The organism is Mycobacterium sp. GA-1199 (assembly GCF_001500045.1).
In the GTDB taxonomy this organism is placed as follows: domain Bacteria; phylum Actinomycetota; class Actinomycetes; order Mycobacteriales; family Mycobacteriaceae; genus Mycobacterium.
In genome coordinates, this window is the sequence record NZ_LQIX01000045.1 from 56,317 (window position 1) to 113,987 (window position 57,671).

The window sequence follows — 57,671 nt, forward strand, 5'->3', positions numbered from 1 at the left end:
CCGAGGTGCACAAGGTGACGCTGGCGCGGCTGCTGCTCAAGGACGTCAAGCCGGCGCCGGACGTGTTCCCCTCCGAACACCTGCTGCGGCTACGCGAAGCCGCCGAAGCCAAATTCGCCGACAAACTCGCGGGCATTCCGCGAGGCTGACGCCAGGAGGTCCCACAGTGTCGTGTGACGGCAAAATCGCGCTGGTGACCGGCTGCAGCCGGGGGCTCGGCAAGGCCATCGCGCAGCGACTGGCGCGCGAGGGCGCGACGGTGGCGCTGACCGCGCGCACGCTCGAGCCCGACCCGAAATACCAAGGCTCCCTGCGACAAACTCTCGGGGAGATCGAAGCCGCGGGCGGATCGGCCATCGCGGTGGCGGCGGATCTGTCCGACAGCGAGCAGCGTGCCCGGTTGTTCGCCGAGGTGGTCGACAGGATCGGTGCGCCCGACATCCTGGTCAACAATGCCGCCGTCACGTTTCTGCGGCCCCTCGACGAATTCCCCGAGCGACGGGTCCGGCTGATGGTGGAGATGCACGTCATGGCGCCATTGCATCTGACTCAGATGGCGATCCCGGCGATGCGCGAGCGCGGACGCGGCTGGGTGCTGAACGTGACCTCGGTCGGCGGGGATCTGCCCGAGGGCCCGCCCTTCTCGGAGTTCGACCGCACCGCCGGTTTCGGTGTGTACGGCACCGTCAAGGCGGCGCTGAATCGGCTGACGAAAAGCCTTGCGGCCGAACTGTACGACGACGGTATCGCCGTCAACGCCGCCGCTCCCACCAATCCGGTCGCCACCGAGGGCGCCGGCGCGCTCGACCTGGCCAAGAGCGACACCGAAGACATCTCGCTGATCACCGAGACCGCTTACCGTCTGTGCACCGGCGATCCGAAGACGTTGACCGGTCGCATCGCGCACACCCAGTCGTTCCTGGGTGAGACGGACCGGTCGTGATGCGCGACGGTCCGGACATGACGCGCGACGGGCCGGACATGACGCGCGAGTGTGGGATTGTGTCACGCCATCCGGCGGTTCCATGTGACGGTAACCCACGTTCGGCGCACGAGGGAGGGGGCGGCGAGTGAGGGTTCGGCCCGCCGCGTACCTGCGGACCACGCTGCCCCTGGATCTGTCGGTGCTCGACGACCTCGACAGCGGCCGCTACCACTCGATCTGGATGCCCGATCACATGGTCAGCTTCTGGCCCGACTCGATCTGGACGCCCGAATTCACCGACCTGGCAACGGCTTCGCCGTCACCGCACCGCCACCTGGACGGTATGGCGGTCGCGTCGGCCGCCGCGGTGCTGACGACGAACGTGCCGCTGGTGACCAGTGTCGTCGACACCGTGCGCCGGCACCCGTCGCTGTTGGCGCAGAGCGCGCTGACGATCGACCACCTGGCCAGGGGGCGCTTCGTCCTGGGCCTGGGCAGCGGGGAGACCGAGAACACCGTGCCGTACGGCTTCGACTTCACGACGCCGGTCAGTCGCTTCGAAGAGGCGCTGCAGGTGATCCGGCTGTTGTGGGACAGCGACGGCCCGGTCGATTTCGACGGCCGGTTCTATCGGCTGCGCCACGCCCGCCTCGACACCGAACCCTACGAGGGCCGCTTCCCGTCGATCTGGATCGGCGGCAGCGGTCCGCGCACGCTAGACATCGTGGGCCGCTACGCCGACGGATGGTGGCCGACCGGTGCGTGGTCGCCGGACGACTATGCCGAAAAGCTCTCCGCTGTCCGCCGTTCCGCCGACAAGGCCGGACGCGACCCGTTAGCGATCACGCCGTGTTTCATCCAGGTGTGCCTGGTGGGCCGCGACGACGCCGCGCTGGCCGAGATCCTCGAGGCGCCCCTGGTGAAGTCGTTCCTACTGCAGGTGTCGGCAGACGTGCTGCGCAAGGTGGGCTTCGAGCATCCGATGGGGGAGAACTGGCGCGGATACCAGGACATCGACCCGGCGGTGCTCACCCGCGAGCGCATCGTCGACTTCCTGGATCGGGTCGAACCGGAGATGATCCTGGCGATGGTCCCGCACGGTACGCCCAAACAACTCGCCGGCGTCATCAAGGACTACGTCGACGCCGGACTGCGGGTGCCCAAGATCATGGACTACGGCGCCATGGCCGGCCTGCGGTACACCGCCCAGTCGGCGAAGAACGTGCGGGAAGTCGAGGACGAACTGATGACACTGTGCGGAGACATCCGGTGACCGCGCGGTTGGCCGCAGAGGACATGCTCGCCCGCGCGCAGGACGAGACCGGGTTGCGCGACTACGGCGATCCGACGCTGCCGGAACGCTTCTCATTGGTTGTCGACCACCTGAACACGATCGGGATGGATGACGACGGCAGGCGGCGCGCCGCCGAGGTGTGCCACTGGCTGCTCACCTCGCGCCTGGAGTTCTTCGAGGACCGGCGGCGCCACCCGGTCGCCGAGGAGGTCATCGAGCGGCCGATGTTCGTCACCGGTGAGCCTCGGTCGGGCACCACGCTGATGCACGCGCTGATGTCCGTCGACCCGGACTCCCGCGCGCTGCGATTCTGGGAGGTGATGTACCCGTCCCCGCCGCCCGGCACCGTCGCCGGCGACGACCCGCGTCGCGCTCGGGCCGATGCCGACTGGCGCGAGATCAACACCAAGCTGCCGAAATGGCTGCACAGCCACCCGTACAACGACATGTTGGGCGACGGGTTACCCGAGGACGAACGGACCTGGGCCTTCGACTTCCGGGTGTTGACCCCGACCGCGTGGTGGCGTGTGCCGATGCAGACCGTCGTGGGAGGGCTGCCGACCGACCCCGCCGCGCAGTACCGCATCCACAAGGCGATGTTGCAGCAATTCCAGTACCGTCGGCCATCGAAACGGTGGGTGCTCAAGGGGTTTCACGGGTTTCGGCTCAAGGAACTCTTCGACGCCTATCCGGACGCCACGCTGATGTGGCTGCACCGCGACCCGGTGCAGGTCGCGGCGTCGCGCACGATGATGATGGCCGACATCCTCGAGGGCATCGTGGGACCGGTCGACCTGCACGCCGCGGCGAAGATGCATTTGGCACTGACCCGCGAGAGCATCGCCAACACCATGGCCGAGCCGCTGGTCGACGACCCCCGGATCCTGCACGTGCGCTACGCCGACTTCATCGCCGACCAGGTCGGCACCGTGCGCCGCTACTACGAGTTCTGTGGCCGAGAGTTGACCGTCGAGGCCGAGGCCGCCATGCGGCGATACCTGGCCGACAATCCGGGCGATCGGCACGGCAAGTTCCGCTACTCGACCGCGCTGCTCACCGACATCGGCGAGGATATCAGCGCCCTGCACGACGAATTCCGCCCGTTCCGGGAACGTTTCGGCGTGCCGATTGAGAACCGGGGCTGAGGTGCCCGACGCGCGGCTCTCGGTTCACAGCGTCACGTTCTACGGGGCGCCGCTGAGCGAACTGCTGCAGCATTGGCGAGCGCTGGGAGTGCGGCGGCTCAGCCTGATCGACTCGCAGCTGTCCGAACCAGAGCTGGCGACGGTGGTTGCCGGCGAGGGATATTCGGTGGAAACGGTGTACCACCTGTTCTCCACCCCGGACTCGCTGCTGCGGGTGATCGACGCGGCCCACGCCCTGGGTGCACGGGGGATATACATGCTGACCGGCGGGCGAGGCGACCTCACTTGGGAACAGGCGGCGGAGCGGTTCGGCGAGGCCGTGACGCCCTGCGTCCAGGTGGCCGAAGACGCGGGTGTGGCTCTGGCGATCGAGAACGCGTCGAGTCTGTACGCCGACATCCACATCGCGCACACCCTGCGCGACACGATCACCCTCGCCGAGGCGACCGGACTCGGCGTCTGCATCGACCTGTTCCACTGCTGGGCGGAGGCGGACCTGACCGCGCTCGTGCAGCGGGCCCTGCCCCGGACACAGATGATCCAGTTGAGCGACTACGTCCTCGGCGACCGTGCACTGCCCGCACGCGCCGTACCCGGTGACGGCGCCATCCCGATCGGGCCGTTCCTCTCGGCGGTACTGAAGTCGGGCTATCCGCACGGTTTCGACCTGGAACTGATCGGGCCGCGCATCGAGCGGGAAGGCCGCTTCGAAGCGGCGCGCCGCGCCTGTGACGTGGTATCGGCCATGCTGGAAGAACTCGACGGCTAGGGGAACCGAATGGCGTTCGGAGACGGCCCGGATGACGCCGCGCTGAGATCGGCGTGGGACGCATTCTGCGATCGGCTGAGACAGGCGGGGGAGCGCGTCTTCAAAGACCACAACGGCGCATCGGGAATCCACCGGGCAGACGGTTTCCGTTTCCTTACCCAAAACCTCGGGCAGGCGTTCGACCTCGCGTTGGAGACCCGCAACACCCGGTATCCCGAGATCCACACGTTCTGCCACCCGACCAGGAAGCTCGGTGGCGACTGTGCGGACTTCCTGTACCAGCAGGCGTGGATCGACGGGACGTCGGTGTACCGGATCGTGGGCGAACGCGGCACCGCCCCCTTCCTCAACATCACGGTGCAGGGACCCCGCCCCGACGGCCCCGGCGTCCTGCACGAACCGTTCGGAGACGTTCCGGAAGCGAATCTGACTGGTGCGCAACTGAAGACAGAGGACAACGGTAGCTTCGAGATTTACATCGGCGGGCCGCGACGGGGACCGAACTGGCTGCCGACGACCGCAGGGTCTCGAAAGCTGTTCATCCGCCAGGGCTTCGATGGCTGGGAGGAGCGACCGGCCCGGATGCGCATCGAACGCGTCGACATGGCCGACCTCAGGCCGGTGCCGAACCCTGCGGACATGATCACCGCCATGGAGTGGGCAGGTGACTTCCTCACCGGAATGATGTCGGACTGGCCCGAATTCCCGTTCACACACGGCGGTGTCGACGCCGAGCACCCCAACCGGTTCCCCGACGTGACCGCGACCGGCGCCGACGCCAAACGCGGCCGCGCGGCGGTGAACATGCACTGGCGACTGGCGCCCGAGGACTCGCTGATCGTCGAATACGACGCCCACGACGGATTGTGGATGCTGACCAACATGGGGCCGTTCTTCACCAGCATGGATTACCTGTACCGCCCGGTGAGCTACACGCCGAGTCGAACGAAAGTCGATTCCGACGGCAAGGTGCGGCTGGTGTTGTCACACGACGACCCCGGCTACCACAACTGGCTGGACACCCAGGGTTTCGAGCGAGGCAACCTGACCTACCGGCACATGCTCGACGGGCAGCCCGTTCCGTTGCGCACCCAAGTGGTCAAGCGCGCCGAACTCGCCGATGCACTGCCGCCGGACACCGCGACCGTGTCACCGGCCGAGCGCACCGCACAGATGTGGGAACGGTTCCGCGGCGTACGGCGGCGCTACAGCGATTGAAGAACCTTCCTGCGCCGCTAGCTGTCGCGACAAGCCGACGATCAGGGGCATCATGCGTCTGTCGCGGAGGAAAGGATCCATCATGGACGACGTCGCGTTGTGGCCGGCCCACCGGCTGGCGGAAGGGATCCGCCGTCGAGACTTCTCCAGTCGCGAGCTGCTCGACCTCTATCTGGATCGCCTCGCCCGGCTGAACCCGGCACTGAACGCCGTTGTGATCCTTGATGTGGACGGCGCGCAACGCGCGGCGGACGCCGCGGATGCGGCCGCGGCTCGTGACGAGGCGGTCGGCCCGCTGCACGGAATCCCCATGACCGTCAAGGACTCGTTCGAGACCGCGGGCATCCGCACAACGTGTGGCGTGCCGGCGTGGGATCGGGTGCCGGAACGTGACGCCGACGCGGTGGGCAGGCTCCGTGATGCCGGCGCAATTGTCTTCGGGAAAACCAATGTTCCCGCGATGGTCGCCGACTGGCAAACCGTCAACCCCATCTTCGGCGTCACCAACAACCCGTGGGATACGACGCGATCGAGCGGGGGTTCCTCAGGGGGTGCGGCTGTCGCGCTCGCCGCGGGGCTGACCGCTCTCGAACTCGGCAGTGACATCGCCGGATCGATTCGGCTGCCATCAAATTGGTGTGGAGTGTGCGGGCACAAGCCCAGCTGGGGACTCGTCCCGCAGCGGGGTCATCTCCCACCGGCGCCGGGCGCGCTGGCGCCGGCCGACCTCGCGGTGATCGGGCCGCTGGCACGCGATGTCGCCGATCTGGAACTGGCGCTGGATATCCTCGCGGGCCCGCCCGCGGCCGATGCGACCGGCTGGCGCCTTCACTTGCCACCGTCGCGCGCATCGAAGTTGAGCCGGTTGCGCATCGCCGCCTGGCTCGACGATCCGGCGTATCCCGTCGAGCGCGACGTCGCGGCGGTACTCGAGTCCGCGGTTGCGGCGTTGGCGGACGCCGGCATCAACCTGGTCGACGCGGCGCCGCCGGTGAGCCTGCCCGAAGTGGTCCAATTGCACATGGAACTGCTCTACCCGCTGATGGACCCGTCGTCCACGCTGCAGCACCGGGACTGGCTGGTGGCCGACGAGCGGCGGCAGCAGATGCGAGCGCAGATGTGGAACTACTTTCGCCAGGTCGACGCGTTGCTCATGCCGGTGGCCGTGGTGCCTGCCATCGCCCACGACCACCTCGAGCCCATGGCAGACCGGACGCTCCCGGTGGACAGCGGAACCCGTTCGTACTTGGACCTTTTCGGCTGGGTCGGGTTGCCGACCGTTGCCTACCTACCGGCGACAGCGGTCCCGGTCGGGCGCACCGCTGCAGGACTGCCCGTCGGTCTTCAGGTGGTCGGACCATACCTGGAGGACCGCACGACGCTGGCGGTCGCCCGCGGCATCGAACGGGTGCTGGGCGGGTTCGTTCCGCCGCCGGGCGCGTGATTCAGGCACCGGAGCAGGGCACGTATCCGGCTACGCGCGCTAGGAACTACAGCCGCTGCAGCTTGAAGGTCCAGAACTGCATGCCCGGGGGGCCGTTGAAACATCCGACGTTGTAATGAGACTCGATGGTGCCCACCAGTGAGATCTCATCCCACGAGTACGTCTCGCGAGTGGGGAGCCGTTGACCTGGACAGATCAAGCCGTCAGGGACGTCGACGGTCATGGTGTACCGGCCGTTGACAAGCTGCGCCTCTCCACCGTAGTACGCGTAGAACTTCAACCGCGGAGCCGCGCTGACTTTGACGCAGTCCGGCTGCTTGTCCGGCCAGCAGTTGCTGACGAACCAGAACCACGACGCTTGCGTGTAACGGTTGGTCTGCAGATCGTAGTTGCCCAGCGGCATCATGGCGTGGGCTGGCTGTGGAGCGACGATGCTCACCGAGACCATGAGCGCAGCCGCTGCGACTAAGATCCTGAATCGGGTCACCGGTTTCCTCCCATGTCCCCGCCCGCTGCCCATCAAATCACCTTCGCGCCCGTGGCGAGCGCAGTTCAGGAGATGACCGCGGCTTCCTTGCGTTCCGTGATCGGCCGGGCCAGTTCCTGTTCGTTGCAGATGCGCTGAAGCTTCTCCAACGTCTCGTCGAGGCCCGGGCCAAGCGGCTTGCTCGGAGTGAAGGTGGCGGGCAGATTCCGCATGCCCTGGATCACCCCGATCGTGTCGTAATGAACCGTGCCCTCCGGATCGCACACGTAATCCGGCATCCGGTCCAACACGGCAGTCAGCATCGACTTGAAGACCGTCCGCGCCACGTTGGATCCCACGCAGCGATGTACACCGATGCCGAAACTGAAGTGCCGGTTTCCCTTCCGGTCGAGCATCACCTCGTTCGGCTTCTCGAAGACGGCGGGGTCACGGTTGGCCATCGCCCACGACAGCCACAGCCGCTCGTACTTCTTGAACTGCTGGCCCTCGACCTCCACGTCCTCGGAGAACGTCCGGCCGTCACCCGGCGCTGGGGTGAAGAATCGCAGGAACTCCTCGGTGGCCGGGTGCAACAGCGCGTCGCGCTCGCGGCTGAGGCGCTCCCGCTCGTCGGGGTGCTCGCCGAGCCATTCCAGGGCGTGCGCGGTCAGTGCGGTGGTGGTATCGAAACCGCCGCCGATGATCAACCCCAGGTTGCCCAGAATCTCCATGTCCGGGGCCGGTTCACCGTCGATGCGCAACTGCAGCAGCGCGTTCACCAGACCGGGGCGTGGGTTCTCCCGGATCTCCATCATGTTGTTGATGAGGTCGATCCCCATCTCACGGTGCTGTTCGTTGATCTTCTCCCGCTCGGGAGCGTGTTCGGGCGTGTACACCGAGGCGTGGGTCGGCTCGCTGTAGACGTTCCATTTCTTGAGGTCGATGCCCATCATCGCCAGCGTGAACACCGCCGGCACGACGTTGGCGAGGTGCTCGACGAAATCGATTCGGCCCGACTCGATGTGCTCATCGAGTGCCGCGCGGGTGATCTCGTCGACGAACGGCTCCCAGCGTTTGATCGCCGCAGGTGACAGATACGGGTTCAGCGCACCGCGGTAGGCGCTGTGTTCGGGTTCGTCCATCTCCAGGATGCCGCCGCGAACCACGGTGGCACGACTGGCCTTCGGGATGGTGATGCCCTGAAACGGGGTTTCGCCGGTGATGTCGTGGTGGTTGGACACCGCGGGGCAGCGGGCCAGTTCGAACACGTGCTTGCTGTCCGCGGCGACCCAGTGCCCGTTGTAGGTGTCCGTCCACGCCATCGGGCACCGAGCATGCATCTCCTCGGTGATCTTCTCGAACTGCAGCCGGTATTCGGGGGTGTGCCGGTCGAAGTGGTATCTGTTCTTCTTGCGGTCGTCGTCGGTCGCGACATCGCTGCCGTCGATGGTCACGGCGTGTCTCCTATTGCTTCCTGTGGCCGTCGGCAGCACCGTCATTCGATGACGATGGCCTGCTCCGGACATGATTGCGCGGCCTCTCTCACCAGCTCCTCCTGGTCCGGGGGAACCACTTCGTTCACCGCCGACGCGTGGCCGTCGACGTCGTCGAGTTCGAACGAATCGGGTGCGATCATCGCGCACAGGGTGTGGCCCTGGCAGCGTGTTCCGTCAACCCAAACCTTCACTGTCGCAACTCCTTTGCTCAGTTGTGGTAGTCATACCACTTCAGGTAGCCGCCAGCGTCGACGCGCAGCTGGGCGCCGGTGACGAAGCGGGCTTCGTCGGAAGCCAGCCAGAGCACCGCGTTGCTGATGTCCTCGGGCTCTACCCACGGCACCTTCATGGCCTGCTGCACGTAGAAGACCGGCTCGGCGTCCTTGAGTTCCGGCTTCTCCAGATCGGGCCGGAACGACCGGTACATCGGCTCGCTCTGCAGCATGTTGGTGTTGCAGTTGGTGGGATGTACGACGTTGGCGCGGATACCCCGCGCCGCGAGTTCGGTGGCCAGGTCGTGCACGTAGGCCGACAGCGCGCGCTTGGAGTGCACGTAAGCCATGCCACCGGGGTCGTTGCCCGGGTCGTTCTTCTGATGGGTGTCCATCAGCGCCGCGGTGGAACCGGTGGCGATGATCGACGCGCCCTCCTTGAGGTGCAGCAGCGACACCTGAATGGCGTTGATGGTCCCGATGAGGTTGGTGTTGATGACGTCGATCCACGCCTGCAGGGGCGGTTGACCTTTCATCCCCGCGACACCGGCCTGGGCGACGACGATGTCGAGCCCGCCGAGTTGCGCGATGCCCTCCTCGACCGCGGCCTTGAGCTGTGCGGCCTCGCGCACGTCGGCCTTGGCCGTGTAGACACGCTGGCCGGTCTTCTCGATGAACGCCGCGGTCTCCTCGAGATCCTCCGGCGTGGCCATCGGATAACCGATGGTGTCGATGTTCTCGCAGAGGTCGACCGCGATGATGTCGGCGCCCTCCTCAGCCAGCCGTACCGCATGGCTGCGTCCCTGCCCACGAGCCGCACCGGTGACGAATGCGACCTTTCCCTGTACGCGTCCCACTGAGGATCCTTTCCTTATTACTTGTCGCCGCTACGTGTTTCGGCCGCCGTTGACGCCCAAGATCTGTCCGGTGATGTATCCGGCCTCCTCGGAGATCAGAAATGCGCAGGCAGCCGCGATGTCCTCGGGCCTGCCGATGCGGCGCACCGGGGTCGAGTCGATGTTCTGTTGCACCACCAGGTAGCCGCGCTCTTCGGACTTGCGAAGCATCGGGGTGTCGATGAAGCCGGGCGGTACCGCGTTGACGGTGATGCCGCTGGGCCCGTACTCGAGCGCGAGCGACTTGGTGAGCCCGTTGACTGCGGACTTGGCGGCCACGTACGGCGCCATGTAGGGCTGACCGGAATGGGTGCTCGACGACGAGATGTTCACGATGCGCCCCCACCCGGCTTCGATCATGTCGGGCAGGACGGCCTGGACGCAGTGGAAGACACCGTTGAGGTTGACGTCGATGACGCGCTGCCAATCCTCGAACTTCAGATCCGTGAATCGCTTGAACTTCTCCAGCCCCGCGGCGTTGACGAGCACCGTGATCGGGCCGAGCTGCGCGCGTACGGCGTCGAATGCTTCCTCGACCTGAGCACGGTCGGTGACGTCGGCGGTATAGGCGAAGTCGGCGTCCGACGGGTTGATGTCGATGGTCGCGACGTGCATGCCGTCGGCGCGCAGACGCTGCGCGACGGCCAGCCCGATTCCCGAACCGCCTCCAGTCACGACGGCGTTCTTCATGCCTGTACCCGGGCTTCTGTCATTTCGCTCTTCCCTGCGCGCGCGACGCCATCAAGAATCGTCCTTTCGATTATGAGAACCGTACTCTCGGCTCTTGCAACTCCGCAAGACACGAGGCGCCGGCGATTCGCACTGGTGAGACGTTCGACGGATGATTGTCGCACCGCAATCCGCAGGCAGCAGCGATTCCGATCATTCTCTTGAGTTCTCTCTGTGCGAATGTATGATTCGCCGGTGATGAGAATGGAGTTTCCATCACACGACGCCAACCCCCACAACTGAGGAGGATGATGCGGGAAGCGACCCTCATCTCGAGTGACGAAACCGCCGGAGCCGTGGGCGTCGATCGCCGGTTGCTGATCGGCGGGGAGCTGCTCGAGACCTCCCGGACGTTTCCTTCCATCAACCCCGCCACCGGCGAAGTGCTCGGCCACGCACCGGATGCCACCGTGGCCGATGCCGAAGCGGCCGTCGCGGCCGCGCGTCGCGCCTTCGATGAGACCGATTGGTCGACCGATGTGGCCCTGCGTGTCCGCTGCCTCGAGCAGTTTCACCGCGCGCTCGTCGAGCACCGCGATGAGCTCGCCGCGCTGACGATCGCCGAAGTCGGCGCCACCGAAGCGCTCTGTCTAGGTGCGCAGCTGGACCAGCCGATCGAGATCGTGCGGTACTACGCCGAGCTGCTCAAGACCTATCCGATGACCGAGGATCTCGGAAACATCGAAAGCCGCGGTATGCAGCACCACCGGTGGGTGGAGAAGGAAGCCGCGGGCGTGGTCGCCGCGATCATCGCCTACAACTACCCCAACCAGCTCGCGCTGGCGAAGCTGGCACCGGCGCTGGCCGCCGGCTGCACGGTGGTTCTGAAATCAGCGCCGGACACTCCGTTGGTCACGCTCGCTCTGGGTGAGCTGATCGCCAACCACACCGACATCCCCGCCGGTGTGGTGAACGTGCTCAGCGGTGCCGATCCGGAGGTGGGCGCCGCGCTGACCACCAGCCCGGACGTCGACATGGTGACGTTCACCGGGTCCACCCCGACCGGGCGCCGAATCATGGCTGCCGCCAGCGAGACCCTCAAGAAGGTCTTCCTCGAGTTGGGCGGCAAGTCGGCCGCGATCGTGCTCGACGATGCCGACTTCAACACGGCCGCGTTGTTCAGCGCATTCAGCATGGTCAGCCACGCCGGTCAGGGCTGCGCGCTGACGTCGCGGCTGCTGGTGCCGCGTACCCACCACGACGAGATCGTCGAACTGGTCAAGAACAACTTCGGTCTGGTCCGCTACGGCAACCCGGCCGAACAGGGCACCTACATGGGACCGCTGATCAGCGAGAAGCAGCGCGACAAGGTCGACGGGATGGTCAAGCGCGCGATCGAGGCCGGGGCGAAGCTGGTGACCGGCGGCGAAAAGGTCGACCCCGGCTACTTCTATACGCCGACGCTGCTGACCGACGTCGACCCCGACAGCGAGATCGCCCAGGAGGAGGTGTTCGGGCCGGTGCTCGTCGTCATCGCCTACGACGACGACGATGATGCGGTCCGAATCGCCAACAACTCCATCTACGGCCTGTCCGGCGCGGTGTTCGGCAGCGAGGACCGCGCGCTCGCGGTGGCCCGGCGCATCCGCACGGGAACGTTCAGCATCAACGGAGGCAACTACTTCAGCCCCGACAGCCCGTTCGGCGGATACAAGCAGTCCGGCATCGGCCGCGAGATGGGCAGGGCCGGCCTCGAGGAGTTTCTGGAATCCAAGACGTTCGCAACGGTGGTGACCGGCGGCTGATGAGCGCTTGCGCGAGGAGGAGACAGCTGTGAGTGGACCGTTGGACGGCATCCGCGTCCTGGAAGTAGCGATGTACGGGTTCGTCCCCTCCGCGGGTGCGGTGCTGCGGGAGTGGGGCGCCGACGTGGTCAAGGTCGAACACGCGGTGACCGGCGACCCGCAGCGGGGGCTGCGGCAGACCGGCCTGCTGCGCGTCGAAGGCGATCCCAACCCGAACATCGAGCACGCCAACCGAGGCAAGCGCAGCATCGGCCTCGACATGTCGGTGCCCGAAGGCAAAGAAGTCCTGCTCGAACTTGCCCGTCGGGCCGACGTCTTCCTGACCAGCTTCCTGCCGGGGCACCGGCAGCGGTTCGGCATCGACGTCGACGACATCCGGGCGGTCAACCCCGCCATCATCTACGCCAGGGGCAGCGCCCTCGGCCCGCGAGGCGAGGAATCCGTCAAGGGCGGATACGACATGACCGCGTTCTGGTGCCGCGCGGGCACCGCGGCCACCATCACGCCACCCGGCACACCGGGCATGGTCGGCCCCCCGGGACCCGCCTACGGGGACACGATCTCGGGCACGAACCTGGCGGGCGGCATCGCCGCGGCGCTGCTCAAACGCGAGCGCACCGGCGAGCCGTCGGTGGTCGACGTGTCGCTGCTCGGAAGTGGCCTCTGGTCGCTCGGGCACACGGTCGCGCTGACCAAACACCTCGGCCAGCGCATGGAGGCCTTCCCGCCGGGTGTGCACGGTTCGCCGATCAACCCGCTCGTCGGGCTGTACCCGACGGCCGACGACCGCTACATCTCGTTCGTGATGATGCAACCCACGAAGTTCTGGGCCGACGTCTGCAAACACATGGGCCTCGACGAACTCGCCGACGACCCGCGCTTTGCCACAGCGGAGTCGATCGCCGAGAACACCGAGGCGGCAGCCGAGATCCTCAAGGAGGCGATGTCGAAGCGTCCGCTCGCGGAGTGGAGCGAACGGTTCGCGACGTTGCTCGGGCCGTGGGCACCGGTGCAGGACACGCTGCAGGCGGCCGAAGATGCCCAGATCCGCGCCAACGATTATCTGGTGCAGGCCGGCGAACTCGAACTGGTTGCCAATCCGGTCCAGTTCGATGTCAGCGCACCCCAAAGCGGACCCGCCCCGGGGTTCGCCGAGCAAACCGACGAAATATTGCTGGAACTCGGCTTGGATTGGGACCGCATCATCGAACTGAAGACGGCCGGCGCCGTCACCTAGAGCACCCGAAAGTCAGCCCATGCCCTACGTCGCCTCGATCGGCACATACCTGCCGTGTTGGGGTGCGCGGCTACACCGCGAACCCGGTGACGACGAGGACGCGGTAACCCTCGCCGTCGAGGCGGGACGTGCGGCGCTGCTCGCCAGCGGGGCGGTCGAGCGGGTGGTGTTGGTCAGCCGCGATCTGCCCCTGCTCGACAGCAGCAATGCGGCGGTCCTGCTGGCCGGGCTCGGGCTGGACCCGGAACTCGAGGTCGACGAGCGCCTCGGCGGTGCACCCGCGACGCTCGACGCGGTCAGTTCCGCGCGGCCGCGCACGTTGATCATCGGCACCGACCTCGATCCGGCCGGAGCGGCGGCGATACTCACCGCGGAGCGGGGGCTACAGGTGCGCACCGCGGCCCGCGTGGCACGCAGCCTTCCGGTGCGCACCCGCAAGGCCACCGGTGACGTGCACGACTACGGCGACCCCCGACTCCTGCACGAGCGCGGGCTCATCGCCTCTCTGGAAGCGGCGTGGCTGGACACCCCGGCGGCGGTCGCTGGTGTCGACCATTCGTGGGCGGCCGAGCTGACGATCGGGGATCCGCCCCCGCTGCCGACCACCGGCGCGAGCGCCGGGTTGTTCGCGTTGGCCGGTATGGCCGAACGGAATACGACGGGCCCGCTGGTCGCCGTCGAACAGGCGAGCCTGTCCGGAATCACGGTCACCGGTGGCATCGCGGAGCTGAACCGGCGCGAGCCGACCGCGCGTCCCCAACCCGCGGGCACGATCGTCGGCGACGCCCAGATCCCCATCTCACTCGCCGCATACGAGCGGGCGTTCGAGGCCAAGGTGCGCTGGGAGGCCGGCCGTCACCCGGGTTCCGAGGATCTCGACTTCCCGCCCCGGTACCGGCTGGCCGACGATGCCACGCTCTCGAGCGGATACGAGCTGATTCCGTTGCCGCGCACCGGAACCGTCTACACCGAAACCACCGTGCACATCCCGGTGCCCGGTCTGCGCTCGCCGTACTCGCTGGTGATCGTTTCGCTCGACGGTGTCGGTGTGCGGGCGCTGGTGAAGGTGACCGGCGCCGAGCCCGGATCCGTGGACATCGGCACGCGCGGCCGACTCGCGTTGCGCCGCGTCGCCATTCGGTCCGGAGTTCCGGACTACGGGTACATGTTCGAGCCGGAATCGGTGGCCGCATGAGGAGGGTCGCGATCGTCGGCGCCGGGATGACCGCGTTCGGTGAACATTTCGCGCTGGGCCTCAAGGATCTTCTGCCGATGGCCTTCGCCGAGTGCGCGGCCAGCGTGGACAAGGGCTTGAGGAAGTCGGACCTGCAGGCGGCCTGGTTCGGCGCCATGGGCACCGCCGATGGTTTCCCGGCAGGCATCCTGGCCGACTCGCTCGGTCTTCCCGACCTGCCGGTGACCCGGGTCGAAAATTCATGCGCGACAGGCAACGACGCCATTCGCAACGCACTGTTCGGTGTCGCGTCGGGAGCGTTCGACGTCGCACTGGTGATGGGCGCGGACAAATTGCGCGACACCACCTCCCGGGACATGCTGTGGGAGTGGGAGGCGATGGCCCGCGACATGGCGTGGGACTACCCGCTGGGGGTGGTCTCGCCCGCGGGATTCGCGTTACACGTCCGCCGCTATCTGCACGAGTCGCCGGCGACTCAGGAGCACCTCGCCATGATCGCGGTCAAGAACCACCGGCACGGCGCGAACAACCCCAAGGCGCGACTGCGATTCGAGATCACCGTCGAACAGGCGCTGGCAGCACCCGTCGTCGTCACCCCCTTTCGGCTCTATGACTGCGCGCCGCAAAGCGACGGCGCGGCGGCTCTGATACTGGCTTCCGAAGACGTCGTCGACCGATTCACAAACCGCCCGGTATGGATTCGAGGCATCGGCCTCGGCCTGGACTCCGTGATGCACCAACACAAAGCGGACATGACCACGATGCCGGCGACCGTGCGGGCCGCCAAGCAGGCTTTTGAGATGGCCAGTCTCGTTCCTGGCGAAGTCCATGTGGCAGAAGTTCACGATTTCTTCACGGGCATCGAGCTGATCAGCTATGAAGATCTGGGATTCGCCGAGAGGTTCGGGGGCCACAAACTCGTCGAAGCCGATGTCACGACTATCGGCGGGGAGCTGCCCGTGAACCCGAGTGGGGGCTTGAAGGCCAAGGGGCATCCGCCCGGCGCGACCGGAGTCGCGCAGTGTGTCGAGCTGTTCGCGCAACTTCGCGGCGAAGCCGTGAACCAGGTGGACGGTGCTCGGATCGGCCTTGCCCATAACATTGGCGGGCCCACCGCGGTCGCGGCGGTCACCATCCTGGAAGGAGACGGCAGTGGCGCAAGCTAGTGGGCCGGAGCGGTGGTCTGCGGGTCTGCCGCCGTTGCGGAACCTGGCGGGGCCGATGCAGGCGGTCGGGGCGTTGTTCGCGATGTCGGCCGATGCGGTGCGGTTTGTGTTTCGTCGGCCGTTTCAGTGGCGGGAGTTTTTGGAGCAGTGTTGGTTCATCGCTCGGGTGTCGTTGGCGCCGACGTTGTTGGTGGCGATTCCGTTCACGGTGTTGGTGTCGTTCACGCTCAACATCTTGTTGCGGGAGTTGGGTGCGGCTGATCTGTCGGGGGCGGGTGCGGCGTTTGGGGCGGTGACCCAGGTGGGCCCGATCGTGACGGTGTTGATCGTGGCTGGTGCGGGCGCCACGGCGATGTGTGCCGATCTGGGGTCGCGCACCATCCGCGAGGAGATCGATGCGATGGAGGTGTTGGGTATCAACCCGGTGCAGCGGTTGGTGACCCCGCGCATGTTGGCCTCGGGCCTGGTGGCGTTGTTGCTCAACAGTTTGGTGGTGATCATCGGGATTTTGGGTGGTTACACGTTTTCGGTGTTCATCCAGGACGTGAATCCGGGCGCGTTTGCTGCGGGGATCACGCTGTTGACCGGGGTGCCCGAGGTGATCATTTCGTGTGTGAAGGCGGCGTTGTTCGGGTTGATCGCGGGGTTGGTGGCGTGTTTCCGCGGGTTGACGATCACCGGCGGAGGTGCCAAGGCGGTCGGTAACGCGGTCAACGAGACGGTGGTGTATGCGTTCATGGCGCTGTTCGTGATCAACGTGGTCGTCACCGCGATCGGTATTCGGATGACGACGGGCTGATCGGGAGCTATCGATGGGAACCGTACAAGTTCTGCGCAGCACCTATCCGCGCCTGTCGCGGGGGGTTCGCAAGCCGGTCGACTTTCTCGGCCGCATCGGCGATCACATGCTGTTCTACCTGCGGGCGCTGGCGGGGGTCCCGCATGCATCGGTGCACTTCCGTAAGGAGATCGTGCGGTTGATCGCCGAGATCTCCATGGGCGCCGGGACATTGGCGATGATTGGTGGCACGGTCGCGATCGTGGGGTTTTTGACGTTGGCTGCCGGTGGCACGCTGGCGGTGCAGGGGTATTCGTCGTTGGGCGATATCGGCATCGAGGCGTTGACGGGGTTTTTGGCGGCGTTCATCAATGTGCGTATCGCGGCACCGACGGTGGCCGGGATCGGGTTGGCGGCCACGTTCGGCGCCGGAGTGACCGCGCAGTTGGGCGCGATGCGCATCAACGAGGAGATCGACGCGCTGGAGTCGATGGCGATCCGGCCGATCGAATATCTGGTGTCCACGCGGCTGATCGCGGGGATGGTGGCGATCACCCCGCTGTATTCGATTGCGGTGATTTTGTCGTTTGTGGCGTCGCAGTTCACCACGGTGGTGTTGTTCGGTCAGTCCGGCGGGTTGTATGACCACTACTTCGACACATTTTTGAATCCGATCGATTTGTTGTGGTCGTTTCTTCAGGCGGTGCTGATGGCGATCACAATCCTGTTGGTGCACACCTATTTCGGCTACTTCGCCTCCGGTGGCCCCTCGGGTGTGGGGGTCGCGGTCGGTAACGCGGTGCGCACCTCGCTGGTGATCGTCGTGTCGGTCACCCTGCTGGTATCCCTGGCCGTCTACGGTTCCAACGGCAACTTCAACCTGTCGGGATAGAGGCGCCGGTGAAAAGCAGTGTGGTACGTCCCCTGACGGGGTTGGCCCTGATCGTCACGATCGTTCTGATCGTCGCATTGGCGGTTGCCCTGTTTCAGGGCAGCTTCACCAAAACCGTTCCGGTGACGGTGATCTCGGAGCGGGCCGGCCTGGTGATGAACAACGACGCCGAAGTGAAGATGCGGGGCGTCGACGTCGGCAAAGTCGAGTCGATCGAGACCCGCCCGGACGGCACGGCAGCTCTGCACCTGGCGATGGATCCGGCGCAGATGCACCTGATCCCGTCGAACGTCGATGTCGACATCGCGTCGACGACAGTGTTCGGCGCGAAGTTCGTTCAATTGAAGCCCCCGGAGAATCCGTCGGCCGATAAATTGCGTCCCGGTCAGGTCATTCAAAGTGGCAGCGTCACTGTCGAGATCAACACGGTGTTCCAACAGCTGGTCAACGTGCTCGACAAGATCGATCCTGCGAAGCTGAACCAGACGCTGGGTGCGATCGCGACCGCCTTCAACGGCCGAGGGGAGCAATTCGGCCAGACGTTGGTCGACTTCAATGCGCTGTTGGCCAAGATCGACCCGAGCCTGCCTAATCTGGAAGCCAGCATCGAGGCCTCGGTACCTGCGTTCAACGCTTACGCCGACGCGGCGCCGGACCTGATGACGACGATCCGCAGCACCACATCGGTGAGCAACTCCATCGTCGACCAGGAGCAGAACCTCGACCAATTCCTGGTCAGCGCAATCGGGTTGGCAGACATCGGCAACGAGGTGATCGGCGGAAACCGTGAGGCGCTCGGCGATGTGCTGGAAAATCTCGTCCCCACCGCCGAGTTGCTCAACCTCTACCGCAAGTCGCTGTGGTGTGGCATCGGCGGATTGATACCCTTCGCGAAGTCACCGCCGCAGTTCTCGGGCGTTCTGGTCAACGCGGGACTCACGCTTGGCGTCGAGCGGTACCGCTATCCGGGTGACCTGCCCAAGGTCGCCGCAAAGAGCGGGGGGCGTGACTACTGCCAGGAACTCGGCCTCCCGGAATTGCCGCCAGAGTTCGTGCCGCCCGCGATCGTCGGAGATGTCGGCTCCAATCCAGCGCAGTACGGGAACGCGGGAATCCTGCTGAACTCCGAGGGCCTCAAGAACTGGTTGTTCGGGCCGCTCGACGGGCCGCCGCGCAACACCGCACAGATCGGAATGCCGGGATGACGGGATCGACAGGCACTCTCATCAAGTTCGCCGTCTTCGGGGTCGTCATGACGGTCCTGACGGCCTTCCTGTTCTTGATCTTCAGTGATTCGAGAGGCGGTGACACCGAGGGGTACAAGGCGGTGTTCACCGATGCCTCCCGACTCAAGACGGGTGACAGCGTACGCATCGCGGGGATCCGGGTCGGCACCGTGCAGAGCGTGTCGCTGGAGCCTGACCGCAACGTCCTCGTCGAGTTCGACGCCGACAAGAAAACCAAGCTGACCACCGGGACACGGGCCGCCGTCCGGTATCTCAACCTCACCGGGGATCGTTATCTGGAACTGCTCGACACCCCGGACTCCACCCGGATCCTCCCAGCCGGCGCCACGATCCCCGCCGACCGGACTGCGCCGGCACTCGACCTGGACCTGTTGCTCGGCGGGCTCAAGCCGGTGATCCAAGGCCTGAATCCCGAAGACGTGAACGGGTTGACCTCGTCGTTGATCCAAATCCTGCAGGGCCAGGGCGGCACCTTGGAGTCGCTGCTGTCCAAGTCGTCCTCGTTCACCAACTCGCTGGCCGACAACAACCAGGTGATCGAGCAGTTGATCGATGATCTGCGAACGGTTCTCGACACATTGTCCAAAGACGGCGAGGAGTTCTCCGGTGCCATCGACCGGCTCGACAAGTTGGTCGAAGGGCTGTCCGCGGACCGCGACCCCATCGGCGAGGCCATCGAGCAACTGGACAACGGCACGTCGTCGCTGGCCGACCTGCTCGGACGTGCCCGTCAGCCGCTGGACCACACGGTCAACGAGTTGCACCGGCTCGCCCCGCTGGCCGGCAACGACCTGCCGCGCCTGGATGCGACCCTGCAGCGTCTTCCCGAGATCTACCGCAAGCTCGCGCGCGTCGGGTCTTATGGGGCGTTCTTCCCGTACTACATCTGCGGCATCACGTTCCGCGCCAGCGACCTGGAAGGCCGCACCGTGGTGTTCCCCTGGGTCAAGCAAGAAACGGGAAGGTGCGCTGAAGAGTAGATGGACAAGTACAGGGGCTCCCGTCTCATCAGGGCCGGCGTTATCGGCGTCGTGCTGGTGATCCTCGTGATCACCGTCGGGTTGCAGCCGGAGCGACTGATGTCGTACGCCACCGGGCTGCGATACCAGGCACTGTTCACCGAAGCCGGCGGCCTCGTGGGAGGTAACGACGTCACGTTGTCCGGGATCAAGGTCGGCTCGGTCTCGTCGATCGAACTCGTCAACGGCGATGCGCTGGTTGATTTCACGATCCAGAGCAAGTACGCGCTCGGCTCGGACTCCACCGCACAGATCCGCACCGGGACGTTGCTCGGTGAGCGGGTGTTGGCACTCGAGTCGGCGGGCAGCGGCACGCTCGACCGCAGCAAGCCCATCCCGACGTCGCGGACGTCGTCGCCGTACTCGTTGACCGACGCGATCAGCGATCTCACCGCCAATACCGCGGCCACCAACACCGACACGCTGAACCAGTCGCTGGACACGCTGGCCGCGACGCTCGATCAGGTTGCGCCGCAACTCGGTCCGACGTTCGACGGATTGTCCCGGCTGTCGCAGTCGCTCAACAACCGCAATCAGAGCCTCGCCGAGTTGCTGAGGACCGCCGGCGATGTCACCGGGATCTTCGCCGAACGCAGCAATCAGGTGAATTCACTGATCCTCAACGCCAACGACCTGCTGGCGGTGCTCAACGAACGTCGGCATGCGATCGTCAGCCTCCTCAACGCCACCTCGGCGGTGTCACAGGAGCTCACCGGCGTGGTCGCCGAAAACGAGCAGGAGCTCGCGCCCACGCTGGACAAGCTCAACGAGGTGGTCGCGGTGCTGGAAAAGAACAGGGACAACCTGGCCAAGATGCTGCCCGGTGCGGCGAAATACTATCTGACACAAGGCGAGATCGTGTCCAACGGTGCGTACTACAACGCGTTGGTTCCGAACGTGATCCCATTACCGCCGCAACTGCTCCAGCCGTTCATGGACTACGCCTTCGGCTTCCGCCGGGGCATGGACGCGGGGCAGCCACCAGACAATGCCGGACCGCGGGCGGAACTACCGTTCCCCGTCAACGCGATTCCCCAGCCAGGAGATCTTCCCGATGATGGCACCCCGTAAGCGTCTGGTGACCGCGACGGCGGTCCTGCTGGCCATCGGACTGGTCGCCGGCGCAGCGTTCCTCGTGCGTCAGGTGTTCTTCGGGCCGAGCACCATCACGGCCTATTTCCCGACGGCGACGGCCATCTATCCCGGTGACGAGGTGCGGGTGTCCGGTGTGCAGGTGGGCACGATCGAGTCCATCACACCTGAGGGCACCCAGACCAAGATGGTCCTCAAGGTGGACAGCGGTGTGCCGATTCCGGCCGACGCCAAGGCGGTCGTCGTCGCCCAGAACCTGATCGCGGCCCGCTATGTCCAGCTCACGCCCGCCTACCGCAACGGCGACGGACCGAAGATGCAAGACGGTGCGGTCATCCCGTTGGACCGCACCGCCGTTCCTGTCGAGTGGGACGAGGTCAAGACGCAACTGATGCGGCTGGCAACGGAACTGGGGCCGGATACCGGGGTGTCGGACACGTCGGTCTCCCGGTTCATCGACAGTGCCGCGAACGCTATGGGGGGCAACGGGGAGAAGCTCCGGCAGACGCTGGCCCAGTTGTCGGGTGCAGCGAGGATCTTCGCCGAAGGCAGCGGCAACATCGTCGACATCATCAAGAACCTCCAGATCTTCGTCGGTGCGCTGCGCGACAGTAAGCAGCAGATCGTGATGTTCGAGAACCGATTGGCCACCCTCACCAGCGTGCTGAACGACAACAGGTCCGACCTCGACGCGGCGCTGACCGACCTGTCGGTGGCGCTCGGGGAGGTACAGCGGTTCGTGGCCGGCATCCGAAACCAGACCTCCGAGCAGTTCCAGCGGCTGGCCAACGTGACCCAGGTTCTGGTCGACAACAAGCTGGCTCTCGAGAACGTACTGCACATCACGCCGAATGCGATCGCCAACTTCGCGAACATCTACTATCCCAACGGCGGTTCGGTGACCGGGGCCTTCTCGCTGAACAACTTCTCGAACCCGGTCTTGTTCATCTGTAGCATGATCGGCGCCGTCGCGAACGTCACCGCCCCCGAGACCGCAAAGCTGTGCGCGCAGTACCTCGGTCCGGCGCTGCGCCTGCTCAACGTCAACAACGTCCCGTTGCCGATCAACGCCTACCTGAGGCCCGCGATCAACCCGGACCGGTTGATCTACACCGACCCGAAGCTCGCGCCCGGGGGGGCGGGGCCGGGGGATCCGCCCGAACCGTTCCCGGATGTGTCCGCTTACCTCGGGAACGGCGACGTCCCGCCGCCGCCGGGGTGGAATGCTCCCCCTGGTCCGCCGGGGCTGTACACCCCGGACAACGACGCACCGGCGATTCCGTCGCCGCCGTTGTTCCCCGGCGCGCCCATCCCCGGACCGCCGCGGGTGCTGAGCAACATCCCTGCGGGCCCGACGACGGTGGAGGGCATGTTGCTGCCGCCCACGCCCGCCGGCCCGCCGGGGCCACCCTTGCCTGCGGAGGCCCCGCGATGATCAGCAGGAGCGATGTGAAGCGATTGACGATCGCCGGGGCGTGCGTGGCGCTGACGCTGACCGGCTGCTCATTCCAGGGCCTGAACTCGCTGCCGCTGCCCGGCGCGGTGGGACGCGGACCCGACGCGGTGACCTACCGGGTCGAGGTCGCGAATGTGGCCACGCTGGAATCCAATTCACCGGTTCTCATCAACGACGTAGTCGTCGGCAGCGTCGGTGAGATGACGGTCGAGGACTGGCACGCCAACGTGCAAATCTCGGTCAAACCCGATGTGGCGGTGCCCGCCAACGCCGTGGCAACGGTCGGGCAGACCAGTCTGCTCGGCTCGATGCACCTGGCGCTCAATCCGCCATTGGGAGAAGAGCCGAGGGGTCGGCTGGAACCCGGCGCGACGATCCCATTGGCTGACTCGTCCACATATCCGTCCACCGAGCGGACGCTGTCCGCGTTGTCCACCGTCGCCAACGGGGGAGGACTCGGGCAGATCGGTGACATCATCTCCAACTTCAACGTCGCGTTGAACGGGCGGGAACCGCAGATTCGCGAGTTGCTCACTCGGCTCGACAATTTCGTCGGGGTGCTGGACCGCCAGCGCGACAACATCATCGCCTCGATTCAGCAGCTGAACCGGGTCGCGGGTACGTTCGCCTCACAGCGCGACGTGATCGACCGCGCGCTCAAGGAGATTCCGCCGGCGCTCGATGTATTGATTCGCGAGCGGCCGCGGCTGACCACCGCGCTGCAGAAGCTGGGGCAGTTCAGCGACACCGCCGATCAGTTGGTCGACGATGCCGGTGACGACCTGGTGAAGGACCTCGAGAACCTGGGTCCGGTGTTCGGTGCACTTGCCGACATCGGACCAGATCTGAACCTTGCGCTGTTGTGGGCCACCGCGTTTCCCTACGGGCCGACATTCGCCGACCGCATCACCCGGGGCGACTACATCAACCTGTTCGCCAGCTTCGACCTCACCTATCCACGTCTGAAGAAGACGCTGCTGCTCGGTACCCGGTGGGGCGACGAGAATGCCAAACTCATCCCGGCACCCGGCGACCCGTACTACATGAACTACTCCTACAGCCCGATGGCGCTGGGCGTCGCGCCGCCGCCGCAGGGGCTGCCGCCGGCGCCCGCGGCACCACCCGGTCCGGCGTTGCCGCCGGTGAGCGAGCCGCTGCTGCCGGTCGCGCCGCCGCCGCCGGCGGCGCCATGGCTGCCTCAGTCCCAGGCGATAACGTCGTCGCAGATATTCGCGGGACCCTATGGGCCCTCGGCGCCACTGGCACCTGTTTCACCGGCTGAACCGACCCCAGGAGGCGGTGGCTGATGCTGACTCGCTTTGTCCGAAATCAGTTGATCATCTTCACGATTGCGTCGATTCTGGGCGTCACCGTGATGATCTTCACCTATATGCAACTGCCCACACTGCTCGGTATCGGCCGCTTGAAAGTCACGCTGGAGCTACCCGCCGCGGGCGGTCTCTATCGCTTCAGCAACGTGACCTACCGCGGGGTGCAGATCGGTGAGGTGACCTCGGTGACGTTGACGGAGAACGGTGCTGAAGCGCACTTGTCACTCGACACCTCACCGAAGATCCCCGCAGACCTGCAGGCTGAGGTGCGCAGCGTGTCCGCCGTCGGTGAGCAGTACGTGGATTTGCGGCCCCGCACCGATTCGGGACCGTATCTCGAAAGCGGACAACGCATTCCGGCCTCGCGGACCACCCTTCCGCAGGAGGTCGGCCCGATGCTGGACCAGCTGAGCGCGCTGGTGGACAGCATCCCCGGCGACCGAATCGCCGACCTGCTCGACGAGTCGTTCAAGGCCTTCAACGGGGCCGGCCCCGACTTCCAGTCCCTGCTCGACTCGGCCGCCAAGGTGACCGATGAGTTAAGCGGCGTCTCCGACCAGACCCGCGGATTGATCGACGACAGCAGGCCGCTGCTGGAATCGCAGGCCGAGACCACCGAGCAGATCCGTACCTGGGCGCGGAGCCTGGCCGGCGTCACCGGGCAGCTGGAACAGAATGATCCGGAGATCCGCACCATATTGCAGCAGGGGCCCGGTTTCGCGCAGGAAGTGTCGGCGCTCCTCAACGACGTGAAGCCCACGCTGCCGATCCTGCTGGCGAACCTGACCACCGTCACGCAGGTCCTGCTCACCTACAACCCGGCCCTCGAGCAGTTGCTGGTCATCTTCCCCGGAATCATCGCCGCCCAGCAGTCCTTCGGCCTCCCGGGTAACAACCCCGTCGGGTGGCCCACCGGTGATTTCGCGCTCACCATCAGTGACCCGCCGGCATGCACCGTGGGATTCCTTCCGTCGACGCAGTGGCGTTCCCCGGAGGACCAGACCACGATCGACACGCCTGACGGGCTGTACTGCAAGTTGCCGCAGGACTCACCGATCAGCGTACGTGGAGCTCGCAACTACCCCTGTATCGAACATCCCGGCAAACGGGCGCCGACGGTCGAACTCTGCAACGACCCACGGGGTTACGTCCCGCTCGCCATGCGCCAGCACACGTTGGGGCCGGAACCGCTCGACCCGAACCTCATCTCTCAGGGCATACCGCCCGACGACAGGGTCGACTTCCAGGAACGGATCTATGCGCCGGTGCAAGGTACGCCCCTGCCGCCGGGCGCCGTTCCCGCGGGAGCGCCGCCCGGCCCATCGGCACCCGACTCGCCACCGTTCCCCGCACCGGAGGTGTTGTCACCGCAGCCGACGCCGACGGTAGCCCCGCCGGCACCGCTGGCCCCGCCACCGGCGCCGCCAGCCGCGCCACCGCCGCCCGGCAATTCGCTCAACGGAGCGCCGATACCGCCTGCGCCGGGAGCCGCTCCCGCAGCGCCGGCCGCTCACGCCACCGAGACGTCAGCGGGTGGCCCGTCGGTGGCGGTGGCGACGTACGACCCCAGGACGGGGAAATATCTGAGTCCGGACGGCTTCCTGCAGCAGGAGACGCTGCCCGGCAAGAACCCGAGGTCCTGGAAGGACCTCTTGCCGACCTGACCGTGCTCGGGTGGTCAGGACAGCTTCTGCATCTTCACCGGCATCTCAACGGAGGTGGTCTGATTCCTGCCACAAGCGCCGCTCGCGGTCTTGGTCATGTCGCGGCCGGCCAGAAAGGTGGTGTTCTTCGTGAGGCGTTCGTTCCGGGAGGGATCCATTCCCCACAACATGAACTTCTGGTGCCCGGGGGCGAATGTCCCATTGGGGCAGGGCATCCAGTTGGGGACGTCGCGATCGACGTACCAGAAGTCGTCGAGCCGAATGGGGGCGGTCCAGCCGCGGTCGCTGATCACCGTTCCGGTGCATTCGATCGGGCTCACGCAATCTGTGCTGACAGTCCAGGTTTGGACGACGGTCACATCGTCGCGGAAGACGTCGGCGCCACCGGCGCCATGCGGGCCGATACTCTTCTTCGCCCATTCGCCGTCGGACATCACCAGGTAGGTGCCATTCAGCGCGACACCAAAATCATCGGCATGTGCCGGTGTTGCGGTCCCCACGCTCGCCGCGAAAGCGATCGCCGCCACACCCGCGGCCCAATCAGCACTACGCATGCGGAAAGCCTATCGCGCATAGCAGCTCTGCTCTCCAATAGGGAGAATTTCGTTCCGCCGATATGTGAGAATGACTAAATGCGGTCCCCCGTCGCAGTGTTAGCTGCTCTGCTGTCGTTCGCGGCGCTCACAGCGGCCCCGCCGGTCGCCGCTCAGCCGCCGCTGCCACCGCTACCCCCGCCGGGCGCCGAGTGCAATCACCCCAACTGCACGCCAGGCATCAGGCCGGGCGTCATCCTCGGGTCGTACTGCAACAACACGACCTACTATGCCTTCGGCGTCACAGAATGGGGCCGATTGGTGTTCTGCGGTTCGCCGCGGCGGTACGAGCCGCGCTGGTTCCGGTCACCCGAAATGCACGGCGTGAAGAACGAATTCGACCTGTGCCCGCTGCACGTGGGCGAGGTGGCTCAAGCCCCGGACGGATTGTTCCTCACCTGCGTCGCCAAGGATGGCCGCTCATATTGGGAGCGCGGGGATCTGTAGGGACGGATCCCCGCCGAGACTGCACGCAGGTCGCCGAAACAGCGAATTATGGGCTTTCTCCGCAGTTTCGGCGACCGTGGTGACGCTCAGCCGATCGGCTTGAACTCGATGTTGATCTCGGTGAGCCCGCGCAGGATGAACGTCGGCTCGTAAACGTAGCGGCGGTCGTCGATCGGCCCGTGCTTCTCCTCGCTGACCGTGATGTCGCCCAACCGGTCGAGGAGCCGTTCGATCGAGACGCGGCCCTCCACACGGGCCAGCGGTGCGCCAGGGCAGGAATGGATTCCGCGGCTGAATGCGATGTGCTCGCGAACGTTCTTACGGTCCAACTGGAACTCGTGAGGGTCGTCGAAGCGATTCGGGTCGCGGTTGGCCGCACCAGGGCTGACCATGACGGTGGTGCCCGCCGGAACTGGGGTGTCGCCGAGTGTCGTTGTCTTACGGGCCATCCGGAACACGCTCTTCACCGGGCTGTCCATCCGCAGGCACTCCTCGATGAACACCGGGATCAGGCTGCGGTCATCGCGCAACTGCTGCTGGATGTCGGGCCGGTCGGACAGCACCCGCATCGCGGCGCCCAACAGCTTCGCGGTGGTCTCCTGGCCGGCGGCGAACAGGAAGGTCGCGGTACGCACCACATCGACCACTTCGGGTGTGGAGCCGTCCGGGTACTTGGCGGTGGCGATCGAAGTCAGCACGTCGTCGCGCGGGTTCTCGCGGCGTTCCTCGATATAGCGCGAGAACTTCTCGTCCGCCCACTCAAGAGGATTGGTGGCGATCACCTCGTGGTCGAGACCTCCGATGTTCGATCCGGGGCGCTGGGCGCCGAACGACTCGCGGAAGTCCTCGTGGTCCTCCTCGGGAACGCCGAGCAGATCGGCGACTACCAAGAGCGAGAACGGTTTCGCGTAGGCGGCGAGGAACTCGCACTTGCCGTCGGCGATGAACTCGTCGATGTGGCGGTCGGCCAACCGCCACATGAAGTCCTCGTTCTCCTTGAGGCGCTTGGGCGTCAGCAGCCGGGCCAGAATCGAACGCGCATCCGTGTGCTGCGGCGGATCCATCGTGACCATGTGCTCGAACATCGGAATCTCGGTGCGGTGCTTCTCGAGTTGTTCGCAGATGTCGTCACCCTCGGGCGTGAACGGCATCGGTGTGAACGGACCCATGACCGCTACACAGGACGAGAAATTCTCGCTGTCCTTGTAGACGGTATTGGCCGCCTCCCAACCCGTGACGGCGAGCACGCCGTTGTTGATCGGACAACAGACGGGATCCTTCGAGCGGATGTGGTCGTAGTACGGGTGCGGGTCGGGCACGAGGGAGGGATCGGTGAAGTAGTCAACCGAATCGAAATCTGTGGTCATGGTGTGGAAGCCCTCCAGGGGTCGACGCTGGCCCGCGTGATGGTGAGCGGACGCTGCCGCTCTTGAATCTGGCTGAATATGCTGAGCACTTGCTTAGCATGGGGTTAAGGTCGTGGTCAAGATCGAACGGCGGGGCGCCACTACGATCGGCGTGTCGGAAGGGCGGGAAGAGAAGTGATCGGATGACTGGCGGTTCTGGGCCGACGCGGCGTATCGGGGCGCCCGACGCGAAAAACCGCGGCGTACTGCTGGACGCCGCCGAGCAACTGTTGCTCGAGGAGGGTTACGCCGCGGTCACATCGCGACGCGTCGCCGACAAGGCGGGGCTGAAGCCGCAGCTCGTGCATTACTACTTCCGCACGATGGAGGACCTGTTCCTCGCCGTCTTCCGTCGGATGGCCGAGGCGGGCCTCGAGGCGCTGACGCACGCGCTCGCGTCGCCCCAGCCACTGTGGGCGTTATGGCGGTTCAGCACGCAGCCGGAGGCCACGCGGCTCACGATGGAATTCATGGGCCTGGCCAATCACCGCAAGGCGCTGCGGGTCGAGATCATCTACTACGCCGAACGGTTCCGTGAGGAGCAGAACAAGGCCATCACCGCCGTGCTCGCGCGCTACGGCGCTGCTGCGCAAGAGGTTCCACCGGTGGTGTGGACCGTATTCGCAACCGCCGTGTCCCAGGCATTGGTGGTCGAGCGGGCGCTCGGCATGACCACCGGGCATGCCGAGACATTCGCGTTCTGCGAGAACTGGATTCGCCGGCTGGAGGGCGATCCACTCGATCCGAGCAGTCCCAGCGGCGGTCACCAGCTCCGAATGGAGCAGAGCGCGCCCTTCGGGCCTTGATGCGTCTTCACGACCACTCCGTCGACCGCGAGGACGCAGTGGATATTCGGTTTCGCTTCGCCAGGTCCGCTGGTCGCCGTGACCATCGCCCATTCATCGGGGTTGGCGAGTTGCACGTCCAGGTTCCACTGCTGGTCCGGGCCGATCTGCGCCTCGACCTTCGGGCTGAACTGGTACGGGTTGTGGCTGTAGGCTGCCCAGTTCGGCGGATCGACGTCGCGGTAGTAGATGTCGACGAAGAACGGTTGCTCGGAGAACACCGAGTACTTGACGTTGTGCAGCACCGGCGGCGGTGGACCCTGCGCCACCGCGGGCGCACTCACCGACACCACACCACCGGCGGTCACCATGATTGCCGCGACGAGGGCCGGCAACGAGGTACGGGCCGAGCGACCGAAGATCATTTCCGGATCTTAAAACGATGTACGCGACCCAGGTCGCGAATCGGCAACCGCATCAGACCGACAGGATCGTCGCCGAGGCGGTGCCCGGAGCGCCGTACACCTGAGCCAGGCCCACTTTCGGCTCACCGGGGACCTGACGGTCACCGGCCTCGCCGCGCAACTGCCGCACCAGTTCGTGCACCTGCCGCAACCCGGAGGCCCCGATCGGCTCACCGTTGGCGATGAGCCCGCCGTCGGTGTTGATCGGCATCGAACCGTGGATCTCGGTGGCGCCGTCGGCGAGCAGTTTCTCCTGCTCGCCGTCGGCGCACAGGCCGGTCTCGGCCATGTGGATGACCTCGGCGCCGGCGTCGGTGTCCTGAAGCTGCGCGACGTCGACGTCCTCCGGTCCCAGGCCCGCCGCCTCATACGCCGCCTTGGCGGCATACACGGTCGGGGAGGCATCCTCGTCGAGCGGCGCCGACGTCGCGTGGACTTCGTAGGCACCGAAGCGACGGGTGCGAATCTCGGTGGCGCGCACGTAGACCGGCTTCTTGGTGAAGCGGTGCGCGATGTCGCCGCGGCACATGATGACCGCCGCGGCGCCCTCGTCGGGCGCACAGAACATGTATTGCGTCAGCGGATAGTTCAGCACCGTCGAGTTGAGGATCTCCTCCTCGGGGATCGCCTTGCGTCGGAACGCGTTCGGGTTCAGCGCGCCGTTGCGGAAGTTCTTGGCCGCCACCTTGGCCAGGGTGGCCTGTGAGATGCCGTGCTTGTGGATGTAGTGGTTGGCCTTCATCCCGAAGAACTTGGTGGTGACGAACTGACCGTTCTCGGCATACCACTGCGGCAGCGCGAGTTTCGCGGGATCGTCGGTGAACGCACCGCGCGGGTGCTTGTCCAGACCGATTGCGATCCCGATGTCGTACTTACCGAGGCGGATGGTGTCCGCGGTCTGCTGGATCGCACTGGCGGCGGTGGCGCACGCGTTGAAGACGTTGGTGAACGTGATGCCCGTCAGCCCGACGAGCCGGGTCACCGCGTCGGGGTTGGACACCTCGTAACTGCCGCCGAATCCGAACTGGATGTCCTTCCATTCCACGCCGGCGTCGGTGAGTGCGGACTGGATCGCCTCGGCGCCCATCTCCATCGCGGTCTTCGGGAATCGGCCGAACGGGTGCAGTCCCACGCCGATGATCGCCACGTCGTTTGTCATTCCGGTGCTCCTGTGTCTAGACGGGCTTGAAGGCGAAGGTGACGACCTCGTTGCCGTCGTCGTCGGTGGTGAACGGCACCATCGTCAGCTCGACCTCCATGCCGAACTCGAGCTTGTCGGGGTCGTTCTCGGTGAGGCGGCCCTCGACGCGGATGACGTCCTCGAGCTGGACCAACCCGACGCCGAACGGCACGAAGTCGTTGCCCGTGGGGCCCTTGTACGGCGCGCCGGGCGGGAACCCCTGCGTCGTCCACGCGACGAGGGTGCCGCGCCGCGGCAGCTTGAGCTCGGACATGTCGCCGGCGCTGCACCTGGGGCAGCGCTGCTGAACCGGGAAGGCGGTGGCGCCGCACGCGCCACACCGGCTTCCGATCAGCTGCGGGTTGTCATCGGGCCAGGTCGAGATTTCGGGCGCGAGCGCCACTTGCTGTGTCGGCACGCGCCGACGATAACTGGAAATGACGTTCTCGTCTAGAGAGAACCGGGGTCGTCAAGCGCTCAACTCGCTGCTAGCCTCCCCGATGTGGACGCCGACAAAGCGCAGATCGCCGAGGTTCTGATTCGTTACGCCACCGGGATCGACTTCAAAGACTGGAAGCTGTTCCGGACGTGCTGGGCCGATGAGGTCGACATCGATTACGGCGATCTGGGGAGTTTCACCGACGCCGACGCCTTCACCACGCTGATGGAGCAGATCCACGGCGGCATGGGGCAGACGTATCACCGCATCTCCAACATCGTCGTCGACGTCAAGGCCGACCGGGCCACGGCGCGGTCCTATGTGCACGCCGTGCTCAAGGCCGTGCCCGATGACGACGGGAGCTGGATCGACGCGCTCGGTCACTACGACGACGAGCTCGTTCAGACTCCGGACGGTTGGCGGATCGTGAAGCGGACCACCAACATCGCGCGAGTGATGAGCGCGGCCGGCGTGGCGCAGTGAGCACCGAGTTCGCCGCGCGGTACGGGCCGTGGGCCGTGATCGCGGGGGCGTCGGAGGGCATCGGCGCCGAGACGGCCGACCAATTGGCCTCGCTCGGGCTCAATCTCGTCGTGATCGCGCGCAACGGGGCCCTGCTCGACCAGGTCGCCGCGGCGACGCGTGATCGGCACGGCGTCCAGGTGCATGTTCTCGCGCAGGATCTGACCGCCCCCGACATGGTCGCCAAGGTCGCCACCGCGACCGCGGGCCTCGAGGTGGGGCTGGTCGTCTACAACGCCGGCGCCTCCGATCGCACGACGACATTCCTGGAGAACGACTTCGACTACTCGCTCAAGCAGGTCGCGCTCGACTGCGTCGGGCCGATGGCGCTGGCCCGCCACTTCGGACCCGCCATGGTCGAACGCGGTCGCGGCGGCATCGTGATCGTCGCCTCACTGGCCTGCCTGGCCGGATCGGCGACGCTGGCCGTCTACTCCGCGGTGAAGGCGTTCCAACACACCTTCGCCGAGGGGCTGTGGGCGGAGCTGCGGCCGCACGGCGTGGACGTCTGCTGCACGCCGCTCGGCATGACCTACACCCCGGCGCTGGCCCGGATGGGTGTCGAGTACGACCCGCAGACGCAGATGCGCTCGGAGGACGTCGCCGCCGAGATCATCGCGAACATCGGCAACGGGCCCACGTACGTCGTCGGCGAGAACAACCGCGCCATGGCATCGCAGGTGTGGACGGTCGACCGGCGCACTCTGGTCGAGATGATCAGCGCGGCCTCAACCGATTTCGCCGCCAAGAGAAAGGGCTGAGATGCGAGCGGTGGTGTTGCGCGGCGGGAAGCTCGACGTCCGCGAGACGGCCGATCCCGAACCCGGGCCCGGGGAGCTGCTGATCAAGCCGCTGGCGGCGGCGATCTGCGCCTCGGACGTGCACTACATGGACCATCCGAATTCGTCGCCGCGGTTCCTATGGGATGCGGACCGCGACACCGTGATGGGCCACGAGTTCGTCGGCGAGGTGGTGGGCCACGGACCCGACTGCTCGGGTGACTTCCCGGTCGGAACACGGGTCACCAGCATGCCGATCCTGATCCGCGCGGGTCAGGAGCCACTGGTGATCGGACATCATCCCGACGCCCACGGCGCGTTCGGAGAGCTGATGGTGGTGTCGGAGATGATGTCGCGGCGCGTGCCCGACGCGGTGCCGAACGACACTGTCGCGCTGGTGGACGCGTTCGCCGTGGGGGAGTACTACGTGCGGTGTTCGGGTGTGGGGCCGGGCGACCTTCCGCTGGTCATCGGCGCGGGCGCCATCGGGCTGTCCACCGTCGCCGCGCTCAAGGCGCGCGGCCTCGCCCCGATCGTGGTGTCGGACTACAGCGACGACCGTCTGCGCTACGCCGCCGAGTTCGGCGCCGACGTCCTCGTCAACCCCGCAGAGCGCGATCCCTATGAGGTCTGGCGGGAAACGTTTCGCGCCAACGGATTCCAGACCACGCAGGTGATCTTCGAGTGCGTGGGCGCCAACGGCCTGATGCAGACCATTGTCGACAACTGCGAATTCCTGGCGCGAGTGCATGCCGCGGGCGGCTGGTACGACGCTGGCACCATCGACTGCACCGCTGCCACGCACAAGGGCATGACGATCCAGTTCGGCGGGGGACCCCACCCGCAGGACTGGTACGGCACGCTCGACGCGGTCGTCGACGGCCGCCTCGATCCGTCGCCGAGCATCGGGGCGACGATCGGCCTCGACGGCGTGCCCGAGGCCCTCGATCAGGTCCGCAAAGGGCTTGGGCCGCCGCGCATTGTGGTTCATCCGGAGGTGTGATGAGGATCCTTCCCGGGCCGATCCGTCAGATCGGTTATGTCGTCACCGATATCGACCGGGCCATCGCGAGTTGGCTCGAGCTCGGGGTCGGGCCCTGGTTCGTCATGCGGGATCTCACGCTCTCCGCGCAGTATCGCGGTGAGCCGTGCGAGATCACCCAGTCGCTGGCGCTGAGCAATAGCGGTGACATGCAGGTGGAGCTGATCCAGCAACAGAGTGCGGCCCCGAGCGTCTTCACCGAGTTTCTCGACGCCCACGGCGAGGGCTTCCACCAGTTCGCCTACTGGGCAAGCGATTTCGATGCCACCATGCGGTCCGTCGCTGAGGCGGGGTGGCCGGTCGTGTGGTCGGGCGGGGAGGACGTCGGCACCCGCTTCGCCTACGTCGAACCACCAGCCGGTCCCGCCCTTGTCGCACAGATCATCGAGATCATGGAACTGACCGAAATCACCAGCGGTATGGCGGCCTTCGTCCGCGACGCCGCCGCGAATTGGGACGGCAGCGACCCGATCCGCGTTCTGGGCGGGTAGTCGCGGCGCGCGAGCGTCCGCTGTGTGCCGACAAACCGCGGCGTGTCGCGTGCAAACGCGGGCGCTCGCGGCGGGGTGGGGTGGGGCGCCGGATCACTTGGCGCGGTTCATCGCCTTGTCGGCGGCTGCCCAGTGCTCGTCGGACACCCACAGCCGCGCGAACGCGTCGACGGCCTCGTCGGTCGAGGCGCCCTTCATCACCCGCTTGATCTCGCCGGCCGCCCGGTGGGCGAGCTTGCGGGCGATCGCGCGCCAGTCGTCGTCGAACGACTCCCGCGCCAGCACCTGATCGACCAGACCGACGCGCTGGGCCTCCTCGGCTGTGAGGATGGTGCCGGTGCCGGCCAGCAGCAGTGCCTTGCTGTATCCGACGATGTCGACCAACCGCTCGGCGCCGCCCCAGGCGGGCATGATCTCGAGCGCCACCTGGTTGAAGCCGATCTTGATATCCGAGGCGGCCAGCCGGATGTCGGCCGCGGTCGCGAACTCCGCGCCGCCGCCGAGCGCGTGACCGTTGAGCACCGCGATGGTGACGCCGGGAAACGTGGCGATGCGATCGCACACCGCGCGCATCTGCCTGGCCATGGCGGCCGCGTCAGCCTCGGTGCGCAATGCGGCGAGCTGTTTGAGGTCACCGCCCGATACGAACGCCCGGTCGCCCGCACCCCTGATCACCAGCGCGGTCGCACCCTGCGCTTCGTCGAGCGCGGCGTCGAGTTGCTCCATGGTCTCGGGCGCGATCGCGTTGCGTGCTTCCGGTCGGTCGATGGTGATGACCGCCAAGCCGTCGTCGAACTCGAGGTCCACCATCAGACGTTCTCCATTTGCGATATTGGCATTCTCGGTTTCAGAGAATAGCATCGCCTCGAGTCGGAGCAGCCGCCTGAGTGTGGGGAGTCCATGCGCAACATCCCGGTCGAGCTGACCAAACGCTACGAGGAGAAAGGCTGGTGGACCCGGGACACGCTCGGTGAACTGTTGGCCCGCCACCTGGCCGCCAATCCGGACACCGGGTTTTGGGTGCACTCCGATGTGCGTCCGTTCGCGGGCACCTTCGCCGACGTCGAACTGCAGGCCCGTCGCCTGGCGGCCGGCCTGCACAAACGCGGGGTCGGTCCCGGAGACGTGGTCGCGCTCCAGCTGCCGAACTGGATGGAGGCCGCCGTCGCGTTCTGGGCATCCACCTTCCTGGGTGCGGTCGTGGTGCCGATCGTGCACTTCTACGGTCGCAAGGAACTCGCCCACATCCTGCCCACCGCGCGGCCGAAGGTCTTCATCACCACGCGCGAATTCGGCCGGATGAAATTTCAGCCCGACCTGGCCGCCGAGGTCCCGATCGTGGCGCTGGTGGGGGCCGACGAGCGCTTGCGCGAGGAGCATGTCCACAGCTTCGACGACCTTCTCGACGACGACCCGATGACGGGCACATTGGCCACCGATCCGGCGGGTCCGGCGCTGATCGCGTTCACCTCGGGTACTACGAGCAAGCCGAAAGGCGTTGTGCACAGCCATCAGACGCTGGGTTTCGAAACCCGCCAGCTGCTGGAGAACTATCCCAAGGACCGCGGGAGACAGCTCACGGCGACGCCGATCGGTCACTTCATCGGAATGCTGGGTGCGTTCCTCATCCCGGTGCTCGAGGGCGCCCCGATCGATTTGTGCGACGTATGGGATCCCGGCAAGGTGCTCAAACTCATGGAGACGCAAGGTTTGTCGATCGGCGGTGGGCCGCCGTACTTCGTCACCAGCCTGCTCGACCATCCGGACTGCACCGACGCGCACCGTTCTCGGTTCACCACCGTCGGCCTCGGGGGGTCCACGGTCCCCGCTGCGGTGACGCGCCGACTGGCCGACATGGGGTTCTTCGTCTTCCGTTCCTACGGCAGCACCGAGCACCCGTCCATCACCGGCTCGCGGCCGACCGCGCCCGAGGACAAACGGCTCTACACCGACGGCGACCCGCGTCCCGGCGTGGAGATCAAACTCACCGAGGACGGCGAAATCCTCTCGCGCGGACCGGATCTGTGTCTGGGCTACACCGACGACGAGATGACCGAGCGGGCGTTCGACGACGAGGGTTGGTATCACACCGGCGACGTCGGAGTGCTCGACGAGGACGGCTATCTGACCATCACGGACCGCAAGGCCGACGTGATCATCCGTGGGGGAGAGAACATCTCCGCACTCGAGGTTGAGGAGGTGCTGCTCGGTATGCCCGGTGTGGCCGAAGCCGTCGTGGTCGCCGCGCCCGACAACCGGCTCGGTGAGCGTACCGCCGCGGTGCTTCGCATCCGGTCGGGCGGCAGCATGCCGACGCTCGAGGAGGTGCGCACCCACTTCAAGCGCGCGGGTGTCGCGATCCAGAAGTGGCCCGAGGAACTGCACGAGGTGCCCGAGGGCGAGGACTATCCGCGCACCGCGAGCGGCAAGGTCCAGAAGTTCGTCCTGCGGGAGCAGGTGCGAGCCAGCAGCGCCGCGACTCTCGCGAGGCGTACAACAGGGTCGTGATCCTTGCCGATCCACAGCCCTGGTGTAACTCTCGCGAGGCGTACAACAGGGTCGTGATCCGGGCCGATCTACCGCCCTGGTGTAACTCTCGCGAACGAATTCGGGACTCTCGCGAACGAATTGGGACCCGATCAGACCGTCAGCACGTTGCGCACCCGACACCAATGAGAATAGGATTCTCCAGAGAAGAAAAGGAGTGTTCCATGGGACAACTTTCACACCGGGTCGACATCCCGTTTCCGCTGTTCGATGCGGACAACCATCTCTACGAGCCGCCCGAGGCGATGACGAAGTACCTGCCCAAGGAGTACAAGGACATCGTCCAGTACGTCGAGGTCAACGGGCGCACCAAGATCGCCATCAAGGGCCAGATCAGCAACTACATCCCGAACCCGACGTTCTCCGTGGTGGCCAAGCCGGGCGCCTGGGAGGAGTACTTCAAGTTCGGCAACCCGGACGGTAAGAGCAAGCGCGAACTGTTCGGTGAGCCGATGCGCTCGATCCCGGCGTTCTTCGAGCCCGCACCGCGGCTGGAGCTGATGGACGAGCTGGGCGTTGACCGGTCGCTGATGTTCCCGACGCTGGCCAGCCTCATCGAGGAGCGGCTGCGCGACGATCCGGTCGCCATCCACGTGATCATCCACTCGCTGAACCAGTGGCTGGACGAGGTGTGGGGCTTCAACTATCAGAACCGCATCTTCACTACGCCGGTGATCACGCTGCCGATCGTCGAGAAGGCGATCGAGGAACTGGAGTGGGCGGTCGCCCGCGGCGCCCGCGCCATCCTGATCCGCCCGGCGCCGGTGCCCGGCTTCCGTGGTCCCCGCTCGTTCGCATTGCCCGAGTTCGACCCGTTCTGGGAGCGGGTTGTCCACCACGACATCTTCGTCGGGATGCACTCGTCTGACAGCGGTTATTCCCGCTACACCTCGGAGTGGGACGGCGCCGCGCAGGAGATGCTGCCGTTCCAGACCAACGCGATGTCGATCCTCAACGAGTGGCGCCCGATTCAGGACGCGGTGGCCTCGTGGGTGATTCACGGTGCGCTGTTCCGGCATCCGAAGCTCAAGGTCGGCATCGTCGAGGCCGGTTCGAAGTGGATGTTCCCGCTGCTGGATTCGATGGCCGAGGTGTACAAGAAGGCGCCGGAGGCGTTCCTGGGCAATCCGATCGAGGAGATCAAGAACCGCATCTACGTCAGCCCGTTCTACGAGGAGGGCATCGACGACCTGATCAACCTGATCGGCGTGGACCAGGTGCTCTACGGTTCCGACTGGCCGCACCCGGAGGGCCTGGCCGAACCGACGCACTACGTCACCGCGCTCGAACACCTCTCGGTCGAGGATCAGGCGAAGATCATGGGCGGCAACCTGGGTCGCCTCGTCACCGTGTGACGTCAGAACCCTGGGAGACCATCCCCGCGATGGTCTTGAGCGCAGCGGACCGCTTCGGCGACGCGGAAGCGGTCGTCGACGGTCCGTTGCGCTTGTCCTTCTCCGAGTTGGTGCACCGGATCCGTTGTGCGGCGGGCGCTTTCGCGGACCTCGGGATCGCCAAAGGCGATCGACTGGCGATCTGGGCGCCGAACTCCGCCGACTGGATCGTCGCGGCGTTCGGTCTGCTGGTCGCCGGCGGGGTGCTCGTCCCGGTCAACACCCGGTTCAAGCCGGAGGAGGCGGCCGATGTGATCGGCCGCAGCGGCGCCAAGGCCGTGCTGGTGCAGAAGGACTTCCTCGGCCTGGACTATTCGGTGAGCACGGATGTGCCGGTGATCGACCTGGGGTCGGGCTTCCTGTCGGCCGGCCAGCCGTTCGATCGCGTCGGCGACCTCGCGGGTACCGACATCGCGGACGTCATCTTCACCTCGGGCACCACGGGCCGGCCCAAGGGCGCGATGATGAATCACCTCCAGACGCTGCGCGCGTACGAGGAGTGGGCGACGCTCGCCGATCTGCGCCAGGGCGATCGCTACCTGATGATCAACCCGTATTTCCACACATTCGGGCTCAAGGCCGGACTCATCGCCTCGTTCTTACGAGGCGCCACGATGCTGCCGGTGTCCGCGTTCGACGTCGACCGGGTGGTTGAGCTGATCGAGCGCGAGTGCATCACGATGCTCCCCGGCCCGCCGACGCTGTATCACTCCTTGCTGACCGTGGCCGACAAGGGACGGCTCGCATTTCTGCGGGCGGGCGTGACCGGCGCGGCCGACATCCCGGTGGAGCTGATCCGCCGGATCCGTGACGAGTTGCCGTTCGAAAGCCTGATGACCGGCTACGGGCTCACCGAAGCCGGCAATGTGACGTTGTCACGCCCGGGAGACACCCCCGAGGACGTCGCGACGACTGCGGGCCTGCCGTGCGAGGACGTCGAGGTCCGCATCGCCGACGACGGCGAGGTGTTGGTGCGCGGCTACAACGTGATGCAGGGTTATCTCGACGACCCCGCTGCGACCGCCGAAGCGATCGATTCCGATGGCTTCCTGCACACCGGAGATCTCGGTGAGTTCACCGAGTCGGGCCGGCTGCGTATCGTCGGGCGCAAGAAGGACATGTTCATCGTCGGCGGATTCAACGCCTATCCCGCCGAGATCGAAGGCTTTCTCCTCGAGCACCCCGCGGTGGCTCAGGCCGCGGTCATCGGGGTTCCGGACGACAGGTTGGGGCAGGTGGGGAAGGCGTTCGTCGTCCTCAGCGCGGGTCACGATGACGTCACAGGTGAGGACCTCATTTCGTGGAGCCGGGAACGAATGGCGGGTTTCAAGGTGCCTCGCTCTGTAGAGTTCCTCGACAGCCTGCCGTTGAACGCCACCGGCAAGGTGATGAAGGACCGCCTTCTGGACAGTCGCCGCTGAGCGTATGCGTAGCGCGTAAATAGCATTTCCGCAGGAAGACGGTTGTTTGCCGGGCGGTGCCTCCGCAGGTATCGTCGCGGCGATACTCAAAAATCGATAATGGCATTCTCACAAGTGGTGAAGCAGACAAGGAGGGCGCTTGTGCCGTCATTCAGGCGCCGCGAGTCGGTGATCGACGGGGATCGCGTCGAGAAACCGCCGCAGGATGACCCTGAGCAGCGGTCGGCGGACTCGGACGAGGCCCTTCGCCTCGCCGAGGAGGCGGAGGCCGAAGCGGCGGAGGCGGAGGCCGAAGCGGCGGAGGCGGAGGCGATGGCCGCCGCCGCGCGTGCTCGCGCCAAGGCCATCCGGTTGCGCATGCAGGCCGCTGAGGGCAAGGGCTCCGGAGAGGCCAAAGCAGAGGTTGTCGAGCCGGCCGAGGAAACCGCACCCGAGTCGAAATCCCCGGACGTCGAGACGGGCACCGAACCCGAGCCGGTGGCGGGCGACACCGATGCGGCAGATGCCGATGCGGCCGGCGAGGATGCGGTCGATGACGAAGTCGTCGCCACCACGCAGGCGGAGACGTCGAAGCGCCGTCGCCCACGGTTGCCGCGGATTCGATGGAGGATCGTCGCGGCGGTCGCGGCCGTCGTGCTGATCTTGGGGTTCGCCGCTGCGAGCGGTTACATGGTGTGGCAGCACCGGCAGGCGCAGGAGGAGCAGCAGCGCACCGCCGAATTCACCGCGGCTGCTCGGCAGAGCGTCGTGACCCTGATGTCGTTGGACTTCAACAGGGCCCAGGAAGACGTGCAGCGCATCATCGACAACTCGACGGGTCAGTTCAGGGATGACTTCGAGGCCCAGGCCGAGGACTTCACCCAGGTCGCCAAGGATTCCAAGGTGGTCACCGAGGTCACCGTGAACACCGCCGCGCTGACGTCGATGACCGACACCAACGCCACGGCGCTGGTGTCGGCCACCTCCCGGGTCACCAATACCGCAGGCGCCAATCAGGAGCCTCGCTCGTGGCGCCTGAAGGTGGATCTTGTTCGCGAGGGTGACCAGATCAAGATGTCGAAAGTCGAGTTCGTACCGTGAGCGCCGAAACCAAACCCGACGAGGCCGACGTGAACACCGCGGCCTCCGACGAACCGGAATCGACAGCCGTCGAACCGGAGTCGACGGCGGCCGAGGAGACGCAAGCGGTCGAGACGAGCCGCCCGAAACCCCTGAGTGGTCTGCGGAGGCATCTCGGTGCGATCCTGCTGACACTGCTGTTGGTGGTTTCGGCAAGTGTGGCCGCATGGCTCTACTTCTTCCAGTTCCGAGCCGATCAGCAGACCGATCCCGACGCCCAAAGGGTCGCCCTGGAAGCGGCGAAGTCGGGCACGGTGGCGCTGCTGTCGTATGCCCCGGACTCGATGGAGCAGGACTTCACGAACGCGAAGTCGCACCTCACGGGAGACTTCCTGAACTACTACACGCAGTTCACCGAGCAGATCGTGACCCCGGCGGTCAAAGAGAAGCAGGTCAAAACCAGCGCTGCTGTTGTGGAAGCCGGCGTGGCCGAGATGCATCCCGACACCGCGGTGGTGTTGGTCTTCGTCAATCAGACGACGGTCAGCAAGGAGAACCCGGACGGCGCCTTCGCCGCAAGCGCGGTCAAGGTCGGCCTGACGAAGTCCGACGGCCGCTGGCTGATCAACAAGTTCGACCCCGTGTAGCGTCGCCGCCGTGACGGCGCTCCCCGGCCAATCCCTCGCGGCGGTGGTGACGGTGCCGGCCGCTGAAAACGCTGCCGCATCGCTCGAACCGGTGGCGGGCCGTTCGCCCCTGTCGCGCGTCGTGCACGACTGTCGCATGGCGGTCACCGGTCCCGCCGCGGTCGTGGTGGCGGTCGCCGAGCAGCTCGCTGACGTCGTACGCGCACAACTCGCTCACGACGGATCGGATGACATCGGCCTCGTGGTGATCGCCGACGCCGCCACCCGGGCGCAGTGCCTGGCCGCTGCGCTCGAAAGGGTTGTGGCCCAGCCGGTTTCGGCGTCACACGTGCTCGTCTACGATGTCCGGCAACCCCTGACCCCATCGGAGCTGCGGGATCGGGTCGTCGAGCACCTGAGGCGGGGGGCTTCCGCCGTGTTGCCGGTGCTGTCGGTCACCGACAGTGTGAAGGCGATCGACGAGCACGGTGTCGTCACCGCCTCACTGGATCGCTCGACGCTTCAGACCGTCCAATTCCCCCGAGGTTTCGCTGCTGAGCACCTCGGCCGGCTGATCGCCGGATCGGTCGGGGAGTTCGACGAGGCCGTCGAGTCGATCCGATCGGAGGTGCCGGTCGTTACGGTCGACGGCTACGCTGAGGCCGTCACGGTCGACCTGCCGCACGACGGCCCCCTCCTCGAGGCCGTCATCGCGAGCCGCGGCGCACGTTGAGGGTCCTCAACAGATGTTCGGCGGTTGCGATGTCGCGAGCGTAGGTCACTTTGATGTTGTGCGGCTCGCCCGGAAACGTCTGCACCGCAACATCGGTGAACGCCTCGACGCACGACGACGTGTCGGTGCCCTCGAAGCGGTGACGTTCTGAGCTGCGGTACGCGGCGAGCAGCGGTGCGGCCCGAAAGGCCTGCGGTGTCTGTGCCCGAACCAGCGTGGACCCGTCGGCCGGCCGCCGCAGCGCGGTGGTCACCACGTCCCGGAGTGGCAAAGCCGGGATCGCACCACCGGATCGGCGGGCGACCGCGAGCGCGCGGGTGAACATCTCGACGCCGGCCATCGGCCGCGCGGCGTCGTGGATGAGCACGACGTCGATGCGTCCGGACTCGATGTCGGTTTGCAGATGACGTAGAACGTTGAGCTCCGAACCGTGCCGGGTGTCGCCGCCCTCGACGAGTTCCACATCGGCGGTCGGCAATTCGCGTGCAACCATGTCCCGAGCCAGCGCCAGCTCGCCCTTACGGTGCACCAGCACGATGCGATCGACTTCCGGCACCTTCGTCAGCGTTTCGAGTGACCACGCGGCCATCGGCCGACCCGCGACAGGGAGATAGGCCTTGTTGCCGTCGGCGCCGACCCTGGTTCCCAGGCCGGCCGCGAGCACGACAGCCACAGCGGACGTCGGTGTTTCGGGCTCCTCGACGGTCACCCTCGTATCTTGGCACCGACCGTTTCGGCACGTCACAGCCCGGGTAGCCCTTTCGCATGCCCAAGACGACCAAGAGTGGCAGCGCCCGCAAGAGCGAGCTGCCCAGCACCCTGCAGAAGTCTGAGGCCAAGGCCCAGCGGACCTTCGCCAAGGCCCACGACGCCGCTGCCGAAGAGTACGGCGAGGGCGAACGCGCGCACCGCGTCGCCTACAGCGCGCTCAAGCACAGCTACGAGAAGGTGGGCGACCACTGGGAGGCGAAGTCCGAGAAGGGCCCGTCCGATCAGCGCGCACGCAGCGGCGGCCCGAACGCCAAGGGCGACACCGCCGAGGGCGTCGACGCCAACGCCTCCAAGAAGCACCTCATGGAAATCGCACGGCGCCTTGATGTTTCGGGCCGGTCGTCGATGACCAAGGACGAGCTCGTCTCGGCGATCAAGAAGGCCAACCGCCGCGAGACCGCCCGCGGCCGCTGACGGATCGTTCGACTCAGTCGCCGCCGCTGCGGGTGTCCAGCCCCTCCAACAGCATCCGCTCCTGCTCGATCCTCATCACCCGGCGTGCTTTGCCCCGGGTGATGAGGATGCCGACGACGGCGAACGCCCAGATCGCGTACTGCACGGTCCAGGCCAGCCGGAACGACTCGGACGAGAAGCCGCCGGTCGCGTCGAGGATGGCGCCCATCGCCTGCATCACCAGCAGCGAGGCGATGAAGCCGCCCATGTTGACCAGGCCGGACGCGGTGCCCAGCGTGGCACTGGGGTTGAAGGTGCGCGCGAAGTCGAAGCCGACCATCGAGCCGGGTCCGCCCACCGAGATCACGACTATCAGCACCACGAGCAGCCACAGCGGCGCCCTGCCGGGTAACGCCAGCACGACTGTCCAGATCAACGCGTTGCTGGCGATGATCGTCAGGACCAGACGGGAGCGCCGGTGTGGTCGGCGCCCGGTGAAGATGCCGATCAGCACCCCCGCCGAAATGGCGGCCACGACCGAGACCGTCAACATCAGCCCGGCCACGCCGGCCGACAGGCCCTGCGCGTTGGTCAGGTAGGGAACGCCCCACATCAGCGCGAACACGGTCACCGAGAACTGGGTGCCCATGTGGGTGAAGAACCCGAGTCGGGTGCCCGGCCGTAACCAGACGGTCTTGACGCTGGCCAGCGTCTCACGCACGGAGACGGTGCGGATGGCCACCGCGTTGCCGTGCGGGGTGTTCTTCACCAGCGCCGCGGTCAGGGCCATCGACAGGACGCCGACCGCGGCCACCGACACGTAGGCCGTCGTCCAGCCCCATGCATCCAGGACGGCGAAGAACGGAACCGCCGACAACACCTGGCCGAGCTGACCGCAGATCCCGGTCAGCTGTGTGACCAGCGGAACCTGGCGGGGGGTGAACCAGTGCGGCACGAGGCGCAGGACCGAGATGAATGTGAAGGCGTCGCCGAGACCGACCACCGCGCGTGCCCCGATGGCGGTGGGCAGCGATTCGGTGAACGCGAGCGTGAGTTGGCCGCCCGACATCAGCGCGGCGCCCGCCAGGATGAGCGTCTTGGAACCGAAGCGGTCCAGCAGTACCCCGGCGGGCACTTGCGCCGCGGCGTAGACGATGACCTGCAGCACGACGAACGTAGAAAGCACGCTCGGGCTGGCGTGAAACCGTTCTGCGGCATCGAGGCCGGACACGCCCAGCGTGGTGCGATCGAGAACCGCGACGATGTATGCCAGCAGGCCGGTGGCCCAGACGATCCAGGGACGCACACCGAACCTTTCTCGCCGGCGATTGATAAGTCTGACTTTTCCATGGTTCCGCACGGCCGTGCGACAACGCCAATCCCGCGGCGGTGAATTCGCTCACCGGTGTGACCACCGTGCCATACATAGTTGGCTGGCAACCCGACTCGTTCGCATGTTTTTTCCACGCGCGACAATAATCAGACCTGATAGGGGCGGTGCGCTCGGCCGCTTGGCCGACTGCGGTCAGCGGGACAGTAGTTCGCTGGCAAACCTCGGAGCCGTTACAGTGATCGCATGAAGCGTGGCGTGGGTCAGCCGGCGCGAGCTGCCGCCGGGGTTCGCGACGTTGGCTGAGTATCGCCTCAACGAGCTGGCGCAGATCTCCGGCGTCAGCGCCCGCAACATTCGTGCGTACCGTGAGCGTGGATTGCTGGACCCGCCTCGGCGGGTCGGCCGGTCGGCGTTCTACGACGACTACCACCTGTCGCAGTTGCGCACGATCAATCAACTGCATCGTCGCGGCTTCAGCTCCGCCCATATCGCCGAGTTCTTCGCCAGCCTGCGTGAGGGCGCAGATCTCGCCGACATCCTTGGAATCCAGCGGACCGTGCTGGGTCCGAAATCCGGAGCGGAGTCCGGGGACACACCGGCGGGCGCAGAGACGAGCGGGGTCGGGCCGGCGATCGGCGCCGACAGCGAGGAAGCGCGGCGACTGGTCGAATACGGCCTGGCGGAGGTCGTCGACGGCGTCGTCGTTCTGACCGATGTCGCGGTGCGAACGGCGGTGGCGCAGACGGCGGATCAACTCGGGTCCGTGCGCGCGCTGCTGCACATCGTCGAGGCCACCGGCGGGCCGGTCGACGCCTTGGCGACTCAGTTCGTCGAAGCCCTCGACGACTTCGTCGCGGCACGGCTCGGTGCGGACTACGCGCCGACGCCGGACAGCGGCGGTGAGTTCACGCGGACGGTGCGCGAGTACCGCGACCTGTGGACCAGCGTCGTGTCCACACGGCTGGAGGAGGCGCTACACCGCCAGATGTCCACCACCGCCGCGAACTACGGTGTGGGCAGCACGTTCGGACCTCATCAGCGCGGTCCGCTCACCCGGTGATCTGCTGCCATCTTCGGACCCACTCGTCGTAGTCGGTGCAGTCGTCGCCGCGGCCGTCGACGCACTTGCGCTGCGGTGTGGTCCAGTAGTGGATCTTGGCGGCGAATCTCGCATCGGTGGCGTGGTAGATGTCGCAGAAGTCGGGCTCGGTCGTGTACTCGCACGCCCGCGCGTTGGCGGGCGCCTCCCCGAAGAACTCGGCGGCCTCGGCGTTGACCTCCGGTGTCGAGATCCAGTTCAACCACTTGTACATGCAGTTCGGGTGCGCCGCTTTCGACGAGATCATCCAGGTGTCCGACCAACCGGTGGAACCCTCGATCGGTAGCACCGTGTTGACCGGAACCCTGTTGCGCGCGCCGATCGTGTTGGCGATCACCTGCCAGGTGGTGCCGATGACGGAGGCGCCGGACTCGAACGCCTCCACCTCCTTGAGATAGTCCGACCAGTACACGCCGACGTTCTTGCGTTGCTCGACGAGCAGTTGCACCGCGGCATCAAGCTGTCGGTCGTTTAGCGAATACGGATCTTCGATGCCCAGTTCGGGTCTCGTCTTCGACAGATACAGCGCCGCGTCGGCGATGTAGATGGGCGAGTCGTATGCGGTGACCTTGCCGCGGTATTTTTCGGCATCGTCGAAGACCGCAGCCCAGGAGTCCGGCGCGTCCTGCACGACCGCGATGTTGTACATCAGCAGGTTCGCGCCCCACCCGTGCGGGATGCCGTACATCCGACCGTCGACCGCATTCCACGGTTGGTCCTTGAGAAACGGAGAGATCGATTCGAAGTGGGGGACGAGTGCGGTGTTCACCGGAGCCACGTCGCCTGCGTAGATGAGGCGAAGGGTCGCGTCTCCGGAGGCCGACACCCCGTCGTATCGGCCGCTGCGCATCAACTGGACCATCTCGTCGGAGGTATCGCCGAGCGTCACCTCGGTCTGACATCCGGTCTGCCGTTCGAACGGCGTGACCCAGTCGGCTTGCGCGTTGTTCGAGCCGTCCTCGGCGTAGCCGGCCCAGGCGATCAGGTTGAGTCGGCCTTCGCCCTCGCCGACTGAGCTGAGCGGTTCCATGGTCGGCGGCTCCTGGCCGCCGGGGGAGCGTTGCGCGCGCGAACATCCGGTCGTCAGCGCGAAGACCAGAACGGCACTGCTGATGATGGTCAGACCCGCTCGCACGGCGGTGGCCGGCCTGCGCGCCATGGGTGCACTCCTGGGTCGATCGGCGGATCGTCGAACCGTGCCCCCGATGATTTCGTGTTTCGGCTTAGCTCGGCAACGCCGCGCCGCAACGCCGGGGATGACACCGCGGTTGCCCGTGAATCCGAGTGATTGTTGTGACTGCTGTCGTATCCTGTGGCGCGTGTCATTATCACGCCGGATACCGCGGCGAGCTGTCCTGAAGGGGGCGGTGGCTGCGCCTGCGGCGCTCGCTGTCGGCGCCGGTGTGCAGGCCGTCGCGGCCGCTCCTGTGCCAGCGGCGCCGCTCGGGATTCTTCTCGACTACGCCGCAGGTGTGCTCAAGGCCAGCGATATTCGGGCGGCGGGTGCCCTGGGGGCGATTCGATACGTGTCCGACCGGCGACCCGGCGGAGCCTGGATGCTGGGGAAGCCGATGCAGCTGGCAGAGGCGCGCGACCTGCACCAAGCCGGTCTCAAGATCGTGTCCTGCTATCAGTACGGCAAGAAGGACACCGCCGACTGGCTCGGCGGGCAGAACGCCGGTGTGGCCCACGCGAAACGCGGATGGGAGCTGCATGTCGCCGCCGGTGGCTCTCAAGGTGCGCCGATCTATGCATCGATCGATGACAATCCGACCTACGAGCAGTACAAACAGCAGGTGGTCCCGTACCTGCGTGGCTGGGAAGCCGTGGTGGGCAAGCAGCGCGTCGGCGTCTACGCCAACTCGAGGACGATCGAGTGGGCGCTGCAGGACGGCATCGGCACCTACTTCTGGCAGCACAACTGGGGCTCACCGGGGAAGGTCGCGCATGCGGCCGCCCACCTGCATCAGGTCGAGATCGACAGCCGGTCGATCGCAGGCGTCGGCGTGGACATCAACCACATCCTCAAGTCCCGATTTGGGCAATGGGACTAAACCTTACCGATCAGTAAGTACCTTCAGCAAACTTCTCTCGGTGGCCGACGGTGTCGAGAAGACAGATCACACCCGCCTGTCTCGTCTGAGCGCGGCGACGCCGCTGGTGAGACACGTCGAAAAATTCTTTATAACGATTTGATAACAAAACTGCCTTGATCAGGGCACTTCTGGCTACTCGACCGTAACCACCTTCATGCAGGACGTTTGTCCCGAATGCCTTCGGCGGGTGTCGAACCGCACGTTATCCAACGGCGGGTTACCCGAGCGTAGAACCCGTCAGTAACCATTTCGGGCGCGAAACCAAGCGCCCTTCTTATGACACTCTTAGTACGGCTGGAGTGCACGGAAGGCGGTTCGGCGGGGTTGCGAAAAACCTCGGGAGACCTCAGAGCCGCCCGACCGGACCCAGCCGGATTCGACGCCGAATCGCGTGGCGCCGTGGCAGGGAGGCCGGGAGCCATCGGAGCTTCTGAGACGACAGCCGACGACGAGCATGACGCGGGACAGAGGGAGAAAACAAGACGTGACGATCAACGAGCAGCACCGGGTGACCACCGACCGCACCGCGGGAGCGGCCCATGCCGGTAATCAGGCCCTCGTCGATCGACTGAACTCCGGTGAGCCCTACGCCGTGGCCTTCGGTGGCCAGGGTGGCTCGTGGCTGGAGAACCTCGAGGAGTTGGTCAGCTCGGCCGGTATCGAGTCGGAGCTCAGCGAGGTGGTCGGGGAGGCCGCGCTCCTCCTCGAGCCGGTGGCACGCGAACTGGTCGTGGTGCGCCCGATCGGTTTCGAGCCGCTGCAGTGGGTGCGTGCGCTGGCCGCCGACGAGCCGCTGCCCGCGACCAAGCAACTCATCACCGCGGCCATCTCCGGACCGGGCATCCTGTTGGCGCAGATGGCCGCGATCCGCGCCGCCGTCCGCCAGGGGCTCGATCTGCACGGCGCCCCGCCGGTCGCGATGGCCGGGCACTCGCAGGGGATCATGGCCTGCGAGTCCTTGCGGTCGCGAGGCGCCAAAGACGCCGAACTCCTGGCGCTGCTGCAGCTGATCGGGGCGGCCGGGTCCTTGGTGTCCCGTCGGCGCGGCATGGTCGGGCGCGGCGACAAGTCGCCGATGGTGTCGGTGACCAACGTCGATCCGGACCGCATCGCCGAGCTTCTCGAAGAGTTCTCCCAAGATGTACGCACGGTGCTGCCGCCGGTTCTGTCGATCCGCAACGGCAGGCGTTCGGTCGTCATCACCGGCACCCCCGAGCAGCTCGGGCGGTTCGAGCTCTACTGCTCGAAGATCACCGAGAAGGAAGAGGCCGAGCGCAAGAACAAGGTTCGCGGTGGCGCGATCTTCAGCCCGGTCTTCCACGGCGTGCAGGTCGAGGTCGGCTTCCATACGCCGCGGCTGGCAGACGGCGTCGAGGTGGTCGACGGCTGGGCGGCCCAATGCGGCATCGACCCCGATCTCGCCCACGAGATGACCGAGGCGATCTTCGTGCGCCCGATCGACTGGGTCGCCGAGGTGGAGCGGCTGCACGAGGCGGGCGCGAAGTGGATCGTCGACCTCGGCCCCAGTGACACCGTGACGCGGCTGACCGCCCCGATCATCCGGGGGCTGGGCGTGGGCATCGTGCCCGCGGCCACCCGGGTGGGACAGCGCAACCTGTTCACGATCGGCGCCGAGCCCGAGGTCCCGCCGGCGTGGTCGAGCTACGCGCCGACCACCGTGGCGCTGCCCGACGGTTCGGTGAAGCTGTCGACGAAGTTCACCCGCCTCACCGGGCGTTCGCCGATCCTACTTGCGGGCATGACCCCGACGACCGTCGACGCCAAGATCGTCGCGGCCGCAGCCAATGCCGGGCACTGGGCCGAACTCGCCGGCGGCGGGCAGGTCACCGAGGAGATCTTCGAAGACCGCATCGCCGAGCTCACCACGTTGCTCGAGCCGGGCCGCGCCGTCCAGTTCAACTCGCTGTTCCTCGATCCCTACCTGTGGAAGCTGCAGCTGGGCGGCAAGCGCCTGGTGCAGCGGGCCCGCCAGTCGGGTGCGCCCATAGACGGTGTCGTTGTCTCCGCGGGCATCCCCGAGTTGGAGGAGGCCGTCGAGCTCATCGACGAACTGAATACCGTCGGCATCAAGCACGTGGTGTTCAAGCCCGGCACGGTCGACCAGATCAAGTCGGTCATCAAGATCGCCGCCGAGGTGCCGAGCAAGGACGTCATCGTGCACATCGAGGGCGGTCGCGCCGGTGGGCACCACTCGTGGGAAGACCTCGACGACCTGCTCCTGAGCACCTACGGCGAGCTGCGCAAGCTGTCGAACATCACCGTCTGCGTGGGGGGCGGAATCGGCACCCCGGAGCGCGCGGCCGAGTACCTGTCCGGACGCTGGGCCACCGAATACGGTTTCCCGGCCATGCCGGTCGACGGCATCCTCGTGGGTACCGCGGCGATGGCGACGTTGGAGGCCACCACATCCCCGGCCGTCAAGCAGATGTTGGTCGAGACCACCGGGACAGACCACTGGATCAGCGCCGGAAAGGCCCAGGGCGGCATGGCTTCCAGCCGCAGCCAGCTCGGTGCGGACATCCACGAGATCGACAACGCCGCCTCGCGCTGCGGCCGGCTGCTCGACGAGGTCGCCGGTGACGCCGAAGCGGTGGCCGAGCGGCGCGACGAGATCATCGCGGCGATGGCGACCACCTGCAAGCCGTACTTCGGCGACATCGGGCAGATGACCTACCTGCAGTGGCTGCAGCGCTACGTCGAGTTGGCCATCGGTGACGATGACAGCACCGCCGACACCAAACTGCCCGGCAGTCCCTGGTTGGCCGACACCTGGCGCGAGCGGTTCTCCGATATGTTGCACCGTGCCGAAGCCCGCCTCCATCCGCATGACTCGGGCCCGATCCCGACGCTGTTCAATGACGCTGCGCTGCTGGACGATCCGGCCCGCTCGATCGAGATCCTGGTGGCGCGTTACCCGGAGGCCGAAGCGCTGCGGCTGCACCCGGCCGATGTGCCGTGGTTCGTCACGCTGTGCAAGAAGCCGGGTAAGCCGGTGAACTTCGTCCCGGTGATCGACAAGGACGTTCGGCGGTGGTGGCGCAGTGACTCGTTGTGGCAGGCCCACGACGCCCGCTACACCGCCGACCAGGTGTGCATCATTCCCGGTACCCAGGCCGTCGCGGGAATCACCCGCGTCGACGAGCCGGTCGGTGAACTGCTCGACCGCTTCGAGCAGGCCGCCATCGACGAGGCGGTGGCCGTCAACGGGCAGCCCGTGCCGGTGGTCTCGCGCCGGCAGGCACGGGCCGACGTCACCGGTCCGCTTGCGGTGGTGCTGGATTCGCCCGACGTGTTGTGGGCCGGCCGCGTCGCGATCAACCCGGTCCATCGGATCGGCGCTCCCGACGAATGGCAGGCCAACGAGAACCGGAACGCAACCCACCCGTCCACCGGCGCCCGCCTCGAGCTCAGCGGTGAGCGCGTGACGCTGAGCGTCCCGCTGTCCGACATCTGGATCGACATCCCGTTCACGCTGCCCTCATGCACCGTCAACGGCGGCATGCCGGTCGTCACCGTCGAAGATGCTTCGGCCGCAATGCGTTCCGTGCTCGCCATCGCCGCCGGTGTGGACGGACCCGACGCCCTGCCCCCGGTGCACGACAACACCGCGACGGTGACCGCGGACTGGGATCCCGAACGGGTCGCCGACCACACCGGCGTCACCGCCGCGTTCGGTGCGCCGCTGGCGCCGGGCCTGACGCTGGTGCCCGACGCGCTCGTCGGCTACTGCTGGCCCGCGGTGTTCGCGGCGATCGGCGCGGCCGTCACCGACGATGGTTTCCCCGTCGTGGAGGGCCTGCTGAGCCTGGTCCACCTCGATCACGCGGCGCATCTGTTGACGCAGATGCCCAAGGAGCGGGCCGAATTGACCGTCACCGCAACGGCTTCGGCGGCCAGCGACACCGAGTATGGCCGAGTCGTACCCGTGTCGGTGCAGATCCGTGATGGAGAGGGCACGCTGCTGGCCGAGCTCGAGGAACGGTTCGCGATCCGCGGACGCACCGGCGCCGCCGAACTGGGCGACCCGCCGCGCGCCGGCGGTGCGATCACCGACAATGCGACCGACACCCAGCGTCGTCGCCGTCGTGACGTGACGGTCACCGCACCCACGGACATGAGCGCGTTCGCTGTCGTGTCGGGGGATCACAACCCCATCCACACCGACCGCGCCGCCGCCCTGCTCGCGGGCCTCAAATCGCCCATCGTGCACGGCATGTGGCTATCGGCCGCGGCTCAGCACGTGGTGGCCGCGACCGACGGCAGGCCCGCCCCGCCGGCGAGGGTGGTCGGCTGGACGTCGCGGTTCCTGGGCATGGTGCTGCCGGGCGACGACATCGAGTTCCGCGTCGACCGAGTCGGAATCGACCGCGGCGCCGAGATTCTCGAGATCAGCGCCAAGGTCGCCGGTGAGCTCGTGATGTCGGCGACGGCGCAGCTGGCCGCGCCCAAGACCGTCTACGCCTTCCCCGGCCAGGGCATCCAGCACAAAGGCATGGGCATGGAGGTGCGGGCCCGGTCGAAGGCGGCCCGCAAGGTGTGGGACAGCGCCGACAAGTTCACCCGCGAGACGCTGGGCTTCTCGGTGCTGCACGTGGTGCGTGACAACCCGACCAGCCTGATCGCCAGCGGTGTGCACTACCACCATCCCGACGGTGTGCTGTTCCTGACGCAGTTCACCCAGGTCGCGATGGCGACCGTGGCCGCCGCCCAGGTCGCCGAGATGCGGGAGCAGGGCGCGTTCGTCGAGGGCGCGATCGCCTGCGGTCACTCCGTCGGCGAGTACACCGCGCTCGCGTGTGTCAGCGGCGTCTACGAGCTCGAGGCGCTGCTCGAGGTGGTTTTCCACCGCGGCAGCAAGATGCACGACATCGTGCCGCGCGACCACCTCGGCCGGTCGAACTACCGGCTGGCCGCGATCCGGCCATCCCAGATCGACCTGGACGACGCCGACGTCAAACAATTTGTTGCTGACGTCTCCCGGAGCACTGGTGAATTTCTAGAAATCGTGAACTTCAACCTGCGCGGTTCGCAGTACGCGATCGCCGGCACCGTGCGCGGCCTCGAAGCGCTCGAGGAGGAGGTCGAGCGACGCCGCGAAATCAGCGGCGGCAAGCGTTCATTCATCCTGGTACCGGGCATCGACGTGCCCTTCCACTCCTCGGTGCTGCGGGTCGGCGTCGCCGACTTCCGCCGCTCCCTGGAGCGGGTGATGCCGCGCGATCAGGACCCGGATCTGATCATCGGGAAGTACATCCCGAACCTGGTGCCGCGGCCCTTCACGCTCGATCGCGACTTCATTCAGGAGATCCGGGATCTGGTCCCGGCCGAGCCGCTCGACGAGATCCTCGCCGACTACGACACCTGGCGAAACGAGAAGCCGCGCGAGCTGTGCCGCAAGATCGTCATCGAACTGCTGGCATGGCAGTTCGCCAGCCCGGTGCGCTGGATCGAGACCCAGGACCTGCTGTTCATCGAGGAGGCCGCGGGCGGTCTGGGGATCGAGCGCTTCGTCGAGATCGGCGTGAAATCCGCGCCGACGGTCGCGGGGCTGGCCGCCAACACGTTGAAGTTGCCCGAATACTCGCACAGCACAACCGAAGTGCTGAACTCGGAGCGTGACGCGGCGGTGCTGTTCGCCACCGACACCGACCCGGAGCCCGAACTCGACGACACACCGGCACCCGCGGCCGAGCCCGCCGCACCCGACGAGGCGGCCGCACCGGCCGCCCCGGCGCCGGCGCCGGCAGCACCCGCCGGTGGGCCCCGTCCGGACGATCTGACGTTCGACGCGGCCGACGCCACCATGGCTCTTATCGCGCTGTCGGCCAAGATGCGCATCGACCAGATCGAACCGCTGGACTCCATCGAGTCGATCACCGACGGTGCGTCGTCGCGGCGTAACCAGCTGCTGGTGGACCTCGGTTCTGAGCTCAATCTCGGCGCCATCGATGGGGCGGGCGAAGCCGACCTGGCCGCGTTGAAGGGTCAGGTCACCAAGCTGGCCAGGACCTACAAGCCGTTCGGCCCCGTGATGTCCGACTCGGTCAACGACCAGCTGCGCACGGTCTTCGGACCGTCGGGTAAGCGTCCGGCCTACATCGGCGAGCGGGTCACCAAGACCTGGGAGCTGGGCCCGGGCTGGATCAAGCACGTGACCGTCGAGGTGGCGTTGGGGACCCGCGAAGGGACCAGCGTGCGCGGTGGCGAGTTGGGCGGCCTGCACGAGGGCGCGCTGGCCGACGCGGGGACCGTCGACAAGGTCATCGACAGCGCGGTCGCCTCGGTGGCGGCCCGTCGCGGTGTGGCGGTGTCGCTGCCGTCGGCGGCGGGAAGCAGTGGGGGCGTGGTGGACTCCGCCGCGCTGACCGAGTTCGCCGAACGGGTCACCGGCCGCGACGGCGTGCTGGCCTCGGCGGCGCGGATGATCCTGGGTCAACTCGGCCTCGACACCCCGGTGCCGGTGCCGGAAGCCAGCGACGCCGAGCTCATCGATCTGGTCACCGCCGAACTGGGTTCGGACTGGCCGCGTCTGGTGGCGCCGGTGTTCGACGGCCGCAAGGCGGTGCTCTTCGACGACCGCTGGGCCAGCGCCCGCGAGGATCTGGCCCGGCTGTGGTTGTACGACGAGGACGAGATCGACAGGGACTGGCAGCGACTCTCGGAACGCTTCGAGGGCGCCGGCCACGTGGTCGGAACGCAGGCCACCTGGTGGCAGGGCAAGGCGCTGGCGGCGGGTCGCAACATCCACGCCTCGCTGTACGGGCGCGCGGCCGCGGGTGCCGAGAACCCGGACACCGGCCGCTACCACCACGAGGTCGCCGTCGTCACGGGCGCGTCCAAGGGCTCGATCGCCGCGTCGGTGGTCGCACAGTTGCTCGACGGCGGTGCCACCGTCATCGCGACGACGTCCAAACTGGACGACGACCGGCTGGCGTTCTACCGCACCCTCTACCGCGACCACGCCCGCTGGAACGCCAAGTTGTGGGTGGTGCCCGCCAACATGGCCTCCTACACCGACATCGACGCGCTGGTTCAGTGGGTCGGCACCGAGCAGACCGAAAGCCTTGGGCCGCAGTCGATCCACATCAAGGATGCTCAGACGCCGACGCTGCTGTTCCCGTTCGCCGCGCCGCGGGTGGCAGGCGACCTGTCCGATGCCGGGTCGCGCGCCGAGATGGAGATGAAGGTGTTGTTGTGGGCCGTGCAGCGGCTGATCGCCGGCCTGTCCCACATCGGCGCCGAGCGCGACATCGCCGCACGCCTGCACGTCGTGCTGCCCGGCTCACCGAACCGCGGCATGTTCGGTGGTGACGGCGCCTACGGCGAGGCGAAGTCCTCGCTCGACGCGCTGGTCTCGCGGTGGAAGGCCGAATCGTCGTGGGCGCAGCGGGTCTCGCTCGCGCACGCGCTGATCGGCTGGACCAAGGGCACGGGCCTGATGGGCCACAACGACGCGATCGTCGGTGCGGTCGAAGAGGCCGGTGTGCGCACGTTCACCACCGACGAGATGGCGGGCATGCTGCTCGGGCTGTGCGACATCGAGGCCAAGGTGGCCGCGGCGCGTGAGCCGCTGCAGGCGGACTTCACCGGCGGGCTGGCCGATGTCGACATCGACATGGCCGAGCTGGCCGCCAAGGCCCGCGAAGAGATGGTGACCGAAAGCCACACCGAGGAAACCGATCCCGAGGGCACCGTGCGTGCCCTGCCGTCGCCGCCACGCGGTTACAAGTCCGCGCCGGCGCCCGAGTGGGCCGACCTCGACATCGATCCCGCGGACATGGTGGTGATCGTCGGCGGCGCCGAACTCGGGCCGTACGGTTCCTCGCGCACCCGTTTCGAGATGGAGGTCGAGAACGAGTTGTCGGCCGCCGGCGTTCTCGAGCTGGCGTGGACGACCGGACTGGTCAAGTGGGAGGACGATCCCACACCGGGCTGGTACGACACCGAAACCGGCGAGCTGGTCGACGAGGGCGAGTTGGTGGAGCGTTACCACGACGCCGTGGTCGAGCGGGTCGGCATCCGGGAGTGGGTCGACGACGGAGCGATCGACCCGGATCACGCGTCGCCGCTTCTGGTTTCGGTCTTCCTCGACAAGGACTTCACCTTCGTCGTGTCGTCGGAGGCCGAGGCCCGCGGATTCCTGACGTTCGATCCGGAGCACACCGTGATCGCCCCGGTGCCCGACAGCGGCGACTGGCAGGTGACCCGCAAGGCGGGCACCGAGGTTCGGGTTCCGCGCAAGGTCAAGCTGTCCCGCACTGTCGGCGCGCAGATTCCGACCGGATTCGACCCGATGGTGTACGGCGTCAGCCAGGAGATGATGAACTCCATTGACCGGCTGGCGATCTGGAACCTCGTCACCACAGTCGACGCGTTCCTGTCGGCGGGCTTCACCCCGAGCGAGCTGATGCGCTGGGTGCATCCGAGCCTGGTGGCCAGCACGCAGGGCACCGGCATGGGCGGTATGACGTCGATGCAGACCATGTACCACGGCAACCTGTTGGGCCGTAACAAGCCGAACGACATCCTGCAGGAGGTCCTGCCGAACGTCATCGCCGGACACGTCGTCCAGAGCTATGTCGGCAGTTACGGGGCGATGATCCACCCGGTCGGGGCCTGCGCGACGGCGGCGATCTCGGTCGAGGAGGGCGTCGACAAGATCAAGTTGGGCAAGGCCGAGTTCGTGGTCGCGGGCGGATACGACGACACGACACTCGAGGCGGTCATCGGGTTCGGCGACATGGCCGCGACCGCGGACACCGCGATGATGCGTGCGCGTGGCATCAGCGACTCGAAGTTCTCCCGCGCCAACGATCGTCGTCGGCTCGGGTTCGTCGAGGGGCAGGGCGGTGGGACCATCCTGCTGGCCCGCGGTGATCTCGCGCTCAAGATGGGGCTGCCCGTGCTCGCCGTGGTGGGTTACGTGTCGTCGTTCGGCGACGGTGTGCACACCTCGATCCCGGCGCCCGGCCTCGGTGCGCTGGCCGCCGGCCGCGGCGGTCGCAAGTCGCAGCTGGCGAGTTCGCTGGCCGAGCTCGGCGTCGGACCCGACGACATCGCGGTGGTGTCCAAGCACGACACGTCCACGTTGGCCAACGATCCCAACGAGACCGAGCTGCACGAGCGGCTCGCCGACGCGCTGGGCCGCTCCGAGGGCGCACCGCTGTTCGTGGTGTCGCAGAAGAGCCTGACCGGTCACTCCAAGGGCGGCGCGGCAGCGTTCCAGATGATGGGGCTGTGCCAGATCCTGCGTGACGGCGTCATTCCGCCCAACCGCAGCCTGGACTGTGTCGACGACGAGCTCGCCGGTTCCGCGCACATGGTGTGGTTGCGGGAGACCCTGCACTTCGGCGGCTCGTTCCCGCTCAAGGCGGGGCTGATCACCAGCCTGGGCTTCGGCCACGTGTCCGGTCTGATCGCGCTGGTGCACCCGCAGGCCTTCCTGGCCGCGCTGAGCCCCGAGCAGCGGGCGGACTACAAGCAGCGTGCGGATGCCCGGGTGCTGGCCGGCCAACACCGGCTCGCATCGGCGATCGCCGGCGGCAAGTCGCTGTACGAGAGGCCGGCCGACCGCCGGTTCGGCCACGACGCACCTGAGAAGCGGCAGGAAGCCGACATGCTTCTCGATCCGGCGTCGCGGCTCGGCGACGACGACGTGTACGTGCCCGGCGGAAGCGGGCGATGAACGCTTGCCCGACCAGCGAAGGGTATGAGATAGCGTTCGGCCCATGGCGATAGTCGGGGTGGGGATCGATCTGGTCTCCATTCCCGAGTTCGCCGAACAGGTCGACCAGCCCGGGACGGTCTTCGCCGAGACGTTCACCCCCGGTGAGCGGCGCGACGCCGCCGACAAGAGTTCGTCGGCGGCGCGGCATCTGGCCGCGCGCTGGGCGGCCAAGGAGGCCGTCATCAAGGCGTGGTCGGGGTCGCGGTTCGCCAAGCGGCCGGTGCTGCCCGAGGGTATCCACCGCGACATCGAGGTCATCACCGACATGTGGGGTCGGCCGAAGGTGCGATTGTCGGGCGCGATCGCCGAGCACTTGAAGAACGTGACGATCCACTTGTCGTTGACCCACGAGGCCGACACCGCCGCGGCGGTCGCCATCCTCGAGGAGCGCTGACCCAAACTTCCGCGAGCGACCGCGTCTGCACGCCGACACGCCGCGCTTTGCTGGCAGTTTGGGGTCGCTCGCGGTGGGTGACTGACCCGCTAGTGTCGTCGCCATGAGCGATCTGGTGCAGCTGGTGCATGAGGTGTTGCCCGAGGTTCGACGCGATCTGGAAGACCTGGTGCGCATCGAGTCGGTGTGGGCGGACCCGGGGCGGCGCGGCGAGGTGCAGCGCAGCGCCGAGGCGGTGGCGAAGCTGTTGACCGACGCCGGTTTCGCCGATGTGCAGATCGTCAGCGAGGGCGGTGCGCCCGCCGTCATCGCGCGCCATCCCGCGCCGGCCGGTGCGCCGACGGTGCTGCTGTACGCCCACCACGACGTACAACCCGAAGGTGATCCGGCGCAGTGGCTTTCGCCACCCTTCGAACCGACCGAGCGCGACGGGCGCCTCTACGGTCGGGGCACCGCCGACGACAAGGCCGGCATCGCAACGCATTTGGCCGCT

The 57,671-nt window shown here is 66.6% G+C and carries 51 protein-coding genes (2 of these 51 only partly in view); 37 read left to right on the forward strand and 14 right to left on the reverse strand.

All coding sequences use genetic code 11. The annotated features are described in order from the left end of the window. The 7 genes from AU198_RS19880 to AU198_RS19910 form a co-directional block, all read left to right on the forward strand. Positions 1–149 carry the 3' portion of an acyl-CoA dehydrogenase family protein gene (locus AU198_RS19880; RefSeq protein ID WP_064350292.1) on the forward strand. Its footprint begins 1,150 nt before the window's first position, so 149 of the gene's 1,299 nt are visible here — the last part of the coding sequence; its start codon lies off the left edge, out of view; the stop codon is at positions 147–149. Between the two features lie 17 nt (positions 150–166). After that, the gene (locus AU198_RS19885) at positions 167–943 is read left to right on the forward strand and encodes an SDR family NAD(P)-dependent oxidoreductase (protein WP_064350293.1); all 777 of its coding nucleotides are present in this window, start codon (positions 167–169) and stop codon (positions 941–943) included. A 127-nt stretch (positions 944–1,070) separates the two neighbouring features. Continuing rightward, positions 1,071–2,198, forward strand: a complete 1,128-nt coding sequence (locus AU198_RS19890) for an LLM class flavin-dependent oxidoreductase (RefSeq protein ID WP_064350294.1) — start codon at positions 1,071–1,073, stop codon at positions 2,196–2,198. A 23-nt stretch (positions 2,199–2,221) separates the two neighbouring features. Continuing rightward, positions 2,222–3,364 carry a sulfotransferase family protein gene (locus tag AU198_RS19895; protein WP_502689311.1) on the forward strand — a complete coding sequence of 381 codons (1,143 nt, stop codon included), beginning with the start codon at positions 2,222–2,224 and terminating at the stop codon, positions 3,362–3,364. After that, positions 3,348–4,133 carry a sugar phosphate isomerase/epimerase family protein gene (locus AU198_RS19900; protein WP_064350296.1) on the forward strand — a complete coding sequence of 262 codons (786 nt, stop codon included), beginning with the start codon at positions 3,348–3,350 and terminating at the stop codon, positions 4,131–4,133. Before AU198_RS19895 ends, AU198_RS19900 begins: the two co-directional genes overlap by 17 nt. Positions 4,134–4,142: 9 nt before the next feature. Then, on the forward strand, positions 4,143–5,351 hold the full coding sequence (locus tag AU198_RS19905) for a DUF1214 domain-containing protein (protein ID WP_064350297.1): 1,209 nt from the start codon (positions 4,143–4,145) through the stop codon (positions 5,349–5,351). An 82-nt stretch (positions 5,352–5,433) separates the two neighbouring features. Then, the gene (locus AU198_RS19910) at positions 5,434–6,795 is read left to right on the forward strand and encodes an amidase family protein (protein ID WP_064350298.1); all 1,362 of its coding nucleotides are present in this window, start codon (positions 5,434–5,436) and stop codon (positions 6,793–6,795) included. Positions 6,796–6,841: 46 nt separating this feature from the next. Here the strand turns inward: AU198_RS19910 and AU198_RS19915 are convergent, their stop codons facing one another. The 5 genes from AU198_RS19915 to AU198_RS19935 all read right to left on the reverse strand — a co-directional run bounded on the left by AU198_RS19915 (position 6,842) and on the right by AU198_RS19935 (position 10,555). After that, positions 6,842–7,243: a hypothetical protein gene (locus AU198_RS19915; RefSeq protein WP_197416171.1), complete on the reverse strand. Its 402-nt coding sequence runs from the start codon at positions 7,241–7,243 to the stop codon at positions 6,842–6,844. A 104-nt stretch (positions 7,244–7,347) separates the two neighbouring features. Further along, on the reverse strand, positions 7,348–8,715 hold the full coding sequence (locus AU198_RS19920) for a cytochrome P450 (protein ID WP_064350300.1): 1,368 nt from the start codon (positions 8,713–8,715) through the stop codon (positions 7,348–7,350). A gap of 41 nt (positions 8,716–8,756) precedes the next feature. Then, a complete protein-coding gene (locus AU198_RS19925) occupies positions 8,757–8,948 on the reverse strand; it encodes a ferredoxin (protein ID WP_064350301.1) in 192 nt (63 codons plus the stop codon). 17 nt (positions 8,949–8,965) lie between these two features. Then, positions 8,966–9,826: a mycofactocin-coupled SDR family oxidoreductase gene (locus tag AU198_RS19930; RefSeq protein ID WP_064350302.1), complete on the reverse strand. Its 861-nt coding sequence runs from the start codon at positions 9,824–9,826 to the stop codon at positions 8,966–8,968. Between the two features lie 30 nt (positions 9,827–9,856). Continuing rightward, positions 9,857–10,555, reverse strand: coding sequence for an SDR family NAD(P)-dependent oxidoreductase (locus AU198_RS19935; protein WP_064350303.1), 699 nt, complete (start codon positions 10,553–10,555; stop codon positions 9,857–9,859). A 290-nt stretch (positions 10,556–10,845) separates the two neighbouring features. On the opposite strand from AU198_RS19935, the gene AU198_RS19940 reads away from it, so the two are divergent. Genes AU198_RS19940 through AU198_RS19995 form a run of 12 tightly spaced genes read left to right on the forward strand, consistent with a single transcriptional unit; the run spans position 10,846 to position 25,416 of the window. Then, entirely contained in the window at positions 10,846–12,339 is a 1,494-nt protein-coding gene (locus tag AU198_RS19940) for an aldehyde dehydrogenase family protein (protein WP_064350471.1), read from the forward strand. 28 nt (positions 12,340–12,367) lie between these two features. Beyond that, positions 12,368–13,576, forward strand: a complete 1,209-nt coding sequence (locus AU198_RS19945) for a CaiB/BaiF CoA transferase family protein (RefSeq protein ID WP_064350304.1) — start codon at positions 12,368–12,370, stop codon at positions 13,574–13,576. Positions 13,577–13,595: 19 nt separating this feature from the next. Then, positions 13,596–14,771: an OB-fold domain-containing protein gene (locus AU198_RS19950; protein ID WP_064350305.1), complete on the forward strand. Its 1,176-nt coding sequence runs from the start codon at positions 13,596–13,598 to the stop codon at positions 14,769–14,771. After that, on the forward strand, positions 14,768–15,937 hold the full coding sequence (locus AU198_RS19955; RefSeq protein ID WP_064350306.1) for a thiolase C-terminal domain-containing protein: 1,170 nt from the start codon (positions 14,768–14,770) through the stop codon (positions 15,935–15,937). The genes AU198_RS19950 and AU198_RS19955 overlap by 4 nt, the downstream gene beginning before the upstream one ends. Before the next feature lie 55 nt (positions 15,938–15,992). Continuing rightward, positions 15,993–16,736 (forward strand): MlaE family ABC transporter permease, encoded by a 744-nt coding sequence (locus tag AU198_RS19960; RefSeq protein ID WP_228768705.1) that lies wholly within the window; start codon positions 15,993–15,995, stop codon positions 16,734–16,736. A 13-nt stretch (positions 16,737–16,749) separates the two neighbouring features. After that, positions 16,750–17,607 carry an MlaE family ABC transporter permease gene (locus tag AU198_RS19965; protein ID WP_064350308.1) on the forward strand — a complete coding sequence of 286 codons (858 nt, stop codon included), beginning with the start codon at positions 16,750–16,752 and terminating at the stop codon, positions 17,605–17,607. Positions 17,608–17,615: 8 nt separating this feature from the next. Next, complete coding sequence (locus AU198_RS19970) at positions 17,616–18,812, forward strand: MCE family protein (RefSeq protein ID WP_064350309.1); 1,197 nt, start codon at positions 17,616–17,618, stop codon at positions 18,810–18,812. Then, a complete protein-coding gene (locus tag AU198_RS19975; protein ID WP_064350310.1) occupies positions 18,809–19,834 on the forward strand; it encodes an MCE family protein in 1,026 nt (341 codons plus the stop codon). Before AU198_RS19970 ends, AU198_RS19975 begins: the two co-directional genes overlap by 4 nt. Continuing rightward, positions 19,835–20,944, forward strand: coding sequence for an MCE family protein (locus AU198_RS19980; protein ID WP_064350311.1), 1,110 nt, complete (start codon positions 19,835–19,837; stop codon positions 20,942–20,944). Beyond that, entirely contained in the window at positions 20,928–22,400 is a 1,473-nt protein-coding gene (locus AU198_RS19985) for an MCE family protein (RefSeq protein WP_064350312.1), read from the forward strand. The genes AU198_RS19980 and AU198_RS19985 overlap by 17 nt, the downstream gene beginning before the upstream one ends. Then, positions 22,397–23,728, forward strand: coding sequence for an MCE family protein (locus tag AU198_RS19990; protein WP_064350313.1), 1,332 nt, complete (start codon positions 22,397–22,399; stop codon positions 23,726–23,728). The genes AU198_RS19985 and AU198_RS19990 overlap by 4 nt, the downstream gene beginning before the upstream one ends. Then, entirely contained in the window at positions 23,728–25,416 is a 1,689-nt protein-coding gene (locus AU198_RS19995; RefSeq protein ID WP_064350314.1) for an MCE family protein, read from the forward strand. Before AU198_RS19990 ends, AU198_RS19995 begins: the two co-directional genes overlap by 1 nt. 14 nt (positions 25,417–25,430) lie before the next feature. Here AU198_RS19995 and AU198_RS20000 read toward each other — a convergent pair whose 3' ends face one another. Then, entirely contained in the window at positions 25,431–25,970 is a 540-nt protein-coding gene (locus tag AU198_RS20000; RefSeq protein WP_064350315.1) for an Rv2253/PknI dimerization domain-containing protein, read from the reverse strand. Between the two features lie 78 nt (positions 25,971–26,048). Here AU198_RS20000 and AU198_RS20005 point away from each other — a divergent pair, with 78 nt between their 5' ends. Continuing rightward, positions 26,049–26,456 (forward strand): hypothetical protein, encoded by a 408-nt coding sequence (locus tag AU198_RS20005; RefSeq protein WP_064350316.1) that lies wholly within the window; start codon positions 26,049–26,051, stop codon positions 26,454–26,456. A gap of 86 nt (positions 26,457–26,542) precedes the next feature. Here AU198_RS20005 and AU198_RS20010 read toward each other — a convergent pair whose 3' ends face one another. After that, entirely contained in the window at positions 26,543–27,823 is a 1,281-nt protein-coding gene (locus tag AU198_RS20010; RefSeq protein WP_064350317.1) for a cytochrome P450, read from the reverse strand. Positions 27,824–28,005: 182 nt separating this feature from the next. Here AU198_RS20010 and AU198_RS20015 point away from each other — a divergent pair, with 182 nt between their 5' ends. Continuing rightward, positions 28,006–28,668, forward strand: coding sequence for a TetR/AcrR family transcriptional regulator (locus AU198_RS20015; RefSeq protein WP_064350318.1), 663 nt, complete (start codon positions 28,006–28,008; stop codon positions 28,666–28,668). Here AU198_RS20015 and AU198_RS20020 read toward each other — a convergent pair. From AU198_RS20020 to AU198_RS20030, 3 genes are read right to left on the reverse strand one after another with little or no spacing between them, the layout of a single operon-like run. Then, a complete protein-coding gene (locus AU198_RS20020) occupies positions 28,626–29,072 on the reverse strand; it encodes an Rv2576c family protein (protein ID WP_064350319.1) in 447 nt (148 codons plus the stop codon). The genes AU198_RS20015 and AU198_RS20020 overlap by 43 nt on opposite strands. A 52-nt stretch (positions 29,073–29,124) precedes the next feature. Further along, a complete protein-coding gene (locus AU198_RS20025) occupies positions 29,125–30,270 on the reverse strand; it encodes a thiolase family protein (RefSeq protein ID WP_064350320.1) in 1,146 nt (381 codons plus the stop codon). 16 nt (positions 30,271–30,286) lie between these two features. Continuing rightward, the gene (locus tag AU198_RS20030; protein WP_064350321.1) at positions 30,287–30,709 is read right to left on the reverse strand and encodes a Zn-ribbon domain-containing OB-fold protein; all 423 of its coding nucleotides are present in this window, start codon (positions 30,707–30,709) and stop codon (positions 30,287–30,289) included. 84 nt (positions 30,710–30,793) lie between these two features. Here AU198_RS20030 and AU198_RS20035 point away from each other — a divergent pair, with 84 nt between their 5' ends. From AU198_RS20035 to AU198_RS20050, 4 genes are read left to right on the forward strand one after another with little or no spacing between them, the layout of a single operon-like run. Beyond that, positions 30,794–31,213 carry a nuclear transport factor 2 family protein gene (locus tag AU198_RS20035; protein WP_064350322.1) on the forward strand — a complete coding sequence of 140 codons (420 nt, stop codon included), beginning with the start codon at positions 30,794–30,796 and terminating at the stop codon, positions 31,211–31,213. Beyond that, positions 31,210–32,013 (forward strand): SDR family NAD(P)-dependent oxidoreductase, encoded by an 804-nt coding sequence (locus tag AU198_RS20040; RefSeq protein WP_064350323.1) that lies wholly within the window; start codon positions 31,210–31,212, stop codon positions 32,011–32,013. The genes AU198_RS20035 and AU198_RS20040 overlap by 4 nt, the downstream gene beginning before the upstream one ends. 1 nt (position 32,014) lies before the next feature. Then, positions 32,015–33,034, forward strand: a complete 1,020-nt coding sequence (locus tag AU198_RS20045; RefSeq protein WP_197416172.1) for a zinc-binding dehydrogenase — start codon at positions 32,015–32,017, stop codon at positions 33,032–33,034. Continuing rightward, positions 33,034–33,564 (forward strand): VOC family protein, encoded by a 531-nt coding sequence (locus AU198_RS20050; RefSeq protein ID WP_064350324.1) that lies wholly within the window; start codon positions 33,034–33,036, stop codon positions 33,562–33,564. The genes AU198_RS20045 and AU198_RS20050 overlap by 1 nt, the downstream gene beginning before the upstream one ends. Positions 33,565–33,657: 93 nt before the next feature. Here AU198_RS20050 and AU198_RS20055 read toward each other — a convergent pair whose 3' ends face one another. Beyond that, positions 33,658–34,374 (reverse strand): enoyl-CoA hydratase/isomerase family protein, encoded by a 717-nt coding sequence (locus AU198_RS20055; RefSeq protein WP_064350325.1) that lies wholly within the window; start codon positions 34,372–34,374, stop codon positions 33,658–33,660. Between the two features lie 90 nt (positions 34,375–34,464). Between AU198_RS20055 and AU198_RS20060 the strand changes: the two genes are divergently transcribed. From AU198_RS20060 to AU198_RS20085, 6 genes are all read left to right on the forward strand, one after another. Beyond that, positions 34,465–36,072 (forward strand): AMP-binding protein, encoded by a 1,608-nt coding sequence (locus AU198_RS20060; protein WP_064350326.1) that lies wholly within the window; start codon positions 34,465–34,467, stop codon positions 36,070–36,072. A gap of 203 nt (positions 36,073–36,275) precedes the next feature. Beyond that, the gene (locus AU198_RS20065) at positions 36,276–37,466 is read left to right on the forward strand and encodes an amidohydrolase family protein (protein ID WP_064350327.1); all 1,191 of its coding nucleotides are present in this window, start codon (positions 36,276–36,278) and stop codon (positions 37,464–37,466) included. Then, complete coding sequence (locus tag AU198_RS20070; RefSeq protein WP_082691128.1) at positions 37,463–38,926, forward strand: FadD3 family acyl-CoA ligase; 1,464 nt, start codon at positions 37,463–37,465, stop codon at positions 38,924–38,926. Before AU198_RS20065 ends, AU198_RS20070 begins: the two co-directional genes overlap by 4 nt. A 141-nt stretch (positions 38,927–39,067) precedes the next feature. Continuing rightward, positions 39,068–40,006 (forward strand): Rv1363c family protein, encoded by a 939-nt coding sequence (locus tag AU198_RS20075; RefSeq protein ID WP_064350474.1) that lies wholly within the window; start codon positions 39,068–39,070, stop codon positions 40,004–40,006. After that, positions 40,003–40,632, forward strand: coding sequence for an Rv1363c family protein (locus AU198_RS20080; RefSeq protein ID WP_064350328.1), 630 nt, complete (start codon positions 40,003–40,005; stop codon positions 40,630–40,632). The genes AU198_RS20075 and AU198_RS20080 overlap by 4 nt, the downstream gene beginning before the upstream one ends. Positions 40,633–40,642: 10 nt before the next feature. Beyond that, a complete protein-coding gene (locus AU198_RS20085; RefSeq protein ID WP_064350329.1) occupies positions 40,643–41,344 on the forward strand; it encodes a 2-C-methyl-D-erythritol 4-phosphate cytidylyltransferase in 702 nt (233 codons plus the stop codon). Here AU198_RS20085 and AU198_RS20090 read toward each other — a convergent pair. Beyond that, complete coding sequence (locus AU198_RS20090) at positions 41,319–42,053, reverse strand: IspD/TarI family cytidylyltransferase (RefSeq protein ID WP_231744729.1); 735 nt, start codon at positions 42,051–42,053, stop codon at positions 41,319–41,321. The genes AU198_RS20085 and AU198_RS20090 overlap by 26 nt on opposite strands. A gap of 56 nt (positions 42,054–42,109) precedes the next feature. Between AU198_RS20090 and AU198_RS20095 the strand changes: the two genes are divergently transcribed. Beyond that, a complete protein-coding gene (locus AU198_RS20095; protein WP_064350330.1) occupies positions 42,110–42,529 on the forward strand; it encodes a ChaB family protein in 420 nt (139 codons plus the stop codon). Between the two features lie 13 nt (positions 42,530–42,542). Here AU198_RS20095 and AU198_RS20100 read toward each other — a convergent pair whose 3' ends face one another. Continuing rightward, on the reverse strand, positions 42,543–43,814 hold the full coding sequence (locus AU198_RS20100) for an MFS transporter (protein WP_064350331.1): 1,272 nt from the start codon (positions 43,812–43,814) through the stop codon (positions 42,543–42,545). 277 nt (positions 43,815–44,091) lie between these two features. Between AU198_RS20100 and AU198_RS20105 the strand changes: the two genes are divergently transcribed. Then, positions 44,092–44,901: a MerR family transcriptional regulator gene (locus AU198_RS20105; RefSeq protein WP_231744730.1), complete on the forward strand. Its 810-nt coding sequence runs from the start codon at positions 44,092–44,094 to the stop codon at positions 44,899–44,901. On the opposite strand, the gene AU198_RS20110 is transcribed toward AU198_RS20105, so the two are convergent. Next, positions 44,891–46,099 (reverse strand): ABC transporter substrate-binding protein, encoded by a 1,209-nt coding sequence (locus AU198_RS20110; RefSeq protein WP_064350332.1) that lies wholly within the window; start codon positions 46,097–46,099, stop codon positions 44,891–44,893. The two genes, AU198_RS20105 and AU198_RS20110, sit on opposite strands and share 11 nt — an antisense overlap. A gap of 208 nt (positions 46,100–46,307) precedes the next feature. On the opposite strand from AU198_RS20110, the gene AU198_RS20115 reads away from it, so the two are divergent. The 4 genes from AU198_RS20115 to AU198_RS20130 all read left to right on the forward strand — a co-directional run. Continuing rightward, on the forward strand, positions 46,308–46,994 hold the full coding sequence (locus tag AU198_RS20115) for a DUF1906 domain-containing protein (RefSeq protein WP_064350333.1): 687 nt from the start codon (positions 46,308–46,310) through the stop codon (positions 46,992–46,994). A gap of 526 nt (positions 46,995–47,520) precedes the next feature. Continuing rightward, a complete protein-coding gene (locus AU198_RS20120; protein ID WP_064350334.1) occupies positions 47,521–56,742 on the forward strand; it encodes a type I polyketide synthase in 9,222 nt (3,073 codons plus the stop codon). 43 nt (positions 56,743–56,785) lie between these two features. Beyond that, entirely contained in the window at positions 56,786–57,178 is a 393-nt protein-coding gene (gene acpS / locus AU198_RS20125; RefSeq protein ID WP_064350335.1) for a holo-ACP synthase AcpS, read from the forward strand. Between the two features lie 103 nt (positions 57,179–57,281). Then, positions 57,282–57,671, forward strand: partial view of a dipeptidase gene (locus AU198_RS20130; RefSeq protein WP_064350336.1) — the beginning only. 966 nt of this gene lie beyond the right edge of the window; the window shows 390 of its 1,356 coding nt (coding positions 1–390); the start codon lies at positions 57,282–57,284; the stop codon falls past the right edge of the window.

Excerpts from the sequence above, each read along its gene's own strand:
- AU198_RS20025 (WP_064350320.1), bottom strand. The coding sequence starts at position 30,270 with ATGACAAACGACGTGGCGATCATCGGCGTGGGACTGCACCCGTTCGGC.
- AU198_RS19985 (WP_064350312.1), top strand. The coding sequence starts at position 20,928 with ATGATGGCACCCCGTAAGCGTCTGGTGACCGCGACGGCGGTCCTGCTG.
- AU198_RS20050 (WP_064350324.1), top strand. The coding sequence starts at position 33,034 with ATGAGGATCCTTCCCGGGCCGATCCGTCAGATCGGTTATGTCGTCACC.
- AU198_RS19990 (WP_064350313.1), top strand. The coding sequence starts at position 22,397 with ATGATCAGCAGGAGCGATGTGAAGCGATTGACGATCGCCGGGGCGTGC.
- AU198_RS19905 (WP_064350297.1), top strand. The coding sequence starts at position 4,143 with ATGGCGTTCGGAGACGGCCCGGATGACGCCGCGCTGAGATCGGCGTGG.
- AU198_RS19975 (WP_064350310.1), top strand. The coding sequence starts at position 18,809 with ATGACGGGATCGACAGGCACTCTCATCAAGTTCGCCGTCTTCGGGGTC.
- AU198_RS19980 (WP_064350311.1), top strand. The coding sequence starts at position 19,835 with ATGGACAAGTACAGGGGCTCCCGTCTCATCAGGGCCGGCGTTATCGGC.
- AU198_RS19940 (WP_064350471.1), top strand. The coding sequence starts at position 10,846 with ATGCGGGAAGCGACCCTCATCTCGAGTGACGAAACCGCCGGAGCCGTG.
- AU198_RS20000 (WP_064350315.1), bottom strand. The coding sequence starts at position 25,970 with ATGCGTAGTGCTGATTGGGCCGCGGGTGTGGCGGCGATCGCTTTCGCG.
- AU198_RS20065 (WP_064350327.1), top strand. The coding sequence starts at position 36,276 with ATGGGACAACTTTCACACCGGGTCGACATCCCGTTTCCGCTGTTCGAT.
- AU198_RS19955 (WP_064350306.1), top strand. The coding sequence starts at position 14,768 with ATGAGGAGGGTCGCGATCGTCGGCGCCGGGATGACCGCGTTCGGTGAA.
- AU198_RS19960 (WP_228768705.1), top strand. The coding sequence starts at position 15,993 with ATGCAGGCGGTCGGGGCGTTGTTCGCGATGTCGGCCGATGCGGTGCGG.
- AU198_RS19950 (WP_064350305.1), top strand. The coding sequence starts at position 13,596 with ATGCCCTACGTCGCCTCGATCGGCACATACCTGCCGTGTTGGGGTGCG.
- AU198_RS20110 (WP_064350332.1), bottom strand. The coding sequence starts at position 46,099 with ATGGCGCGCAGGCCGGCCACCGCCGTGCGAGCGGGTCTGACCATCATC.
- AU198_RS20060 (WP_064350326.1), top strand. The coding sequence starts at position 34,465 with ATGCGCAACATCCCGGTCGAGCTGACCAAACGCTACGAGGAGAAAGGC.
- AU198_RS19965 (WP_064350308.1), top strand. The coding sequence starts at position 16,750 with ATGGGAACCGTACAAGTTCTGCGCAGCACCTATCCGCGCCTGTCGCGG.
- AU198_RS20010 (WP_064350317.1), bottom strand. The coding sequence starts at position 27,823 with ATGACCACAGATTTCGATTCGGTTGACTACTTCACCGATCCCTCCCTC.
- acpS (WP_064350335.1), top strand. The coding sequence starts at position 56,786 with ATGGCGATAGTCGGGGTGGGGATCGATCTGGTCTCCATTCCCGAGTTC.
- AU198_RS20020 (WP_064350319.1), bottom strand. The coding sequence starts at position 29,072 with ATGATCTTCGGTCGCTCGGCCCGTACCTCGTTGCCGGCCCTCGTCGCG.
- AU198_RS19915 (WP_197416171.1), bottom strand. The coding sequence starts at position 7,243 with ATGGTCTCGGTGAGCATCGTCGCTCCACAGCCAGCCCACGCCATGATG.
- AU198_RS20055 (WP_064350325.1), bottom strand. The coding sequence starts at position 34,374 with ATGGTGGACCTCGAGTTCGACGACGGCTTGGCGGTCATCACCATCGAC.
- AU198_RS20045 (WP_197416172.1), top strand. The coding sequence starts at position 32,015 with ATGCGAGCGGTGGTGTTGCGCGGCGGGAAGCTCGACGTCCGCGAGACG.
- AU198_RS20005 (WP_064350316.1), top strand. The coding sequence starts at position 26,049 with ATGCGGTCCCCCGTCGCAGTGTTAGCTGCTCTGCTGTCGTTCGCGGCG.
- AU198_RS20015 (WP_064350318.1), top strand. The coding sequence starts at position 28,006 with ATGACTGGCGGTTCTGGGCCGACGCGGCGTATCGGGGCGCCCGACGCG.
- AU198_RS19910 (WP_064350298.1), top strand. The coding sequence starts at position 5,434 with ATGGACGACGTCGCGTTGTGGCCGGCCCACCGGCTGGCGGAAGGGATC.
- AU198_RS19995 (WP_064350314.1), top strand. The coding sequence starts at position 23,728 with ATGCTGACTCGCTTTGTCCGAAATCAGTTGATCATCTTCACGATTGCG.
- AU198_RS20095 (WP_064350330.1), top strand. The coding sequence starts at position 42,110 with ATGCCCAAGACGACCAAGAGTGGCAGCGCCCGCAAGAGCGAGCTGCCC.
- AU198_RS19895 (WP_502689311.1), top strand. The coding sequence starts at position 2,222 with ATGCTCGCCCGCGCGCAGGACGAGACCGGGTTGCGCGACTACGGCGAT.
- AU198_RS19935 (WP_064350303.1), bottom strand. The coding sequence starts at position 10,555 with ATGAAGAACGCCGTCGTGACTGGAGGCGGTTCGGGAATCGGGCTGGCC.